The sequence below is a fragment of the Methylobacterium adhaesivum genome, from assembly GCF_022179065.1.
In the GTDB taxonomy this organism is placed as follows: Bacteria; Pseudomonadota; Alphaproteobacteria; order Rhizobiales; family Beijerinckiaceae; genus Methylobacterium; species Methylobacterium adhaesivum.
Genome location: NZ_BPQD01000001.1, coordinates 335,654 through 391,962 on the forward strand (window position 1 = coordinate 335,654; position 56,309 = coordinate 391,962).

50 protein-coding genes and 1 pseudogene (2 of these 51 running past the window's edge) are annotated in these 56,309 nt (G+C 69.8%); 23 read left to right on the plus strand and 28 right to left on the minus strand.

Features of this window, described 5'->3' with window-relative positions:
* The 11 genes from MFF01_RS01590 to MFF01_RS01640 all read right to left on the minus strand — a co-directional run.
* Positions 1-654, minus strand: partial view of a hypothetical protein gene (locus MFF01_RS01590; protein WP_238221359.1) — the 5' portion only. 435 nt of this gene lie to the left of the window's left edge; 654 of the gene's 1,089 nt are visible here — the first part of the coding sequence; its start codon is at positions 652-654; the stop codon falls past the left edge of the window.
* 179 nt (positions 655-833) lie between these two features.
* Complete coding sequence (locus tag MFF01_RS01595) at positions 834-1,283, minus strand: NlpC/P60 family protein (protein WP_238221360.1); 450 nt, start codon at positions 1,281-1,283, stop codon at positions 834-836.
* Entirely contained in the window at positions 1,280-2,170 is an 891-nt protein-coding gene (locus tag MFF01_RS01600; protein ID WP_238221361.1) for a phage/gene transfer agent baseplate hub protein, read from the minus strand. The genes MFF01_RS01595 and MFF01_RS01600 overlap by 4 nt, the downstream gene beginning before the upstream one ends.
* Positions 2,171-2,181: 11 nt before the next feature.
* Positions 2,182-2,817, minus strand: a complete 636-nt coding sequence (locus MFF01_RS01605; protein WP_238221362.1) for a DUF2460 domain-containing protein — start codon at positions 2,815-2,817, stop codon at positions 2,182-2,184.
* 27 nt (positions 2,818-2,844) lie between these two features.
* A complete protein-coding gene (locus MFF01_RS01610; protein WP_238221363.1) occupies positions 2,845-3,423 on the minus strand; it encodes a phage tail tape measure protein in 579 nt (192 codons plus the stop codon).
* A gap of 47 nt (positions 3,424-3,470) precedes the next feature.
* On the minus strand, positions 3,471-3,689 hold the full coding sequence (locus MFF01_RS01615; protein WP_238221364.1) for a phage tail assembly chaperone: 219 nt from the start codon (positions 3,687-3,689) through the stop codon (positions 3,471-3,473).
* On the minus strand, positions 3,686-4,033 hold the full coding sequence (locus MFF01_RS01620; RefSeq protein ID WP_238221365.1) for a gene transfer agent family protein: 348 nt from the start codon (positions 4,031-4,033) through the stop codon (positions 3,686-3,688). The genes MFF01_RS01615 and MFF01_RS01620 overlap by 4 nt, the downstream gene beginning before the upstream one ends.
* A 2-nt stretch (positions 4,034-4,035) precedes the next feature.
* Positions 4,036-4,443 carry a phage major tail protein, TP901-1 family gene (locus MFF01_RS01625; protein ID WP_238221366.1) on the minus strand — a complete coding sequence of 136 codons (408 nt, stop codon included), beginning with the start codon at positions 4,441-4,443 and terminating at the stop codon, positions 4,036-4,038.
* A 28-nt stretch (positions 4,444-4,471) separates the two neighbouring features.
* Positions 4,472-4,915 carry a DUF3168 domain-containing protein gene (locus MFF01_RS01630; protein ID WP_238221367.1) on the minus strand — a complete coding sequence of 148 codons (444 nt, stop codon included), beginning with the start codon at positions 4,913-4,915 and terminating at the stop codon, positions 4,472-4,474.
* A complete protein-coding gene (locus MFF01_RS01635) occupies positions 4,912-5,268 on the minus strand; it encodes a phage head closure protein (RefSeq protein WP_238221368.1) in 357 nt (118 codons plus the stop codon). Before MFF01_RS01635 ends, MFF01_RS01630 begins: the two co-directional genes overlap by 4 nt.
* 17 nt (positions 5,269-5,285) lie before the next feature.
* Positions 5,286-5,849: a head-tail connector protein gene (locus MFF01_RS01640; protein WP_238221369.1), complete on the minus strand. Its 564-nt coding sequence runs from the start codon at positions 5,847-5,849 to the stop codon at positions 5,286-5,288.
* 30 nt (positions 5,850-5,879) lie between these two features.
* On the opposite strand from MFF01_RS01640, the gene MFF01_RS01645 reads away from it, so the two are divergent.
* Both MFF01_RS01645 and MFF01_RS01650 read left to right on the plus strand, forming a co-directional pair.
* On the plus strand, positions 5,880-6,608 hold the full coding sequence (locus MFF01_RS01645) for a S1 family peptidase (protein ID WP_238221370.1): 729 nt from the start codon (positions 5,880-5,882) through the stop codon (positions 6,606-6,608).
* 111 nt (positions 6,609-6,719) lie between these two features.
* A complete protein-coding gene (locus MFF01_RS01650) occupies positions 6,720-7,580 on the plus strand; it encodes a S1 family peptidase (protein WP_238221371.1) in 861 nt (286 codons plus the stop codon).
* Positions 7,581-7,599: 19 nt separating this feature from the next.
* Here MFF01_RS01650 and MFF01_RS01655 read toward each other — a convergent pair whose 3' ends face one another.
* The 7 genes from MFF01_RS01655 to MFF01_RS01685 form a co-directional block, all read right to left on the minus strand.
* Positions 7,600-8,871, minus strand: coding sequence for a phage major capsid protein (locus MFF01_RS01655; protein WP_238221372.1), 1,272 nt, complete (start codon positions 8,869-8,871; stop codon positions 7,600-7,602).
* Positions 8,868-9,425, minus strand: coding sequence for an HK97 family phage prohead protease (locus MFF01_RS01660; RefSeq protein WP_238221373.1), 558 nt, complete (start codon positions 9,423-9,425; stop codon positions 8,868-8,870). Before MFF01_RS01660 ends, MFF01_RS01655 begins: the two co-directional genes overlap by 4 nt.
* 249 nt (positions 9,426-9,674) lie before the next feature.
* Entirely contained in the window at positions 9,675-11,165 is a 1,491-nt protein-coding gene (locus MFF01_RS01665; protein ID WP_238221374.1) for a glycosyl hydrolase family 28-related protein, read from the minus strand.
* Between the two features lie 240 nt (positions 11,166-11,405).
* On the minus strand, positions 11,406-12,554 hold the full coding sequence (locus MFF01_RS01670) for a phage portal protein (RefSeq protein ID WP_238221375.1): 1,149 nt from the start codon (positions 12,552-12,554) through the stop codon (positions 11,406-11,408).
* A 229-nt stretch (positions 12,555-12,783) separates the two neighbouring features.
* On the minus strand, positions 12,784-14,058 hold the full coding sequence (locus MFF01_RS01675; RefSeq protein ID WP_238221376.1) for a DNA-packaging protein: 1,275 nt from the start codon (positions 14,056-14,058) through the stop codon (positions 12,784-12,786).
* The gene (locus tag MFF01_RS01680; protein WP_238221377.1) at positions 14,003-14,677 is read right to left on the minus strand and encodes a hypothetical protein; all 675 of its coding nucleotides are present in this window, start codon (positions 14,675-14,677) and stop codon (positions 14,003-14,005) included. The genes MFF01_RS01675 and MFF01_RS01680 overlap by 56 nt, the downstream gene beginning before the upstream one ends.
* A gap of 344 nt (positions 14,678-15,021) precedes the next feature.
* Complete coding sequence (locus tag MFF01_RS01685) at positions 15,022-15,285, minus strand: hypothetical protein (RefSeq protein WP_238221378.1); 264 nt, start codon at positions 15,283-15,285, stop codon at positions 15,022-15,024.
* 633 nt (positions 15,286-15,918) lie between these two features.
* Here MFF01_RS01685 and MFF01_RS01690 point away from each other — a divergent pair.
* The 3 genes from MFF01_RS01690 to MFF01_RS01700 all read left to right on the plus strand — a co-directional run bounded on the left by MFF01_RS01690 (position 15,919) and on the right by MFF01_RS01700 (position 20,086).
* Positions 15,919-17,436 carry a porin gene (locus MFF01_RS01690; protein ID WP_238221379.1) on the plus strand — a complete coding sequence of 506 codons (1,518 nt, stop codon included), beginning with the start codon at positions 15,919-15,921 and terminating at the stop codon, positions 17,434-17,436.
* 149 nt (positions 17,437-17,585) lie between these two features.
* Positions 17,586-18,008, plus strand: a complete 423-nt coding sequence (locus tag MFF01_RS01695) for a cupin domain-containing protein (RefSeq protein WP_238221380.1) — start codon at positions 17,586-17,588, stop codon at positions 18,006-18,008.
* Positions 18,009-18,385: 377 nt separating this feature from the next.
* Positions 18,386-20,086: a methyl-accepting chemotaxis protein gene (locus MFF01_RS01700; protein ID WP_238221381.1), complete on the plus strand. Its 1,701-nt coding sequence runs from the start codon at positions 18,386-18,388 to the stop codon at positions 20,084-20,086.
* An 82-nt stretch (positions 20,087-20,168) separates the two neighbouring features.
* Here MFF01_RS01700 and MFF01_RS01705 read toward each other — a convergent pair whose 3' ends face one another.
* Complete coding sequence (locus MFF01_RS01705; protein WP_238221382.1) at positions 20,169-20,663, minus strand: PRC-barrel domain-containing protein; 495 nt, start codon at positions 20,661-20,663, stop codon at positions 20,169-20,171.
* Positions 20,664-20,931: 268 nt separating this feature from the next.
* Between MFF01_RS01705 and MFF01_RS01710 the strand changes: the two genes are divergently transcribed.
* A complete protein-coding gene (locus tag MFF01_RS01710) occupies positions 20,932-21,525 on the plus strand; it encodes a glutathione peroxidase (RefSeq protein ID WP_238221383.1) in 594 nt (197 codons plus the stop codon).
* A 219-nt stretch (positions 21,526-21,744) separates the two neighbouring features.
* Here MFF01_RS01710 and MFF01_RS01715 read toward each other — a convergent pair whose 3' ends face one another.
* Positions 21,745-21,969, minus strand: coding sequence for a hypothetical protein (locus MFF01_RS01715; RefSeq protein WP_238221384.1), 225 nt, complete (start codon positions 21,967-21,969; stop codon positions 21,745-21,747).
* A 92-nt stretch (positions 21,970-22,061) separates the two neighbouring features.
* Here MFF01_RS01715 and MFF01_RS01720 point away from each other — a divergent pair, with 92 nt between their 5' ends.
* Both MFF01_RS01720 and katG read left to right on the plus strand, forming a co-directional pair.
* Positions 22,062-22,289, plus strand: coding sequence for a hypothetical protein (locus tag MFF01_RS01720; protein ID WP_238221385.1), 228 nt, complete (start codon positions 22,062-22,064; stop codon positions 22,287-22,289).
* Between the two features lie 266 nt (positions 22,290-22,555).
* On the plus strand, positions 22,556-24,874 hold the full coding sequence (katG, locus tag MFF01_RS01725) for a catalase/peroxidase HPI (RefSeq protein WP_238221386.1): 2,319 nt from the start codon (positions 22,556-22,558) through the stop codon (positions 24,872-24,874).
* A 216-nt stretch (positions 24,875-25,090) separates the two neighbouring features.
* Here katG and MFF01_RS01730 read toward each other — a convergent pair whose 3' ends face one another.
* Positions 25,091-27,040 carry a methyl-accepting chemotaxis protein gene (locus tag MFF01_RS01730; RefSeq protein ID WP_238221623.1) on the minus strand — a complete coding sequence of 650 codons (1,950 nt, stop codon included), beginning with the start codon at positions 27,038-27,040 and terminating at the stop codon, positions 25,091-25,093.
* A gap of 635 nt (positions 27,041-27,675) precedes the next feature.
* On the opposite strand from MFF01_RS01730, the gene MFF01_RS01735 reads away from it, so the two are divergent.
* The 3 genes from MFF01_RS01735 (at position 27,676) to MFF01_RS01745 (ending at position 30,261) form a co-directional block, all read left to right on the plus strand.
* On the plus strand, positions 27,676-27,915 hold the full coding sequence (locus MFF01_RS01735; protein ID WP_238221387.1) for a hypothetical protein: 240 nt from the start codon (positions 27,676-27,678) through the stop codon (positions 27,913-27,915).
* 131 nt (positions 27,916-28,046) lie between these two features.
* Positions 28,047-28,637: a nitroreductase family protein gene (locus tag MFF01_RS01740; RefSeq protein WP_238221388.1), complete on the plus strand. Its 591-nt coding sequence runs from the start codon at positions 28,047-28,049 to the stop codon at positions 28,635-28,637.
* A 7-nt stretch (positions 28,638-28,644) separates the two neighbouring features.
* A complete protein-coding gene (locus tag MFF01_RS01745; RefSeq protein ID WP_238221389.1) occupies positions 28,645-30,261 on the plus strand; it encodes an AMP-binding protein in 1,617 nt (538 codons plus the stop codon).
* Between the two features lie 219 nt (positions 30,262-30,480).
* Here MFF01_RS01745 and MFF01_RS01750 read toward each other — a convergent pair whose 3' ends face one another.
* Both MFF01_RS01750 and MFF01_RS01755 read right to left on the minus strand, forming a co-directional pair.
* A complete protein-coding gene (locus MFF01_RS01750) occupies positions 30,481-30,750 on the minus strand; it encodes a hypothetical protein (protein WP_238221390.1) in 270 nt (89 codons plus the stop codon).
* A 205-nt stretch (positions 30,751-30,955) separates the two neighbouring features.
* Positions 30,956-32,587: a porin gene (locus tag MFF01_RS01755; protein ID WP_238221391.1), complete on the minus strand. Its 1,632-nt coding sequence runs from the start codon at positions 32,585-32,587 to the stop codon at positions 30,956-30,958.
* A 486-nt stretch (positions 32,588-33,073) separates the two neighbouring features.
* Here MFF01_RS01755 and ahcY point away from each other — a divergent pair, with 486 nt between their 5' ends.
* Positions 33,074-34,474 (plus strand): adenosylhomocysteinase, encoded by a 1,401-nt coding sequence (gene ahcY / locus MFF01_RS01760; protein WP_238221392.1) that lies wholly within the window; start codon positions 33,074-33,076, stop codon positions 34,472-34,474.
* 303 nt (positions 34,475-34,777) lie between these two features.
* Here ahcY and MFF01_RS22005 read toward each other — a convergent pair.
* Positions 34,778-36,469 (minus strand): annotated as a pseudogene (locus MFF01_RS22005) (methyl-accepting chemotaxis protein).
* A gap of 389 nt (positions 36,470-36,858) precedes the next feature.
* Here MFF01_RS22005 and MFF01_RS01775 point away from each other — a divergent pair.
* The 5 genes from MFF01_RS01775 (at position 36,859) to addA (ending at position 48,665) form a co-directional block, all read left to right on the plus strand.
* The gene (locus tag MFF01_RS01775; protein WP_238221393.1) at positions 36,859-39,348 is read left to right on the plus strand and encodes a sensor histidine kinase; all 2,490 of its coding nucleotides are present in this window, start codon (positions 36,859-36,861) and stop codon (positions 39,346-39,348) included.
* Between the two features lie 159 nt (positions 39,349-39,507).
* Complete coding sequence (tsaE, locus tag MFF01_RS01780; RefSeq protein WP_238221626.1) at positions 39,508-41,037, plus strand: tRNA (adenosine(37)-N6)-threonylcarbamoyltransferase complex ATPase subunit type 1 TsaE; 1,530 nt, start codon at positions 39,508-39,510, stop codon at positions 41,035-41,037.
* A gap of 59 nt (positions 41,038-41,096) precedes the next feature.
* Positions 41,097-41,834 carry a nucleotidyltransferase family protein gene (locus tag MFF01_RS01785; RefSeq protein WP_238221394.1) on the plus strand — a complete coding sequence of 246 codons (738 nt, stop codon included), beginning with the start codon at positions 41,097-41,099 and terminating at the stop codon, positions 41,832-41,834.
* Positions 41,835-42,054: 220 nt separating this feature from the next.
* Positions 42,055-45,219: a double-strand break repair protein AddB gene (addB, locus tag MFF01_RS01790; RefSeq protein ID WP_238221395.1), complete on the plus strand. Its 3,165-nt coding sequence runs from the start codon at positions 42,055-42,057 to the stop codon at positions 45,217-45,219.
* On the plus strand, positions 45,219-48,665 hold the full coding sequence (gene addA / locus MFF01_RS01795) for a double-strand break repair helicase AddA (RefSeq protein WP_238221396.1): 3,447 nt from the start codon (positions 45,219-45,221) through the stop codon (positions 48,663-48,665). The genes addB and addA overlap by 1 nt, the downstream gene beginning before the upstream one ends.
* A 157-nt stretch (positions 48,666-48,822) precedes the next feature.
* Here the strand turns inward: addA and MFF01_RS01800 are convergent, their stop codons facing one another.
* Positions 48,823-49,254 (minus strand): response regulator, encoded by a 432-nt coding sequence (locus tag MFF01_RS01800; protein ID WP_373319588.1) that lies wholly within the window; start codon positions 49,252-49,254, stop codon positions 48,823-48,825.
* Positions 49,255-49,510: 256 nt separating this feature from the next.
* Between MFF01_RS01800 and argJ the strand changes: the two genes are divergently transcribed.
* The 4 genes from argJ (at position 49,511) to MFF01_RS01820 (ending at position 53,538) form a co-directional block, all read left to right on the plus strand.
* Positions 49,511-50,761, plus strand: coding sequence for a bifunctional glutamate N-acetyltransferase/amino-acid acetyltransferase ArgJ (gene argJ, locus MFF01_RS01805; RefSeq protein WP_238221398.1), 1,251 nt, complete (start codon positions 49,511-49,513; stop codon positions 50,759-50,761).
* Positions 50,761-51,495: an SIMPL domain-containing protein gene (locus MFF01_RS01810; protein ID WP_373319602.1), complete on the plus strand. Its 735-nt coding sequence runs from the start codon at positions 50,761-50,763 to the stop codon at positions 51,493-51,495. The genes argJ and MFF01_RS01810 overlap by 1 nt, the downstream gene beginning before the upstream one ends.
* Entirely contained in the window at positions 51,492-51,908 is a 417-nt protein-coding gene (locus tag MFF01_RS01815) for a (deoxy)nucleoside triphosphate pyrophosphohydrolase (RefSeq protein WP_238221400.1), read from the plus strand. Before MFF01_RS01810 ends, MFF01_RS01815 begins: the two co-directional genes overlap by 4 nt.
* A 70-nt stretch (positions 51,909-51,978) precedes the next feature.
* Positions 51,979-53,538, plus strand: coding sequence for a DUF6880 family protein (locus MFF01_RS01820; protein ID WP_238221401.1), 1,560 nt, complete (start codon positions 51,979-51,981; stop codon positions 53,536-53,538).
* Between the two features lie 10 nt (positions 53,539-53,548).
* Here MFF01_RS01820 and MFF01_RS01825 read toward each other — a convergent pair whose 3' ends face one another.
* Together MFF01_RS01825 and MFF01_RS01830 are read right to left on the minus strand one after the other, a co-directional pair.
* Positions 53,549-53,911, minus strand: coding sequence for a DUF427 domain-containing protein (locus tag MFF01_RS01825; protein ID WP_238221402.1), 363 nt, complete (start codon positions 53,909-53,911; stop codon positions 53,549-53,551).
* Positions 53,908-54,795: a methyltransferase domain-containing protein gene (locus MFF01_RS01830; protein ID WP_238221403.1), complete on the minus strand. Its 888-nt coding sequence runs from the start codon at positions 54,793-54,795 to the stop codon at positions 53,908-53,910. The genes MFF01_RS01825 and MFF01_RS01830 overlap by 4 nt, the downstream gene beginning before the upstream one ends.
* 146 nt (positions 54,796-54,941) lie before the next feature.
* On the opposite strand from MFF01_RS01830, the gene MFF01_RS01835 reads away from it, so the two are divergent.
* Both MFF01_RS01835 and MFF01_RS01840 read left to right on the plus strand, forming a co-directional pair.
* Positions 54,942-55,169 (plus strand): hypothetical protein, encoded by a 228-nt coding sequence (locus MFF01_RS01835; RefSeq protein ID WP_238221404.1) that lies wholly within the window; start codon positions 54,942-54,944, stop codon positions 55,167-55,169.
* 63 nt (positions 55,170-55,232) lie between these two features.
* Entirely contained in the window at positions 55,233-56,003 is a 771-nt protein-coding gene (locus MFF01_RS01840) for a ComF family protein (protein ID WP_238221405.1), read from the plus strand.
* 48 nt (positions 56,004-56,051) lie between these two features.
* On the opposite strand, the gene MFF01_RS01845 is transcribed toward MFF01_RS01840, so the two are convergent.
* A protein-coding gene (locus tag MFF01_RS01845; RefSeq protein ID WP_238221406.1) for a nitrate/nitrite transporter crosses the window boundary here: on the minus strand, positions 56,052-56,309 show its 3' end. It continues 1,008 nt past the right edge of the window; only the last 258 of its 1,266 coding nucleotides appear in the window; the start codon falls outside the window, past its right edge; it ends in the stop codon at positions 56,052-56,054.

The window sequence follows — 56,309 nt, forward strand, 5'->3', positions numbered from 1 at the left end:
GACCTTGCGAACGTCGTATGTAAAATCTTGTCCTCCTAACGCAGTTTCGTTCGGACGAAACAGAACTTCGTCAGTGGGTTCGATTGGCAACCCCATTCCACGAGCGCCTTTAGGGTGCAACAGTCCTAAAATGCCAAACAGTCGCATTTGATCTGCAATGACCGGATTGTTTGTTATAAAGCCATCGACGCGAGTTGCATCTATTTGACAGCTCTCAAGACTGTATGGACCGCCATCCCATGTCACAAAAACTTTTTCAAATGAGCAATTAATGAACCTAATGCCATCCAATTTGATTGGGCACGAAACGAACGATTGATTCGCAACCACAGAAAGGGCGACTTCATTCTGTTCTTTTCGTAGATCTTCGGCTCCTGGCGTAAGCCGGCGCCGCCATGCGAAGATCATTTCGACAACAAACATCAAGGCGAAAGCAGAAATCGCTCCGGCCCAATTGGGGCCAATCCATTCAAGTATGGCCGTGCTCCATGGGCCAACCTGTTTGGTCAGGTATGGAGCAATCGTGTCTTTCCAAAAGTCCTGAATGGTGACGTCGTAGATGGCCTTGAGCGCCGCCCCAACCAACTTGGTTATGATGACGCCGATGACGCCAGCGATCAGACTGACGATGAAGGGTGTGCGGGGAGCCAGCATCTGAGCACCATGCCCACCTGCCAGTTGAAATTGTACTTATTTTTCCCATTTCCAAAAATAGGCCTTGCTAAAACGCAACTCATGAAATGGCGTATGCCAGCATATTTGGTGCATTCGCCCTATAAGGCAGGTTATTTTGATGGAGGGGCGGGCTGCGAGGGTGAGTTGAGGGGCGTCGGTCATTCGGTCGTCCGGCTGAAACTCGGAAACCGGAACGCATGCGTCCGGTGCCGCACCCACCACCGCGTCAGCGCCACCTCGGTGACGGCCGCACCATCATGGGCGTGGATCATCGTGCCAGCCCCCGTGGCGATGGCGCAGTGGCGGGCCGGCAGGTGGGCGCGGAAGGCGAACAGCAGAACGTCCCCGGGCTGCGGGTCGCCGAGTGGCACCGGGACGAGGTGGCGGCCGGCGGCCTCGGCCAGGGGATCGGTGCCGGGGGCGGCCGATTCCGCCCAGGAGGCGCCGTAGGGCGGGGCGGCCTCGGGCTCGGGGCCGAGGCAGTCGCGCCAGACCCCGCGCACGAGGCCGAGGCAATCGCAGGCGACCCCCTTCACGGAGGCCTGATGCCGGTAGGGCGTGCCGATCCAGGCCCGCGCGGCGGCGACGATCCGGTCGGCCGGGCTCATCGGAACAGGCTGCCGCCGTCGAGGCCGGGTCCGGAGCCGGGGGCGTGCCGCACCACGAAATCGTTGCCCGGCATATGCGGAAACCCTTGGAAGTTGAGGGTGTTGGAGAACTTCGTCCCGCAGGTGGAGAAGCGCTTGTCGCAACCCGCCGTGAGCGTGAACGCGTCGCCGGCCTGGACCGGGCGGGCCGGGGCCTGCCAGAGGGCGAGGCGGATCCCCGCCGCATCCACCCCGTGGGCGCGGATGTCGGCGGCGTGCCCGGCTTGCGCGCCGCCGGTCCAGACGAGGCGCCCGGCCGTGAACCAGGCGTCCGGAAACGGCGCCGCCAGGGCGACCCGCAGGGTCTCGGGCTCGGGCACGGCCTCCACCCGGCCGGTGGTGCGGAAGGCGGCCGCGTCGCGGTCGACCCGGCAGCGCCCGTCGCCGAGTTCGGCCGCGCAGGTGGCGCGGTAGGTCCGGCCGCTCGGCACGTCGAGGCGGTCCATGAGGCCGCGCACCTCCGCCACGAAGGCGCCGCCCGCCCGGCGCACCTCGCCGAGCGTCCCGGCATCGAGGAGGAGGCGCGTCTCCGGGGCGGTCCAGTCCACCAGCCAGGTCTCGACGCCCGCCCCGTCGTAGAGGCCGCCGGCGATGTCGGCGTCGGTGAGTCCGAGGGCGCTCAAGGCGCCCGCGACCTCGCCGCCGCCCACGGCGAAGCCGAGTTCGGCGCTGGCCTCGGCCGCTTCGAGGCCGGAGCGGGCGGCGTAAACGACGCCCGCGAGCGTCAGGTCGCGGTCGTGGTCGGTGAAGCCGAGCACGGCGCCGTCGCGTCGGGTGAGCGCCCAGCAATGGCACAGGGTGGTGGCGCCGCCGAGACGGTCGGCGAGGTCCGCCGGAAGATCGCGCATGACAGGGCCTCCTATGGGACGATCTCGACGAGGGGCACCTTCGGGATCTCGCCGGCCGTGAAGGCGGACAGATCGACGGTGAGGCTGTCGGTGTCGAAGCGGACCGGCACGTCGAACAGGAAGCCCGCCGTCACCACGGCCCCGGCGGGCGGGGCCGCCGCGAGGGTGACGCGGCCGGTGGTGGCGTCGCAGGTGAAGGCGGCGGGCGGCAGGACGACGCCCGCCACCGCCACGGTGACGCTCTCGGCCACGGGCTTGGCGATAGCCCGGCGGTAGGGCAGGGGGCCGCTGCCGTAGGTCTTGGCGAGCCCGAATTCACGGGTCGCGCCGTCGCCGGTGCCGAGGGGCTGGTCGGTGGCCGAGACGGCGCGCGAGGGCGGGCCGGAGCGGGAATCGACCCGGTCACGGTAGCGAAAGCCGTAGAGGCGGCCGCGCCGTTCCTCGAAGAAGCTCAGCACGGCGTGGAGGGCGTCCAGCGTGCGGATGCCGAGGCCCGCATCGTAGCGCCGCCGCGAATCCGCCCAGCGCGCGTTGCGGTGCTCGCGCCCCGAGGCGAGCGTGACGATCTCGGTCATCCGCTCCGGCCCGCCGCTGCCGCGCAGGGCGACGTCGAGGGGAAAAAGGACCTCGTGGAAATCGGCGCCCATGGGCGGCTCCTCGCGTTAGGGGGGCGGCTACAATCCCCGCCGGCCCCGCGCCACGGCGCGGGCGAGGCCGGCGGCGACCTGGGCTTCCGAGCGGCGGAAGCCCGCGACATCCGGCGTGGTGATGTTGACGGTGACGGAGGCGCTTCGCGCCTCGGCGCCGGCCGCGACGCCGAGGCGGCCGTCGCTGCCGCGCTTCAACGGCAGGATCGCCTCCGGCCCGGCCTCGCCCATGAGGCCGAGGCCGCCCCGCATGGGAAAGTAGGTGGGCGCCGCCACGATGCCGCCGGCCGCGAACGGCTGCACCGCCCCGCGCGCGATCACCCCGCCCCGGGCGAAGGCCTCGCTCCCGCTCGATACGCTCGCCGAGAGGGCGCTCTTCACCAGGCCGGTGATGCCGGACTTCACCGGGGCCAGCGCCGCCTTGAGGGCGAGGCTCGAGAGCTTCGTCGTGAGGGTGCCGAGCACCCCGTCGAGCTGGCGCCCGGCGCCGAGGGTGCCGGTCAGGGCCTGGGACAGGCTCTTGCCGAAGCTTTTCGCGAGGCGATCGAGGGTTTCGAGCTGCTTTTCGCGGGTCGCCTGAGCCCGGTCGGTTTCGGTCTCGGCCATGCGGATCTCCTGGCGTCACGGAATGCTGGGAGTGTGGGGTCCTGGGATCACAGGATATCGGGATGGGCCTCGAGCAGGCGGTCGAGGTCGGCCCGGTTCGGCGCCGATGCGCGGGCGAGGAACCCGGCGGCGGCAAACAGTTCGCGTGGTGTCGCGCCCCAGAGGTCGCGCGGGCGCCAGCCGAGGCGGCCGAGCGCCAGGGCGAGGACATCGTCCCACGGGAAGGCGGAGACGGGCTCCGGCGCGGTCCCGCCCGTGGGGATCAAGGGTTCGGCGGCGCCTCGCGTGGCGTGGCCGCCGGCGCTTCTCCAAAGGCGGCCGTGAGGGCTTCGCCGAGGGCCTGCGCGATGGGCTCGAGGCCGCCGGCGAGCGGCAGCGCCGCCACGGCGGCCTCGTCGAGGGCGTGGCCGCCCCCGCGCAGGGCCGCGCCGAGGAGCGCGATGAGGTCGCGGGTGGCGAGGCTGCCCCCGGCGAAGCGTTCGGCGAGGCCCGCGAGGTCGCGGGCACCCAGGGCCGATTCGAGTTCGGCAAGCGCCCCGAGGGTGAAGCAGAGGGTGTAGCGGGTGCCCCCGAGGTCGAGGGGCACTTCCCCGCGCCGGCGGTTGGCCATGGTCAGGCCGCCGTGAAGGCGAGGGCGCCGGCGGAATCCAGCGCCATGTCGAAGGTCACCTCCCCGGCATGGTCGCCGCGATATTCGAGGCTCGTGATCTGGAACGGCCCCTCCAGGGTGCCGAAGGCCGGCACCACCACTTGAAAGGTCTCGATGGCGCCCTCGAAGAACAGCTGGCGCAGGCGCGCGTCGGAAGCCTCATCGCGAAACACCCCGGCCCCGGCGATGGAGGCCCGGCGCACCCCGGCCCCGGAGAGCAGTTCGCGCCAGCGCCCGGCGGATTCGGCGTGGGTCACGTCCACGGTCTCGGCGTTGAAGGCGATCTGCCGGGTGCGCAGGCCGGCGACGGCCGTGAAGCCGCCCCCGCTCGCCACGCGGATGAGAAGGTCCTTGCCGCGCTGTGCGCTCATGGTCGGTCTCCGGGTCGTTCGGGGGCGGTCAGGCCGGGCGGTGCTCGGTGATCGCCTGGAGGGTGAGGGTGGCGCGGGCCTCGCCGCTGGCGGGGTCGCGGGTGGCGACGAGGCGGGCGACCCGCAGGGTCACGAGGTGGTGGCCGGAGAGCGCCAGGGGCGCGTCGGCGAGGAGGTCGGCCATGCGCTCGGCCGCGTCGAGGCCGGAGCGGGCCGAGCCCGGCCGGGCGTAGAGGACGAGGCTCAGGGTGTGGGCGTGGCGGGCCGCGCCATCGACGGACTCGTCGCGGATCTCGGCATCGCCGAAGACGCCGTAGACGGGCACGGCCCCGCGCGGCGGCTCGTCGTGGAGGCGCAGGGACCCGCCCATGAGCCGGGCGAGGGTGGCATCGACGCCGAGATAGGCGAGGATGGCTCCGCGTAGGGCCAGGAGCGGGCTCGCCGAGACCGGATCAGAGGGTGGGGACGTCATGGCGCTTCCGCTCCGGCCAGGAGTTCCTCGACCCGGCAGACGAGTTCGCGCCCCCGCCCGTCGGGATCGGCCGCCGCCCGGATGGCGAAGCGGCGCGGGCCGGCGGCGAGCCGCATGGCCGGGGTGACGTCCGGGCGGTAGGCGAGGCGCACCCGGTGGGTCTCCACGGGATCGGCCCGTCCGCCCCGGACCTTCTCGGACGCGCCGAGGGCCTCGATGGCGCCCCACAGGAGGGGGCCGGGCACGAAGCGGCGGATCGTGCCGCCGAACCCGTCCGGTTCCTCCGTGGGACGTTCAAGGACGAAGCGGCGGCGGCGCGCGCCGATGGGCACGCGCGGGTTCGCGTCGGGCATGGCTGGGGGCTCCGGGGTCAGAGGCGCAGGCGCCGCAGGGGCTCGGCGAGGGCGGCGACGGCGGGTGGCGGGGCGCCGCTACTGTCGCCGCGATGCTCGAAGCCGTGGGCCACGAGCAGCCGGATCGCCTGGGCGAGGCCGGGGGGAACGGGCGGGCCATCGCCGCCATAGCCCGCGCTCACCTCGATGAGGGCGGCGCCGGCGCGCAGATCCGGGGCGTCCGCCGCGACGACGAGGCCGGGCGCCTCCTCCCGGTCCGGCCCGAGGCGGACCACGCCCTCGGGGAGGTCCGTCACCACGCCCTGTGCATCGACGAGGCCGGCCCGCTCCACGGCCACGATGGGGCTGAGCGGCAAGGGCAGGAACCCGTCCGGCGGCCAGGCCGTGAGGGTGATGCGATAGCGGCCGGGCGCCAGGATGCGCCGGGTCGTGGCCTCGAGGCCGGCCCGCGCCGCCGCCAGGAGGGCGGCGATCAGGGCGTCCTCGGCGCCGTCGTCGTCGGAGTCGAGGCGCAGATGGGCGCGCAGGTCCGCGAGGTTCACCGGCTCGACGGTGGGGCCCGCGACGCGTATCGGGGTCATGGTCGTCTCCAGGTCTGCGGGGTTTCGCCGATGGCGCGAAGGGTGTTCGGGTGTCTCGCCGCGCTGCTCGGCCTCGCCGGCCCGGCCGGCGCCGTGGTGGGCGGCGACCCGGCGCCGGAAGCGGCCACCGGGGCCGTGATGGTGCTGTCCTCGAACGGCGGCCTGTGCACCGGCGTGGTGGTGGCGCCGGGCGCCGTGCTCACGGCCGGCCACTGCCTCGCGCCGCGCCTCGTCCACCGGGTGCATTACAAGGATGCCGCTGGCAGCCCCGTCCTGGCCGAGCCCACCGCGCGCGCCGTCCATCCCGGCTACGATGCCGGGGCGGTGGCCGGGCGCCGCCGCTCCATCGATCTGGCCCTCGTGCGCCTCGCCGCCCCCCTGCCGGCGCCGTTCGCCGCCGCGACCTTGAGTTCGGCGATGCCGCAGGCGGGCGAGACCCTCGCGCTCGCGGGCTACGGCATCGCCAAACCGGGCGACCCGCGCAGCACCGGCACCTACCGGCGGGCACGGGTGCCCGTTGTCGCCCCGTACGGGCCGAGCCGCGTCCTCGTCTGGCTCAAGGGCTCCCAGGGAACGGGCGCCTGCCAGGGCGATTCCGGCGGGCCGGTGACGGATGGGACGGGCGTCGTCGCCGTGGCGGCCTGGATCGGCGGGGCCTGCGGCGGTCTCTCCCAGGGGGTTCTGCTCGGGCCGCAGCGGGCCTGGATCGACGCGACGCTCGCGGGCTGGGGCCTCGCCGCCCGCTGGGACGGGCCGTGACCGCGCATGTGCATCGGCCGGGAACCGGAGCTTGGCCGAACGATTCCCTTACGATAGGTTTCCGTCAGTGCAGACCGGGGTCCGTCGGGGCCGGGACGCGGGAGAGACACGATGTTGCCGACCGCGTTGCGCAAACTCGTCCTGGCGAGCCTGATCGGCCTCCTGCCCGCGCCGGCGCTGGCGGTGATCAACGGCACGGTCTCGCGGGACCCCAACGGCCTGCGCGCCTCCGTGGTGCGCATCGAGAGCACCCAGGGCGAGATCTGCTCGGGTACACTCATCGCGCCCGACCTCGTACTCACGGCGGCCCATTGCGTGATGCACCAAGCCGGCTACAGCGTGGTGGCGGTGGACCGCGCCTTCCGTTCGCGCCGCATCGGCGTCGCGGCCACGACGATGCACCCCGACTTCGTGCCCGGCACCACGCCGGAGGACCAGCCGGGCATCGACCTCGCCCTGATCAAGCTCGCCGAGCCCTTGGGCAGTGATTTCCAGCCCCTCGATCCGCGCGGCGGCGGGATCAACACCGGCGACGCCGTCGAGATCGCCGGCTTCGGCGTGGTGGCGGAGAACCGGCGCAACACCGCCCGCACCCTGCGCCAGGCGCAACTCGTCTCCATCGGCCCGCTGCAGGTTGCCAACCGCGTCACCGTGGTGACGGACCGGCGGCGCATGGCCGAGACGGCCGGTGCCGGCGCCTGCCTCGGGGATTCCGGCGGCCCGATCCTGCGCGGCGGCCCTCGCGGCTACCGGATCGTCGGCGTGGTGAGCTGGTCGAGCGGCGCCATGCACCAGGACAAGCGCGCCCGCACGGCCTGCGGCGGCTTCACCGCCGTCACCCCCACGGCCGAGCACACGGGCTGGATTTCTTCCCGCGCCGCCGAGATGAGCCGGATGCAGACGGGGGATGTCGGTGGCCGCACGGAGTGGATGGCGGAGCCGGGTGTCACCCGCCCCCGCCGAGCCCGTTGATCCGAAGGGCGTTGCCGCTTTACGCGAACTTCAGCAGCTTGATCGCGTCGAAGTCCTGCACCCCGCCGCCGACGCGCTTCGTGGTGTAGAACAGCACGTAGGGCTTGGCCGAGTAGGGGTCGCGCAGCACCCGGAGACCCGCGCGGTCGACGACGAGGTAGCCACGGCGGAAGTCGCCGAAGGCGAGCGACAGGCTGTTCGCGGCCGTATCCGGCATGGCCTCGGCCTCCGTCACGGGAAAGCCGAGCAGCGTCGCGGCCCGGTCGGTCCCTTGCGGCGGCTGCCACAGGTAGTTGCCGTCGGCGTCCTTCATCTTTCGGATGGTGCTCTGCAGGCGCCGGTTCATCACGAAGCCGGCGTTCTGGCGATAGCCGGCGCGCAGGCCATAGACGAGGTCGAACAGCACGTCGGCCGGGTTGGCGGCGGGGAAGGCCCCGGCGGCACCCGTGGCGACGAAGCCGAGCTTGCCCGGGACCCAGGCGGCGTTGGCCACCGTGTCGTAGGAGAGGAAGCCGCGCGGGCGGCTGACCCCGTTGCCGGTGACGAAGGCAGTGCCCTCCTGCTCGGCGAAGGTGGTCTCGACCTCGTCGGCGAGCCAGGCATCGAGATCGACGACGGTGTCGTCCAGCAGCGTCTGGGTCGCCGCCGGCATGGCGTAGAGTTCCATGGCGGGAAAGCTCAACTCCGACAGGGTCGGCGCGTCGGTCTGCGGCCGGGGCGCGGCCTCGGCGACCCAGCCCGCCGCCGCCTCGGTGACGGAGACGGCCCGCTTGTAGAGGCCGCTCGAGATGGTGCGGACCGTGGCGAGCCCCCGGATCGGCGAGAGGCGGGCGAGGCGGGTCAAGACCTCATGCTCGACGGTGGCGGGCACGAGGTAGCCGCCATCCGGCCCGGAGCCCGCCGACAGGGCCTTCTCCTCCAGGCGCTTGAGGCCGCCGCTTTCGCCGGCGCGGACGTAGAGGTCGAAGGCCGCCTTGTGCTCCGTGGCGGCGGCGTCCCGGGGCGGTGCGCCCGCGTCGAGGGGGGCGCGGCGCCCGTCGAGGGTGAGGCGGTCGAGGCGGGTGCGGGTGGTGTCCAAAGCCGCGTCGATGCGGGCGAGTTTTTCCTCCGTCACGACGTCGGCCGAGAGCCGGCCCTCGATCTCGGCGAGGCGGGTGTCGTTGGTCTCGCGGAACGCCGCGAAGGCGCGCTGGAGTTCGCCCATGGCCTCCGCCACGGCGGAGTCGGCGCCAGCGGCCTTGTTCTCCAGGGATTGGGCGGATTTCGTCTCGATGGGAGTGTGGACGGTCATGCGAACCTCTGGGCGCGGGGGAGGGGAGTGGCGACGGGCCGGGTGAAGGGTCGGGCGCGCGGCGGGGCGACGCGCCGGGCGAAGGCGTGGATGGCGTCGGCCAGGGGGCCGGGGGCGTGAGCCGCAGAACGAGCCGCCGGGAGTACGGCCTTCCGGGCGATGCGGGCACCGGGCTGGAGCGGGAAGGTGACCAGCGAGATCTCCCACAGGTCGAGGCTGTGGAGCCGGCGCAGGCCACCGCGCTCCGGCGTCGCCCGCTGGGTGCGGAATCCGATGGAGAGCCCGTCCAGCGCCCCCTCGCGCAGGAGCGCATCGAGTTCGCGCCCCCGTTGGACGGCGAGGTTCAACTGGCCGGCGACGCGCAGGCCGCGGGCATCCTCCGTCAGCGACAGCCAGCGCCCGACGGGCTCGGCCGGATCGTGCTGCCACAGCATGCGCACACCGGAGGCCCCCCGCGCGGCGAGACTCGCCGCGAAGGCGCCGGGCGCCACCACGTCGCGCCCGAGATCGGGCACGCCGAACAGGCTGGCATAGCCGGTGAAATGACCGTCCATGGTGGACTCCAAAAAATTTGAAGTTTAGACTTCTCTATGCGCCAATATTGATTGTATTGATAAGGTTTTATTATGATCAAACAAAACTAAAGCATAAAAATTCGCCCAATAGACGGCGAGGTATTAGTTGTATTGCAATACTCGCTGACCCCGACATAGGTCGGGAGCAGCGAGTTCGGCGCAGATGATTGTGTTATTATTTTAATATATACAAAAAAATTTCAAATATATTTCCATGGATATATAAAATCAACTATAAACAGATGAATAAACATTGAGTCGAATATTTCCCGGCGTGACTGTTGAATGACCTACGTTAAACAAGATGTTTGTCTGGTCGGCTGAAAGAGCCCGAGCCCAAAGACCAACGTGTGCTCCATCGATCTGTGTGAATCCTACCACAATAGTACTGAGGTCTGGAACTTCTGAAAGGCCGTGTGGAACATTCACGTATGAGTCATTACCTTGGGCATAAAACTGAGCAGACGATCCGCCACGGAATTTTCGACCAGTAATTTCGCCGAAGCGGAATTTCGACCGGTCATTCATGATGACAGTTGTGCCGCCGTTGACTCCGAGATGGAGATTGCTGAAACTGTAAGGGCCGGCGTCATTGCGCCCTTTATCGTCGACCCAGTAATTATAAGAAGCATCATTTCCGATAGATCCGGAAATATTCACTCGTCCGGAGCCATTGATATTGTAAGCGTGCCTTACGCCATTGAAGCTAGAGTTGGCGAAATCGATCGAGGAAGCGCCAGACTGAAGGTTGGTGCCATAGCCACAGAATGCGAACTGATCATCGAATGACGAATTATCAAAACCTCCATTGGGAGCTTGTGAGTTGTCGTGTTGAAGGCCAATGCCGTTCTGCAATTCGGCTGGTGTCGAAATCCAGTTTCCCTGTGACTTCATATTGGATACACCGCCGACCTTCGTTGCGCTGCCTGGTTTCTCAGAGAAAAGAACCGGTCGAATCCAGATGCAGTAAGGTCGAGCCTGATCCCATGTGTTTCCGGTATGGTTAAGCCAGAGGACGGCCTCGACTTTGAGGCCAATACCCTGACAAATCGACTTGTTACGGTTAATGTGGACCCCCTCCGGACGCGGGCAATCCTCGGATGCGTGGACGATGATGGCGCTGCCGGTACCACCGAGAAAATTGTCGTTGACGAACGATTCGATGTTGATTTCCGGGTTTGCGTAATCACCATTTCCGTTCAGGCTTTTGTCGTCTTGACGCCTGTCACAATCTACACAGAACGAACCATTGCCACGGAAATTATTTAGCGTATTGAAGTGGATACGGGTAAATGATCCGCGGAAGTACACGAGAGGTTGTGTGGATCCGTTGAGGCTGCCGCTAATAGTGCAGTTTTTTAACTCACATCCTAGGTTAAAACCAAAATTGATAACGATAGCGTCGCCATTATGTTCGATGGAAAGGCCATCAATTGTCACGCTATTAGCTAGGTTTCTGCCAACGACTTGAAACGTTGAGACGTTTGTATTGGTGACAATTTTGCACCCGTTACTGCGGCCTCCGGGAAAGTATACATTCATACCCGTGCCGAGGGCGAGGGTCTGATTGATCAGGTAATTAACTGGAGGCTTTGAGGGACAAACTACCTTACCAGTATTGAGCGCAGCCTGCCAAGCCGCCGAATCGTCAGTCACGCCATCGCCTTTGGCGCCAAAATCCATGGGATCGACTGAATCGAACAGATGAAGGGAAGACATTTTATGATCCTAAAAATATAAAAAATATCAATAAATAGCTTAAATTTCGATTAAATGGCACTCCATTTTTGTTTGTATTGCGGGAATATTTTATGAGACGGACAGTAAATATGTCCCGTTATACCCAGACCATCTTGAGTTTGGGTGCTTAGCGTCTCTCATAAAAATTTGATGCGACCCCGTGCCAAAGTTGCGAACCGCGGGTGAGCAGGAGTTTTGTGAAGCAAGTCTAAATTTCGCTCACTCCGCCCCATACCCCACCGCCGCCCGCTTCTCGGCGTCGCTCAAGAACGTCGCGTCGCCGACCCGGCGCCACAACGATTCACGCTCGGGCGCAAGGGCCTCGATGGCGTCGAGGTCGGGTTCCAGGCGGGCCGGGCCGAAGGCGGGCTCCAGCCAGTGGGCGAGGGATTCGGCGGTGCGCCGTACCAGCGGGATCACCGTCTGGCGGTAGAAGGCGCGGTTGGCCTCCGCGTAATTGGCGTGGGTGTTGTCGCCCGGCAGCCCCAGCAATAGGGGCGGCACGCCGAAGGCGAGGGCGATCTCGCGGGCGGCCCCGCTCTTCGCCTCCACGAAATCCATGTCCTTGGGCGAGAGGGCCAGCGGCTTCCAGTCGAGGCCGCCTTCGAGGAGCAGGGGGCGTCCGGCATTGCCGGCGCCCTGGTAGTTCGCTTCGAGTTCGGTCTTGAGGCGGATGAACTGCGTGTCGCTCAAGCTGCCGCCCGAAGCCGAGGCGAAGACGAGGGCGCCGGAGGGCCGGGCGGCGTTGTCGAGGAGCGCCTTGTTCCAGGCGCCGGCCGCGTTGTGGATGTCGAGGGCCGTCGCCGCCGCCTCCATGGGAGCGAGGCCGTAGTGATCGCATCCCGGATGGAACAGCGCGAGGTGGAGGATCGGCGCCACGCCCTCGCCGCCGAGATCGTACCGCAGGGTCCGCCCGCCCACCGTGTAGGTGTAGGCCACGGGCCAGCCGTCCGGCCCCGGTACCACCCGTATCCGGTCGGGGCGAAGACCGTGGAGTTCGCGTAACCGTCCGTCCAGGCTCACGGCCTCGAGGTAGGCATTGCCCGAGACCATGAGGTGTCCGTAGAGGGATTCCAGCAGCCGCGCCCCGCCCTCGCGGGGGTTCGGCCGGGCCAGCAGGCGCAGGAGCGGGTGGTCCGCCTCCGCTTCCGCCAGCACCAGGGGCAGGGACGCGGCGGCTTCGGCGACGAGGCGCACGCAGCGATGGACCACGGCGTTGCGCTGGAAGCCCTCGCGGGCGAGCGCCCCGCCCTCGCGCGACGTCCACACGGCCCGGCCCTCGCCGTAGAACTGCACCGCGAGCGGCGCCGCCTTGGCCTCGGGCACGGGAAAGGCCGCCCGCGCGAGGCGGGTGAGGAGATTGGGCATGACGACAGTCTCCGGGAGAGCCGCACGCTCCGTGTCGAGCGCGGGTTCCCTCTCCTGAAAGGAGAGGGACAGGGTTGAGGTGCGCGACACCTCCGACGCGGTCACACGCCTCACCCCAACCCTCTCGTTTCAGGAGAGGGGGCCTGTCGCGTCGATCCGATCCGAGGGGATCACCCGACGGGATGAGCCGATCCGGTTGCGACGCCTGCCGCGCGGGACGGGCGAGGGGCTACAGCCGGCGGATGCGCGGCTCGGCCGATCCGCGCAGCATCAGGTGGGTGAGCGCCCACACCAGGGCGTCGAGGCGGTCGGGCGAGGCGCCCGACGAGAGGCCGTCGGGGCCGAAATCGCAGAGTTCATCCTCCAAAGCCGGCAGGGCGCCGACATGGTGGACGCGGCCCTGCGCGTAGAGCACCGAGACCGGCTCGGCCCGCAGGTATTTTCCGCGGGTGGCGCGCACCGGGGTCACCGGCACGGACGCATCCACCTGGGCCAGCACGCTCGTCACCATCTCGCCGCCCTGGTTGACCTCGACCACGAGGCCGTCGGCGGCGAGGCGATGGTAGAGGGCGAGCGCCGCCCCGGCCCAGGTCTCGGGCGCGGCGCGGGCCAAGGTGGCGTCGGCGAGCACGTAGGCGTGGCCCGACGAGGCGAGGCCGGCGGCGACGATCCCGCAGGCATCGGCTCCGGCCTTCGAGGTGGCCGGCGGATCGACGGCGACGACGATGCGGCGGAGTTCGGGGGCCACGGCCACGCGGCCGCGTTCCAGGGCGTCGCGGGTCCATAGGGCGTCGGCGCGGTCCTCGATGAGTTCGCCGTCGAGTTCCTGGCGCCCGAGGCGGGTGCCGGCGTAGCGCCCGACCACGGCGTCGAGGAAGCTCGGCGCGAGGTTTCCGGCGTTGTCGGCCGTGCGCGAGCGGCTCACCACCGTGGCCGGATCGGCGAGGATGCGCCGCAGGAGGGGAATCGGGCGCGGCGTGGTGGTGACGAGGCCGCGCGGGGCGTGGCCCAGCCGCAGGCCGAACTGGATCATGTCCCAGGTGGCCTCCGCGTAGCGCCACTTGGCGATCTCGTCGGACCAAGCGGCGCCGAATTGCGGCCCGCGCAACGAATCCGGCTCCTCGGCCGAGAAGGCGAGGCCGACGGCGCCGTTGGCAAAATCGAGGCGTTTTCGGGATGGCGACCAGCGTGGGCGCGGGCCGGGGAGGTGGAGGAGGCCCGACGGTCCCTCGATCATCACGTCGCGGACATCCGCGAAGGTCTCGCCGATCAGCGCGATGCGGCCGACGGGCCGGGCGGTGAAGGCCGGGTCGCCGAGCGCGAGGGCGCGCACCCATTCGGCGCCCGTGCGGGTCTTGCCCGAGCCGCGCCCGCCCACCACCGCCCAGGTGGTCCAAGGGTCTTGCGGACACGGCGGCAGCTGGTCGGCCCGCGCCGTGTGGAGCCAGTCACGGGCCAGCGCCCGGACGAGATGGGGCGGCAGGCTCGCCAGGAAGGCCGGCATCCGGCCGCTCGCCCATGAACGCCGCATAGCGCTGCGCGATCTGCGCGCGCAGGGCGTGCAGGTCGGTGTCGTCGGGGCCGTCCGCCGCGCCGGGTTCTGCATCGGCCTCGCTCCTGCGGGATGGGGGATCGGCGTCGAGGTCGTCGAGGAGGCGCTTGAGGCCGCCGAGATCGCGCAGCACCCGCGCCGAATCGAGGCCGGGGGCGGCCTCCGTGAGGTCGGCGTCGAACCGGTCGATCTGCCGGGCGATGTGGGTGCGTAGCGCCAGCCGCAGGGCGGCGGGGCCGGGGGGCGGCTGGCTCGGGGCCTCCGGCAGGCCGCAGGCGGCGAAATGCATCGGCGCTCGGCGCCGGGACAGGCCCAGGACGGCCGCGAGATCGTCGCGGGTGACGCCATGGATCCGGTCGATCCGGGCCAGCGCCGCGCAGCGCGGGGCCGACCACCCCGCCGGAGCGGCCCTGACGCGGGGCGGGCGCCACGCGCCGCGAAGGCTCCATTTGCGCAAGGTGGCGGCGAGGAGTCCGGTTTCCGCCGCGATCTCCGCCACGGTCCTGTCGGTCTCGCGGAACAGCGTTTCAGCCGCCGCCTTCCGGGCGGGATCGATGCGGGTGAGGATCATCGCCGCCGCCCCTCTCCACTCACACTTCTTGAGCGTGGGTCATTGATAGCTCAGGAGCGTCCCGCTGTCAATCATAAATTCCTACTTGTAGGACTTTTGTCTCTTGGCGCTGGGGCAAGGCCGAAACAAGAAAGGGCCGTCCCCGATGGCATCGGAGCGCGGCCCTGAGTGGGTTGGGTCTCGGCCGGGCAGGGGCGACCCCGCCGCGGCAATGCTTCGACTCTAGAAGCCCATCATGGCGTGGGAGGCGCCGATGATGGTGAAGGCGAGGCCGCCCGCGAAGGCGAGGCTCATGGCGTAGGAGAAGCCTTTGAGGAGCATCGGGGTCTCGTTGTGCGAGGGGATCAGCAACGGTTGCCACCCGAGGTCTGGCCGTACTGCTGCACGGGGAAGTTCTGCTGATTGGCGTTGCCCTCGGCGGCCGAGCTCATGGGACAGTTGAAGGGCGAGCGCATCTGCGGAGCGGCGTAGACGGTGCCGGTGGACTCAACCTCGGGAGGCAGAAAACCGGTGTAGCGGCCCTTCTTCTCGTAGGCCATCGCCGGCGAGAGCGAAGCAACGCCCAGGACCAGGGCAGACGCGACGGCGGCAAAGCGAATGTTCTTCATGGTGGATGTTTCCCCTCTGTGGATCGATCGGATGTTTCGTTCGATCCGTTGCTGCACAACACTGATATAGCCGCCTGGTTTCATTCTGAAGGTGTCAAGGCGCACGCGGTGAAGTGGATTAAAATTTATATCAAGAATAGCCTCCAGATCCGTCGCGTAAAACTCCAGTGGCTTTGAGATTAATCCAGCACAGTTCCGCGAGCGTGCGATGAAACACTTCGTGTGCGAGACGGCACATCATGGCGGGATGAGAGCGCGTCGCTGAGGGAATAAAGTCGACCTCATGCAAAGCCGCGGCGCGACGCCACCGCTCACGCCGGCGCCGCCGGGCGGCCTCTCAGAATAATCCCGCGATAAACACAAAAATTTCTGTCATAGAGGCGTCATTTGACGCCTCTACTGCAAATTTTACCAAGACTTGTTCGGGAAATTCCCCAGGCTTTGGTGGCCTATACTGAGAAGTTTTCGATGCACGGCAAGGTGATCGACCCGCAAGGGGCGATCGACCTTCGTCGTGCGTGACAAAGTTGCTTCGCAGCGCCGGTGCACGCCCCGTTTGTCCGTTCCGCCCCGAGGGCGGCGGCGATGCGGCGGCGGGAAGGCGGGCGGCCCAACACGATCGAGGATGACACGATGAAACAACGCCTCCTCGCCGCAGCGCTCGGATGGAGCGCCGTGCTGATGCCGTGCGCGCAGGCCCAGACGGTCGCCGAGCTGCAGCGCCAGATCGACGAGCTCAAGGCGATGATCAAGGCGCAGGCGGAATCCGGACGCGGCACCCGCGCCACCGCCGTCCGCACGGCCGGGCGGACCGATGCGGGCACCCGCCCGGCCGCCGGCCGTCCCGTCACGTCGGCCGTCGGCGCACCGGCCGTGACGCGGGCGGCCCATGCGGACCGGCCCGCCTTCGTCATCGACCGCCCCGAGACCTGGATCGATGCCCTGCTGCCGCCGGCCCCCCAGCCCCTGGTGGATGGACCCGGCTCCGGCGGCCGGCCGAAAACCTGGTTCGAGCGGCTGTCCCTGCGTGGCTACACCCAGATGCGCGTGAACGAGACCTTCTCGGGGGACACCACGGCGCCTGCCGGCCGGTCGCGCCTGCGCTCCGTCCACGACGGCGGCGTTACCGACCGGGGCAACTTCACCTTCCGGCGGGTCCGCCTCGTCCTGCAGGGCGATATCCACGACCGAGTGTTCATCTACCTTCAGCCGGATTTCGCCGTGAACGTCGCCAATCAGGCCGGCACCGAGGGGCGCGGGAACTTCGCCCAGCTGCGCGACGCCTTCGCGGACGTGTTCCTCGACGACGAGCGCCGGACGAAATTGCGCTTCGGCCAGCAGAAGGTGCCCTACGGCTGGGAGAACCTGCAATCGTCGCAGAACCGCCTCACCCTCGACCGCTCGGACGCCATCAACAGCGCCCTGCCGGGCGAGCGCGACATCGGCATCACCGCCTATTACACGCCGTGGCATGTCCAGGGCATCTGGGATCGCCTCGCCAAGGATGGCCAGAAGCTGTTCGGCAATTACGGCGCCTTCGGCGTCGGAATCTACAACGGCCAGACCCTCAACCGGGCGGAGCGCAACGACGACCTGATGGTGGCCGGCATGGTGACCTGGCCGTTCGCCCTCGACGGATTGGGCGAGGTGTTCAAGGGCCAGGTTCTCGAGGTCGGCGCGTCGGCCTACCGCAACCGGTTCCAACCCGAGATCCGCACCGGCGGCGTGAGCCCCCGGGCCTTCGACGATTCCCGCGTCGGTCTCCACGCCATCCTGTATCCCCAGCCGTTCGGTCTCCAGGCCGAATGGAACTGGGGGCGCGGCCCGGAATACGACGTCGTCAGCCGGATGATCGCGGAAAAGCCCCTCAGCGGCGGCTACGTCCAGGCGATGTTCCGGGTCGACCATTCCGTGGTCGGGCCGTTCATGCCCTACGCGCGCTGGCAGACCTATGACGGCGGCTGGAAGGTGGCGACGAACGCGCCCCGCCTGGAGACCGACGAGGTCGAGGTCGGCATCGAGTTCCAGCCGATCAAGCCCATCGAGGTCACCCTGGCGTATGCCCGGATGAAGCGCCGGGAGGCCGACGAGCGCCGCTTCGGCCAGGCGGAGGGCCACCTGTTCCGGGGGCAGCTGCAAGTGAATTATTGAGGCTGAACTCTTGAGGCGCGGATTCTCGCGCAGGCCCGGGGCCGCCGCACCCGCGGGGGTGCCCGGGCACCGGGCCGCCCCTTGGGCCCCTCGTGAAAACCCGATACCGTCCGGCCGGATTCGAACCCCAGCCAGGACACGCGATCGCCATGAGCGAAGCCACCCCCCTCACCGACCATGGCGTCTTCGACGTCGCCGCGCACGCGGCGCAGCTGCCGGAGGCCGCCGGGACCATGGTGGCCGATCATCGCTTCACCGACGATCCGGCGGCGAGCGCCCGGGTGTTCCGGGTCTATCGCCCGACGCCACCCCACAGCCACGCGTCGTGCGACGAGTACCTCTACGCCCTGTCGGGCCGCTGCCTCATGAAGTTCGCCGACGAGCCGGCGGTCGAGGTCGGCCCCGGCACCCTCGTGTTCTTCAAGCGCGGGGTGGTGCATTCCGTGCCCGAGATCCTCGAGGAGCCGATGGTGTTCCTCTCCGTCGACACGCCCCGGCGCGAGCCCCGCGACATCCGTTTCGTCGAGGCCGGCACCGGCACGCCCGACACCTTCATGCGCCAGCGGGACTGATCCGAGCCCCGGTCGATTCGTTCGGCTGCCGTCGTTTTTCGCCGGCACGGGCGATGACGCGCGCGTTTCCGTTCCGGGAGGCAAGGCGATCGCGGTAAGCGGTTGCCCCGTCCGAAGGAAAAGGCCGCCTGCGCCCTGAAAAGGGGGGCGGTGAATGCTTCGGTCAATACTTGGCTTGGGGGCATCGCTGCGGTGCACGCGGCCGGACTTTTCGCCCTTCCACCAACGTGATTTCAATCGCGCCGCAGGCCACGATTGTATTGTAGTATTAAGCTGCCCGTCTTGAATGCATAGGACGGGCGATTTACCGAAAAAAAATCATTCTGTTCTTGAATAAGGACCGCTTCGAAGAGGTGGGAATTGGGACGGATTTGATTATGACGAAGACATTGCAGAATGCCAGTTTGCTGGTCAAGCTAGCGGTGCCACTGGTGATCGTTGCCCTCCTGGCTGGGGGAATCGTGACCTATGCCCGCACGACGGTGGGCGATCTCGCCCAGATCTCGAAGCAGCTCGTCGACGTTCAAGTGACCCGGTTGGAGCAGATCCTCAATCTGCGTCTTCAAGTGACGGAAGCGACGGTCCAGAACCGAAACATCATCGTGGAGGTCCGGCAGGAGGAAATGGCGGGCTACAAGGCGCGATACGATGCCGCCGTCAGGGGGGCCTACGCATCCGTCGACGCCCTCATCGCCATGTCGGACAGCGCGGGCCGTCGGGAAACCAATGAGCAGCTGCGGAAGGTCACCCAGGACTATTTCGCGATCACGGATCGCATCATCGACCTCGGCCTGAGGAACAACAACGAAGCGGCCGCGAAGCTCGCCGTCACCGATGGGTCCGCCGCGCGGGCACGCCTCCGCGACATGATCCAGCCCCGCGTGGATCGCCTCAGGGAAGAGTTCCTGGCGGTCAAGGACGCGGCGCAGGCGCAGGCCGACCGCGCCCTGACCAACCTCATCGTCGCATCCGTCCTGGGCCTGCTCCTGGCCTTCGGTCTGGCGGGTATCATCGTGATGATGGGCATCCTGAATCCCCTCAAGAGCCTCGTCGGCGTCCTCGAGCGGATGACGCGGGGCGAGATCGACGCCGAAATCCGGGAGGCTGCGCGCGGCGACGAGATCGGCGCCGTCGGCCGGGCCGTCGAGGGCATCAAGACCATGGTGTCCAAGAAGGCCGCCGAGGAAGCCGAGATGCGGCGCGTCGCCGACGCGGCGGCCGCGGCCGAGCGCAAGCGGACGATGGTGGAGCTGGCCGACGGCTTCGAGAGCACCGTGGGCGGCATCGTCGGGCAGGTCTCGGCGGCGGCCACCGAGCTGCAGGCAACGGCCCAGCAGATGACCGCCACGGCCAACGAGACCGCCGGCCGATCCACCCGCGTCGCCTCGGCGGCCGAAGAGGCCGCCGTCAACGTCAACACCGTCGCGGCGGCGGCGGAGGAGCTCGGCGCCTCGGTGCAGGAGATCGCCCGTCAGGTCGCCGGCTCGGCCAACCTCGCCCAGCAGGCCGTCCATGAAGCCGACCGCAGCGCGGGTTTCGTGCATACCCTGAGCCAGTCCGTCGGCAAGATCGGCGACGTGGTCCAGCTGATCTCGAGCATCGCGGCCCAGACGAACCTGCTGGCGCTCAACGCCACCATCGAGGCGGCGCGGGCCGGGGAGGCGGGGCGTGGGTTCGCCGTCGTCGCGGCCGAGGTGAAGGAACTCGCGAACCAGACGGCGCGGGCGACGGAGGAGATCGCCAACCAGATCGGGCAGGTCCAGGGGGCGACCGGTCAGGCCGTCGAGGTGATCGGCTCCATCGGCGGGCGGATCCGCGAGATCGACGCCGTGGCCTCTTCCATCGCGGCGGCCGTCGAGGAGCAGGGCGCCGCGACGCAGGAGATCGTGCGCAACGTGGGCGAAGCGTCGGCGGGCACCTCCGAGGTCACGAACAACATCGCGAGCGTGGCTCAGGCTTCCAGCGAAACCGGCGCGGCGGCGAGCCAGGTGCTCGGGTCGGCTTCGGAACTGTCACGGCAATCCGAGCACCTCAGGTCTGAGGTGATCCGCTTCCTCGCCACCGTCCGGGCGGCCTGATCCGTCCACGAGTGTCCCGCCGCGCTCGATGCGCGGCGGGCGCGTTCCTTAGGCCTTCATTCGCCGGGGAGGCCGGGAGGGCCTACGGCGCCTTGTTGGTCTCCGCCGGCTTGGCGTCGGTCTTCGCGTCCGCCTTCTTGCCGAGGTAGATGTATTCGGGCGCGGCGCGGAGCTGGTCCTTGTTGGTGTCGATGACCGCCTTCAGGGTCGTGTCGTTGACGCGGGTGATCTTCATGGCGCTCGGATCGATGGCGACGTACTTCGTGCCGATGCCGAGGAAGCCGCCGACGCCGACCACCCAGGACTTCACGGTGTTCTTGTCGTCGAGCACCACGTCGGCGATCTCGCCGATGGTTTCGTTGGCGTTGTTCTGAATCGTGAGGCCGACGAGCTTCGAGGTGACCATGTCGCTCGGGTTCTGCGCCACGAAGGTCGGCCGCAGGTCGTTGGCGAGGGTGGCGGGGGCCGACGGGACCGGGGCTCCGGCCGCGTCCTGCGCCCCGGCGGGGGCCCCTTGGGCGAAGGCTCCCACGCTGCTCGCGACGAGGAGGGCGGTGCCGAGGAACAGGCTGCGCATGGAGAGGACTTTCGGGTCGGGCGGTGGTGGCCGGGCGGGCCGTGTCGAACGCTCAAGCTCGGGACCGCCGGATGGTTCCGCCCGGGCCGCGCGATGGGGGCGCCTTCTGGCATCGGACCGGATGTTTCCCACGAGGCCGACGTCACGTCCCGGGACTCCACTTCCCGGGCCGCCGCGCTAGGTTCACGCTGAAGCCCTGCGTGCCGGCTTGCTGTGCGCACGCTTTCCAGCGCGAGGCCTTCGCGCCACAGCCTTCGGGAGCCCAGCCATGCCCTCATCCCCCTTCGGCACGCCGGGGCGCCGCGAGGCCCTGATGCTCCTCGGCGCGGCCCTGGCCCTCGGCCCCCGCGCCGCCCGGGCCGGCGACACCCCCACGAGCGAGATCCGGGCCGGGGCCTTCAGCTTCGAGAAGCCCGAGGGCGGCAGCCTCGCCCTGGCCGACCTCGCCGGCAAGCCGATCCTCGTGGTCAACACTGCCACCGCCTGTGGCTATGCCGGGCAGTTCGTCGGGCTCCAGGGCTTGTGGACCCGCTTCGGCGCCCGCGGCCTCACGGTGGTCGCCGTGCCGTCGCCCGATTTCGGCAACCAGGAGCCCCTCGACGGGCTCGCCATCGCGGAGGCTGCCCGGAAGAACCACGGCGTCACCTTCCCCATCATGGCGAAGGTGCACGTGAAGGGCCCGCAGGCCCATCCGTTCTACCGCTGGGCGGCGGCGGAGAAGCCCGGCGCCACCCCGGGCTGGAACTTTCACAAGTACCTCGTCGGCCGCGACGGCCGCCTGCTCGCCGCCTATCCCCACACCCTGGAGCCCACCGACCCGCGTCTCGTCACCGCCATCGCGGCCGAGTTGCCGGGGGCTTGATCCGGTCTCCGGGAGATCGGCTCGGTTTATATCGAGCGCCGGTCCCCTCTCCTGGAAGGAGAGGGACAGGGTGAGGTGTGCGAACTCTCCGAAGACGTCACACACCTCACCCCAACCCTCTCCTTCCAGGAGAGGGGGCCTGTCGCGCCAAGCAGATCCGAGGTGATCTCCCGGAGACGATATCGCGCGCCCGGTTACGAACGGGCTCGGGCGAAACGCTCAGCGCCCCGGAATGTCGCGCGGCGGCCGCAGATCCGCCCCCGCCGGCCGTGCCCGGCGCGACCGGGGCCGGGCGGCCTCGGGCGGACGCGAAGGATAGTTCGAGGCGAACGGATTGGGCGGCACGCCGTCCGTCCCCGGTATGCGGGGGCGGCCCTGAGCCATGACCGGCGCCGCGAGGAGCGCGAGGGCGAGACCGCACAGGGCAGTGTGGATGGGACGCATGGGCGGAGACCTTCGGGACAGAGCACCTTGGAGCCCATAGCCCGCCCGCCCATATGCGGCGAGGCTCGAATGGCGGGCCAGGGAGAGGCGGCATGGAGCCCTACACCTTCGTGCAGGACGACGTGACCTACGAGGTCCGTTTCACGCGCGGGCCCGAGGCCTGGATCGCGGCGATCCACCGGGCCGGCGAGGCCACGGCCCAGATCGTCGCCTTCCCGCATGGGCGCGGCTACGACCCCGACGACGTGCGCGGCTCCCTCATCGCCGGCTGCGAGGCCATGGTGCCGAACCTCCCCTGGGCCGGAATCACCCGGCACTGATCGGCCGCGACGCCGAGCGAACGCGGGCGGCAAAAAGGCGCATCGTCGTCCCTTTCCGTACGCTCGCGCCGGCCCATTTGCCGTCGAGCTTCCCGCAGTTTCCGCTGCGGCGCGGTATGATCGCTCCCGCTCGCCGGGATTCCGAGGCCTGTGCCGATCGGCCGGGATCCTCGCGCGCGATCCACCGCGCCGCACGAGGCGTGACGGGAGGGCGGCCGAGGCCCCGGTCCGGCCGCCCTGATCTTCGAGAATCCGAGGGGACATCCGTGAGCGAGACGATCGACAAGACCAACACCGAATCCTTCAAGATGGAGGGACGCTGCCCGTTCGGCGGCGACCGCATCGGCGGCGCCCATGGCAACCGCCCGACCCTGGACAACTGGTATCCCCACCGCCTGCGGGTCGAGGTGCTGCACCAGAACGGCCTGAGCGCCGATCCCCTCGGCGCCGATTTCGACTACGCCGCCGCCTTCAACGCCATCGACCTCGACGCGCTGAAGAGCGACATCAAGGGGTTCCTCACCACCTCGGTGGCGTGGTGGCCGTCCGATTACGGCAATTACGGCCCGCAGATGATCCGCATGGCCTGGCACTCGGCCGGGACCTACCGCATCGCCGACGGGCGCGGCGGCGCCGGTACCGGAATGCAGCGCTTCGCCCCGATCTCGAGCTGGTGGGACAACGGCAACACCGACAAGTCGCGCCGCCTGCTGCAGCCGATCAAGCACAAGTACGGCAACGGCCTGTCCTGGGCCGACCTCATGGTGCTGACGGGCAACTGCGCCCTCGAGATCATGGGCCTGCCGACCTACGGCTTCGCCGGCGGACGCCTCGATGCCTGGGAGGCGGACAACGCCACCTATTGGGGGCCTGAGGTGGTCGAGATGGGCACGCTGTCCGACTTCGAGAAGATGACGGGGCGCGACAAGCGCTGGCGGGGCAAGAACGGCGACGCCGACTACGACCTCGAGAACCCGCTGGCCGCCTCGCACCAGGCCCTGATCTACGTCAACCCGGAGGGCGCCTACGGAGACGGCGATCCCGTCGGCTCGGCCCGCGACATCCGCATCACCTTCACCCGCATGGCCATGAACGACGAGGAGACGGTGGCGCTCATCGCCGGCGGCCACGCCTTCGGCAAGAGCCACGGCATGACGCCGTCGAAGGAGATCGGGCCGCCGCCCGAGATGGCCCCCATGGAGGCCATGGGGCTGGGCTGGCACAACCCGCGCGGCACCGGTCACGGCAAGGACACGATGACCAACGGCATCGAGGGCAGCTGGACCCCCGATCCGACGCAATGGGACAACAGCTACCTCGAGAACCTGTTCAAGTTCGAATGGGTGCAGACGAAGAGCCCGGCCGGCTCGGTGCAGTGGACGCCCAAGGACCCGGACGCCCCGAAGACCCCCGACGCCCATGTCGAGGGGTTGATGCACCCCCTGATGATGATGACCACGGACATCGCCCTCAAGGTCGATCCCGAATACCGCAAGGTCTGCGAGAAGTTCTTGGGCGACTTCGACGCCTTCACCCAGGCGTTCTCCAAGGCGTGGTACAAGCTCACCCACCGCGACATGGGCCCGAAGCACCGCTACCTCGGCCCGGAGGTGACCCTGGAGGACGGCCTGCTGTGGCAGGACCCGATCCCCGACGCCGCTTACGCGCCCATCGGCGAGGCGGAAATCGCGGCCCTCAAGCAGGCGATTTCGGCGACGGGCCTGTCGGTCTCGGATCTCGCCTTCGCGGCGTTCTCGGCGGCGGCGACCTACCGCGACAGCGACAAGCGCGGCGGCGCCAATGGCGGGCGCCTCGCCCTGGCGCCGCAGAAGGACTGGGCCGTCAACCGCCGGGCCGCGCCCGTGGTCGAGGCCCTGCGCGGCGTGATGGCGGAGTTCAACGGTGCGCGTGGCGACGGCAAGGCCGTGTCGCTCGCCGACCTCATCGTGCTCGGCGGCTGCGTCGCCGTGGAGAAGGCGGCCAGCGCGGCCGGCACCGCCGTCACGGTGCCGTTCACGCCCGGCCGGGTCGACACCACCCAGGAGCTGACCGACATCGAGATGTTCACGTGGCTGAAACCCGTCGTCGACGGGTTCCGCAACTACGTCGACGACGGGTACGGCCAGATCGCGCCGAGCCTCTCGCCGGAGGAGCTGTTCCTCGACCGGGCCAACCTCATGACCCTCACCGCCCCCGAATGGGTGGTGCTCACGGGCGGCCTGCGGGCGCTCAACGCCAACCACGACGGCTCGGACACGGGCGTGTTCACCGACCGCGTCGGCGTGCTGACGACGGACTTCTTCCGGGCGCTGACCGACACGGACCTCGTCTGGGAGAAGGCCGACCCCGAGGCCATGCGGTTCGTCCTCAAGGACCGCGCCAGCGGCGCGGTGCGCTTCCACGCCTCGCGCAACGACCTCGTGTTCGGCGCCAACGCGCAGCTGCGCTCGCTTGCCGACGTCTATGCCGGCAGCGACGGGCAAGCGCGGTTCGTCACGGACTTCGTCCGGGTCTGGGACAAGGTGATGATGCTCGACCGCTACGACGTGAAGGGCCACCGGCGTTACGGGCCGATGGCAGCCTGATCGCCCCCGAGGCCGGGCATCGCAACACTCCGTTCGACCGTTTCGGGTCGAACGGGTGCGACGGGCTCCTCTCCCGTCAGGGGAGGGGCCCGCGTTCCGACGCGTCACCAAGCCGATCCAGAAGACCGCATCACCCATCCCCCGAAGGGGCCGGCCATACCGGGCGCGGCACAGGCGTGACGGCCGGGCTCGGCTACGACCGGAACCCGGTTCCCCTCACGCCGCCTGGATGTCGCGCAGGAAGGCGTCGACGTCCTGCTTGACGCGCAGGGACTGCGCCGCGAGTTCGCCTGCCGCCCCCAGCACCTGGGTCGCGGCACTGCCGGTCTCGCCCGCTGAGGACAGAACCCGCGCGACGTTGGCCGACACGTCCTGCGTGCCGCGCGCCGCCTCGCCGGCGTTGCGTGCGATCTCCCCCGTCGCGGCCGTCTGCTCGACCACGGTCGAGGCGATCATGTTGGCGATCTCGTTGATCGAAGCGATGGTCCGGCCGACCCCCTGGATCGCCTCCGTCGCCCGACCCGTCGCCCCCTGGATGGCGGCGATCTGGCCACCGATCTCCTCCGTCGCCCGAGCCGTCTGCCCGGCCAGTTCCTTGACCTCGGCGGCCACCACCGCGAAGCCACGGCCCGCATCCCCGGCGCGCGCCGCTTCGATGGTGGCATTCAGGGCGAGCAGGTTGGTCTGGGCGGCGATCGACGAGATCGTGGTGACCGCCGCCCCGATCTGATCGGCGGCCGACCCCAGGGCCGCCATGGCGGTGCCCGTCGCCGCCGCCTCGTTCGCCGCGATGACCGCGACCTCGTTGGAGCGGATCACCTGCCGTTCGATCTCTTGCAGCGAGGACACCATCTCCTCGGCCGCCGCCGCCACCGTCTGGACGTTGACCGATGTCTCCTCGGCGGCCGCGCTCGAGGCCAGGGCCTGACTGTTGGTGCTGTCGGCCACGCCGGTCATCGAACGGGCCGTGGTATCCAGCGCGGTGGCCGCCCCGGTGACGATCTCCAATGAACTGGCGACCTGCCGCTGGAACGATTTGATCAGGGCGTCGACACGATCGGCCCGGCGCTGACGCGCCGACTGCTCGGTGACCTGGGCGTTTTCCAGCTCGACCCGTGCGAGGGCGTTCTGGCGAAACACCTCGACGGCCTGAGCCATCTCGCCCATCTCGTCGCGCGCCGCCCGCGAGGGCACCTCCACGGCATTGTCGCCGGACGCCAGGCGCTTCATGGCCGCCGTCATGCCGGCGATGGGCGCGATGATGCCCCGGGCCAGGAGGACGGCCAGCCCACCACCGATGGCGAGCGCGAGGGCGACGAGGGTCATCTGAACGAGCCGAGCGTTCGCGACGGACGCGGTCGTGGCTTCGGTGATCTCGTCGACGGCCCGCTTGATCGTCTCACGCATCCGTGTCGCGGACCGCGCGATGGCATCGGTGTGCGGCTTGATGCCGGTCTCGATGGCCTTGTTCGACACCGCCAGCGCCGCGACCGTGGCGTGGAAATTCGTCGAGTAGGCAGCGAGCGCGGCATCGACGGCGTTGATCGACGCCAGGAACGGGGCGCTGCCGTCGGTGGTTCTCAGGGCCTTGGAGGCCGCCTCGGCCTTTGCGACGTTCGTCGCGAACGTGGCGGGCCCCTTCGGATCGAAGGTGGCCAGGAAGCGCCAATTGGCAACGCGGACCAGCAGCATGGCGCTTTCGACGCTCTGCGCCCGGCTGAGCGTCGATTCATCGGCCCGCGCCCGGACCTCGGCCACCAGAGCGGCCGTCGCGCGCGTGAGGTCGTCGCCGCCCGTGAACAGCTTGTCTTTCGATGTCTTCAAGCTTGCGCCGGCCTCTGCCAGGCGTTCGAGTTCCGGCTTCATGGCCCGCGCGCCGTCGCGAATCTCCGCGTAGAACCTGCGGCGCTCGTCCGAGAGGTCGTCCGCGATCAGGGTGTCGCCGATGTGCTCGATCTCGCGCCGGGTCTGCTCCATCGGGGCGATCTGCTCGGCCTTGGGCACGAGACGATACTGCTCGGCGTCGCCCGTCAGCTGAGCCGCCAGGGCATTTTCCATGTAGACCATGCGAGCGATGCTCTCGTACCGACCGCGCGTTTCGTATTGGGCGGCAACGTCGCTGAGCTGATGGTAGGAAATGCCACCGAGGGCAGCTGCCACGACCATGAGGCTGCCGAAGCCAGCGTAAAGGCGAGAGCGGATGCCGAACTGCACGATCAAAACTCCGAAGGCGATGGCTCGATAGCTCGCACAATTTCTTTAACTATCCGTCTCCGTTGCTGATTGCTGGCAGCACCTCATCGTCGTTGGACCAGACGATCACGGTGCGGAGACTCCTAATATTGCCAAATATCTTCCGCTGCGAAATCAATTAAGCTTGGATGCAGGACCAATGCTCGCGGATCGTCGGCCGCAACGAGGGCGTAAAACTGCGATCTGTACGATATCGAACTTCTGGGGCGTCTTCGTGCGATGAGTAAACGCCCATGCGCGTCTCGTTCGCCTCGCCGTCACGGGAAATCGTCGGCGTGGACAAGCAAGGTCCCGGTCATCATGGATCCGGAGCCGTCACCCGGCAGAACGGCGCGAATGCCGGTCATGCCGTGAAGGCCGCATCGGTACGGTTCTCGAAGTGTGTCGAGATCTCGACCAGGACGCGTGGGCGCGGGAAGACCGTCTCGGGGCGATTTGACCCACCCGTGGTTCCGCGGGGGCGCGAACGGACGGGACCAGGGCCCGGATCGGGAACCTCCCGCCCGTCGCGGCGGTTCGCCCCGCACAGTCAACCGAGGACGAAACGCATGTCGGACGTCACCTATCGCATCGTCGAGCACGACGGCGGCTACGCCTACAAGGTCGGCGACGTGTTCTCCGAAACCTTCCCCAGCCACGACGAGGCCCTCCAGGCGGCCCAGGCCGCGGCGGCCGAGCAGCAGGTGCCGGGCTCCACCGAAGGCATCCGCTACCAGGACGGCGCGGGCGCCTGGCACGACGAGACCGCGCAGGGCAACGACCGCCCCGTCGCGAAGGTCGTCGAGTAGGCGTTCTCTCCCGAACGGACGCGAGGCGCGAACGTCGGGACTTGCGACCAAAGGCCGAGGGGGCGGGATTTGCGTACCGCTCCCATCCGGTGCAAGGCGAAAACGGCACGTCCCGCACCCGGAGCCTCACCGTGAATCCGCGTCAGCCCGACCACGACATCGACCCCCTGTTCATCGAGCGCTGGTCCCCCCGCGCCTTCACCGGCGAGGCCGTGCCGGAATCGGAGCTGTTGCGGATGTTCGAGGCCGCGCGCTGGGCGCCGTCCTCCTACAATTCCCAGCCCTGGCGCTTCCTCTATGCCCTGCGCGACACGCCCCACTGGGCGCCGTTCCTCGATCTCCTCGTGCCGGGCAACCAGGCCTGGGCCAAGGATGCCGGGGCGCTGGTCATCCTGGTGTCGAACAAGAACATGAAGGTCGGCGACGTTCTCAAACCCACACCGAGCCATTCCCTCGATACCGGCGCGGCGTCCGCCAACTTCCAGCTCCAGGCCATCCGCCAGGGCTGGCACGTCCACGGCATGGGCGGGTTCGACAAGCCGCGCGCCGCGACCCTCCTCGCGGTGCCGGAAGGCAACCACGTCGAGGCCGCCTACGCCGTCGGCCGCGCCACCCCGCGCGACCAGCTGACGGAGGAGCAGCGCGCCAAGGAGGTGCCGAACGGCCGTCGCCCCATCACCGACTTCGTCCACGCGGGCGGCTTTCCCGGCCACAAGCTCTGAGCCTCCCGTGCTCGCGCCAGCCTCCGACTATGCCGGCCTCGTCGCCGGCTTCGCCTGGGACATCCCCGCCCGCTTCAACATGGGCGTGGCGGTCTGCGATGTCTGGGCGGCGCGCGAGCCCGACCGCGCGGCGATCCAGGAGGTCACGGCGGCGGGCGTGGCCACCACCACCTTCGGGGATCTGAAGGCCGCGTCCGACCGCCTCGCCGCGGCCCTGCGCCAGCGCGGTGTCGGGCCCGGCGACCGGGTGGCGGTGCTGCTGCCGCAATCGGCCGCCGTGGTGGTGGCCCACGCCGCCGCCTACAAGCTCGGGGCCATCGCGCTGCCCCTGGCGGGCCTGTTCGGCCCTGACGCCCTGACCTACCGCCTTGCGGATTCGGGCGCCCGCGCCCTCATCACCGATGCGGCGGGTCTCGCCAAGGTCGCGCCCCTGCGCGCCGGGCTCCCCGCCCTCACCCTGGTGGTGAGCCTCGACGGGGCGGGGGAGGGGGCGCTCGCCTATGCCGACCTCGTGGCGCAGGCCCCCCTCGGGTTCACCCCCGTGGAGACCGGCCCGGACGATCCGGCCCTGATGATCTACACCTCGGGCACCACGGGCCTCGCCAAGGGCGCGCTGCACGGCCACCGGGTGCTCCTCGGCCACATGCCGGGCTTCCTCATGATGCACGATTTCCCGCCCCGGCCCGGCGACCGCATGTGGACGCCCGCCGACTGGGCCTGGGCCGGCGGCCTCCTCAACGCCACCCTGCCGGCCTTGAGCCTCGGCGTGCCCGTGGTGGCGCAACCCTCGGTCCGGTTCGAGCCCGAGGCGGCCCTCAGGCTCATGGCCGAGCACGCCGTCACGGTCGCGTTCCTGCCGCCCACGGCGCTCCGGATGCTGCAGACGGTGCCCGATCCGCGCGGGCGCTTCGATCTCTCGCGCTTGCGCAACATCGCCTCGGCCGGAGAGGCGCTGGGCCCCGAGACCTTCCGGTGGGCGCGCGACAACCTCGGCCTCACCATCGGCGAGGCCTACGGCCAGACCGAGTGCAACCTCGTGCTCGCCGCCTGCCCCTCGGCCGGGGTGGCGCGGGCCGGCTCCACCGGACGGCCCGTGCCGGGCCACCGGGTGATGATCCAGCGCCCCGACGGCACCGAGACCGGGACGGACGAGCCCGGCGAGATCGCCGTCGCCCGCCCCGATCCGGTGATGTTCCTGCGCTACTGGAACCAGCCGGACGCCACGGCCAAAAAATTTCGCGGCGACTGGATGCTGACGGGCGACACGGCGCGGCGCGATGCCGACGGCTACGTTCATTTCGTCGGCCGCGACGACGACCTCATCACCTCGGCGGCCTACCGCATCGGCCCGACCGAGATCGAGGATTGCCTGTGCGGCCACCCCGCCGTGGCGATGGCGGCGGCGGTGGGCCAGCCCGATCCCCTCCGCACCGAGATCGTGAAGGCCTTCGTGGTGCTGCGCGACGGCTTCGCACCCACTGACGCCCTGGCGGCCGAGATCCAGGCCCATGTCCGCACCCGGCTCTCGGCCCACGAGTATCCGCGGGTCCTCGTGTTTCGCGCCTCCCTGCCGATGACCACGTCGGGCAAGATCATCCGGCGGCAGTTGCGCGACGAGGGCTGAACGCAAAAGCGGCCGGACATGGGCCCGGCCGCCAATGAAATCTTGTTCGGTTTGTCGGTTCTTCGCAAATCTTCGCCGATAAACAGGGGAAAGACTTAGTGAAATTTTCTCAGAACTTGAAGATCGTATCGACCGAACCGGCCAGGGTGAAGGCGAGCCCCAGGGCGAACACGCCAATCATCCCGTAGGAGAATGCCTTGAGCATCGGGGTGATCCCGCTCAGCAGGCCGAGCCGCCGGAGGTCTGGCCGTATTGCGGCACTGGGCGCGTCTGCTGGTTGGCATTGCCCTCGGCGGCCGAGTTCATCGGACAGCCGAACGGGTTCGGGCCCGTCTCGTCCATCAGGATGACGGGTGCCTCGGCGTCGCTGGGCATCAGGCCCATGTAACGGGCCTGACCTTCGATCCGGCCGTCGAAGGCCAGGGCCGGCGTCAGGGCGGCGGCACCCAGTGCAACGGCGGTGACGAGGGCGGACAAGCGCGTCTTCATTTGAATTGCAAGCTCCGGTTCAAGAACAGACCCGATGTCCGCCTCAATGATGCTTGCACAACCTATGGAACGAATATCGGTTCCCGGGGGAATGTGCTGGATCGCATGGAAGACGAACTTGCAGAGAATGTCGCACGTAAAGTGTATTCAAGTCACGGCGCCGTGAGCGCCGGGAAGGATTGGCCGGCGACAAGAAGAGGCGGTCTCAGAAATCCCGCTGCACCCGCGCCCGAATCTGAACGGCGTCGACGCTGGTCACGGTGGCGACCGGATTGGCCGGATCGTTCACGTAGGCGGCGGTCTGCGTCGGATATCGGCTGAGGTCGAGGACACGACCCTCCTGCATGCCGTAGCGGGTGTAGATGGCCTCGACGCCGATATCGAACTCCTTGACGGGCGACCAGATGAGGTTGGCACCGATGAGGAAGCGGTAGGAATCACGCAGCACCTGGCTCAGCTCGAAGAACCGGGTGCCGGGCGTGCCCGGCCCGGTGCCGGTGAGGCTGAAATGCAGTCCTTGCGCCACCCGCGCGCCGGGGGCGAAGGTCATGCGGCCGTAGGAGCCGAACACTGCCGAGCGGACGGAGGGCGTCCAGTAATGCAGCAGGGCCGCCGTGGCGGAGAAGCTCGTCGAGAGTTCGAGGCGATTGGTGAGGGGGTTCAGCACCGCGTCGTTGAGGAATTGCTGGAAGGCCGCGCCCTGGATCGCCGTCGCGGACTGGGCATAGGGGCCGACATAGGCCGGCAGCCCGGTATAGAGCGCCGTGCCCTCGCCGTAGGCGCCCTGGAGGTAGAACGTGTCCCCCGGTGCCAGGGCCGGCAGATTCACCTTCACGCCGCCCTGCACGGCCCAGCCATAGGCCGAGGGCGCGCGCCCCATGTCGCGGTTGTTGGCGAGGGTGGTCGGTTGCCCGAGATTCGTGCCGATGAACGCGTCGCTGCCGAGGGTGCCGGGGCTGATCTCGTGAAGGGCGGCCGACCCTTGCGCCGAGCCCCAGCTGCCGTCGTAGCGCAGCACCCCGACGAGGTCGGGCACACGGCTGCGCTGGGCGGCATCGACGAAGCCGATGCCCGTCGGCGTCCCGTCGGCGGCGTATCCGATGAACAGCGGCGCCACCGGCCGCAGGGCCGGTCCACCGTCGAGGTTCGGCGCCAGGGGCCGAACGGTCTGCGAAGAATAGACCGCCGTCTGCCGAAAATTCGGATCCTCCACCGAGACGGTGGCGGACAGCCCCTTGCCGAGGCTGGCGGTGTAGGCGGCCAGATTCGTCGAGGCGACGTCCGAGCCCATGGAGGCGACGATGAACTCGAAATCGTGGGCGTAGAAATCGAAGAACGACGAGGCCCGGCCGGCGGTGAGGCCGGCGAATTGCACGAAGGCCTTGTCCAGGGTCATCTGCTGCTGCACCCGGCCGGCGCTATCGATTCCGGTGGCCGGGAAGGTGTTGCCGATGCGGTTGAGCGCCCCGGCATGCATGGTCGCGAACCCCGTCCGGCTGCCCATGTCGATGCGGGTGAAGCCGCGCAACACGCCGTAATCCGTCTGGGTCCGGGCGTCGAAGTTCAGGCGGGCGCGGCTCTGGTAGCCGCTGATGTCGCCGGCGCCGGTGCGGCTGTAGGCGTTCTGATAGGCGTATTCGAACCGTGCCCGGCCCGACACCCGCAGGCAGGTGTCCGTCCCCGGGATCGTGAAGAAGCCCTTGCCGTAGGGGGTGCAGACCCGGACGTATCCGTCCGAGGCCTTCTTCCTGTGCTCCCCGGGCTCGTCCGCCGCCTCGACCGGAACCCCGAACAGCCCCACCATGCCCGCGATCAGGCCAGTCCGTCCCCGCATCATGCCCCATCCCGTGGCGTCCAACCCGAGAAGGGTCACTGTTTGGGCGCGCCCGCCACTGAGAAGAGCGTTGGCTTCGAGGGGCGCGCGTCTTGGTTATAGCCTTAGGGACGTTCTCCGGGCGGGGCAATCCAGATCGGGGAGGACCGAGTTTCGAAAAACGGATGACTTAGGGAAGATCATCCCTCTCATCATGAAACACTATCGTCGGGGATTAGGCTCGCTTCGTAAACGTGTGGCGCGGATGCGCCGGTCTCGATTGTGCCTAGCCTTGGGTCGATCGCTGCGGCCGCCCGAACGGACGGGGGCACCCGGAGGTCTGGTTCGAGGCGTGGGACCGGGTCCGAAGCCCGTAGGGGTCCACGACGCCCGCATGCGCCGTGGGGTAGGTCGCGGGTCGCATAAAGACATCTTTATGTCTTGATTGCCTCGCGTCCCGTCGCCTGCTATAGCCCCGGCCAACACGCAGCAGAGAGACACGGAGCTCCCATGGCCCAGGATTACATCGTCAAGGACATCGCGCTCGCCGAGTACGGCCGCAAGGAGATCTCCATCGCCGAGACGGAGATGCCCGGCCTGATGGCGACGCGCGAGGAGTACGGTCCGTCGCAGCCCCTCAAGGGCGCGAAGATCGCCGGCTCGCTGCACATGACGATCCAGACGGCCGTGCTCATCGAGACCCTCAAGGCGCTCGGCGCCGACATCCGCTGGGTGTCGTGCAACATCTACTCGACGCAGGACCACGCCGCCGCCGCCATCGCGGCCGCCGGCATCCCGGTCTTTGCCATCAAGGGCGAGACCCTGGAGGAGTACTGGGACTACACGTCGAAGCTGTTCGACTGGCATGACGGCGGCATGCCGAACATGATCCTCGACGACGGCGGCGACGCCACCATGTTCGTGCATTTGGGCCTGCGCGCCGAGAACGGCGACACCGCCTTCCTCGACAAGCCTGAGTCGGAGGAGGAGGAGATCTTCTTCGCTCTCCTGAAGAAGAAGCTCGCCGAGAAGCCGAAGGGCTGGTTCGCGGGTCTCGCCGAGTCGATCAAGGGCGTCTCGGAGGAGACCACCACGGGCGTGCACCGCCTCTACAACCTCGCCAAGGAGGGCAAGCTGCTCTTCCCGGCCATCAACGTGAACGACGCCGTCACCAAGTCGAAGTTCGACAACCTCTACGGCTGCCGTGAATCGCTCGTCGACGGCATCCGCCGCGGCACCGACGTGATGATGGCCGGCAAGGTCGCCATGGTCGCGGGCTTCGGCGATGTCGGCAAGGGCTCGGCCTCCAGCCTGCGCCATGCCGGCTGCCGCGTCCTCGTGTCGGAGGTCGATCCGATCTGCGCCCTCCAGGCCGCCATGGAAGGCTACGAGGTCGTCACCATGGAAGACGCCGCGCCCCGCGCCGACATCTTCGTGACGGCCACCGGCAACAAGGACATCATCACCCTCGATCACATGCGGGCGATGAAGGACCGGGCGATCGTCTGCAACATCGGCCACTTCGACAACGAGATCCAGGTCGCGGGCCTGAAGAACCTCCAGTGGTCCAACATCAAGCCGCAGGTGGATGAGATCACCTTCCCCGACGGCCACCGCATCATCCTCCTGTCGGAGGGGCGTCTCGTGAACCTCGGCAACGCCACGGGCCATCCGTCCTTCGTGATGTCGGCCTCGTTCACGAACCAGACGCTGGCCCAGATCGAACTCTGGACCAACCCGGGCAAGTACGAGCGTCAGGTCTACACCCTGCCCAAGGCCCTCGACGAGAAGGTGGCGCTGCTCCACCTCGAGAAGATCGGCGTGAAGCTCTCGAAGCTGCGCCCCGACCAGGCCGCCTATATCGGCGTCTCCGAGAACGGCCCGTTCAAGCCCGACCACTACCGCTACTGACACGATCCCATCGATCGCCCCGGATCGCATTCAGGCTACCGTCTTCATGCATTGCGCGGGCGGCGCGGCTCCCCTCTCCTTTCAGGAAGGGGGCTTGTCATGCCCGACGCAGGCACGTCGAGGCGCGCGAAAGCGACCTCGGGGGAAGATGAGGAACGCGGCCGCCGTCCGAGAGGGGGGCACTGGCCGGAGGCGAAGGTGCCCTCGCGCAATCGCCCCCCGAAACGAGAAAAAGGCCCGGCCAGAATCTGGCCGGGCCTTTTCGTTTGATCGGACCGGGATCGCGCGATCCCGGTGGTGGCTTCAGGCCGCCCGGACGGTGTTGAGGAAGCGGGTCATCTCGGCGCCGAGCCGCTCCGACTGGGCCGACAGTTCCGTAGCGAGCGACAGGACCTGCGTCGCGGCGGCCCCGGTTTCGCCGGTGGAGCTGGCGACGCCCGCGATGTTGGTGGTCACCCGCTCCGTGCCGGCCGCGGCCTCGGCCACATTGCGGCCGATCTCCTGGGTCGCCGCCCCCTGCTCTTCGACGGCCGCCGCGATGGAGGCGGCCCGGTTGTTCAACTCCGTGATCCGGCCGGTGATCGTGCCGATCGCCGTCACGGCCTGACCCGTCGAGCCCTGGATCTGGTTGATCTGCGTCACGATCTCGTCCGTGGCGCGGGCCGTCTGGTTGGCCAGTTCCTTCACCTCGGCGGCGACGACGGCGAAGCCCCGTCCGGCTTCGCCGGCCCGGGCGGCTTCGATCGTCGCATTCAGAGCCAGCAGGTTGGTCTGCCCCGCGATCGCCGAGATCATGCCGATGACGTCGCTGATGCGGGCGGCGGCGTCGCTCAGGTTCTGCACCTACGCGGCGGCCTGGGTGGCCTCCGCCACCGCCGTCTGCGCCAGGCTCGACGAGCTCGACACCTGCCGGGCGATTTCCTGGACGGACGATCCGAGTTGCTCGGTGGCCGAGGCCACCGAGGTGACGTTGCCGGAGGCTTCGTTGGCGGCGGCGGCCACACTGTTCGACCGGCGCGCCGTTTCACCGGCGACGGTGGTGAGGCTCTGGGCCGCGTTCTGCAGGTGCGAGGCCGCCGAAGAGACCGTGCTCAGCGCGGTGCCGATGGCGCGTTCGAAGTTGTCGGCCATCGCCCGCATCCCGGCCTTGCGTTGAGCCTCCGCGTCGAGACGGGCGGTCGCCGAGGACGCCTCGATCTCCCGCGACTGGATCAGGCTGTCCCGGAACATGCCCAGGGCACCCACGATCTCGCTGGTCTCGTCACGGCCGCGGGCGGGGGCGATCGGCGCGTCGAGGTTCCCCTGGGCCATGTCCCGCATCCGGGCCACGACGGGGCGTAGCTGGCGGATCGACACGATGTTCCAGGCGGCCAGACCCGCGCCGATGACGAGGGCGACGCCGCAGAACCCGAGCATGAGCGTCTGGAAGTTGGCCGTCACCTGCCGGGTTCCGGCCGTCAGGGCCTGATTCTTGGCTTCCTCCAGGTCGATGAACTGGTTGATTCGCGCCAGCCATTCCACGAAGGCCGGGCGCCCTTCCGCGAGGAGCTGCGCCTTGGCGCCGGCGAGGTCGCCGGCCTGGGACTTCTCGATGATCGCGGCCACCACCGGCATCGTGCGCGCCTCGATGCCCTTGATGCCGTCCAGGATGCGGGCTTCCTCCGTCGAGCCGCCGCCCGCCATCATGGCGTCGAGCTTGACCGCCGAGGCGGCATACTGATCGGCCAGACGCGTGATGGTGGCGAGGTTCTCCCGCAGGTTGTCGGGGCCGGACATGAGGACCACGTCGCGCAGGCTGATGGCCCGGTCATGGACGCTGCCGCGGAAGTTGATGGCATAGCGCTGCTTGACGCTGTTGACGTCGTTCGCCGTCGTCAGGCTCGATTCGATCGAGCGGACTTCGGTGATGGCGAAACCCGTCAGGGCGACCATGAGGGCAATGATGATCGAAAAGCCGGCGATGACGCGACCGCTCAGACCGAAGAAGTAGTTCATTGTAGAAAGCTCCGGCTAGTTTGCCGGTTCTCGAGATGCAATAAAACGTCTTAAGATTTGCCTTATGTTGGTAAATATCATCGGCTCCGTCGGACCGGTGCGCCATCCGCCCAGCTCCGTTCCGACATCGCGATCGGGGTTCGAGTCGCGGCCCGGCCGCGGGTTCGAGCGCCTCCCGGCGGGGACCGGCACTGTGGCTTTTTGGGATCATCCGGTGGCGGACGAGCCGAAAGTGCCGAAGTTAAGCTTAAGCCTCTTCCGGCACGATTCCGCCTCGCGCTAGTGTGGGGGCGATTCCTCAGGTGGGGTGAACCGCTCCGGCCTTTCGGGTTGGCGAGCGGGGAAGGCGCGTTCCGCGCCGCGTCAGGGATTCTTGGGGACGGACCGGAATGAGGGTCGATCGAACGGCGCGCGCCGTGGTGTGCGCCGGTGCTGTCGTCGTCGCAACAGCCGGCGGGCCGGCATCCGCCGCCGGACCGGAGACGTCCGTCTGGGCCATCGGCCTCGGGCCGCACACGCACAACGCCGCCGGCCTCGCGATTCTCATCGGGCTGACGGTGTTCTCGACCATCCTCGCCCTGCTCCACATGCGCGAACGCGCCCGTTGGGGCCACCGCGAGACCGAGCTCACGGCCGAACTCGCCGACCTGCGCGGCGCCCACGACCGCGCCGAGATGCTGCTGAATTCCGAGCGCCAAGTCATCGTCACCTGGACCGGGCGCGGCCCCGGCCTCGTCGAGGGCGATGCCGGCCTCGCCCTCGACGGACGCCGGCCCGCGGCCGACGATCCCGAGCGCCTGCTGCAGTTCGAGGCCTGGCTCCAGCCCTCCGACGCGCGCGACCTCGCCGCCGCCGTCGAGGGCCTGCGCGCCCGGGGTACGGGCTTCCGCCTCAGCCTGCGCACCCAGGATGGCCGCTTCGTCGAGGCGCACGGGCAGGCCCTGACCGGCCGTGCCCTGCTGCGCCTGCGCGAGACCACGGAAGAACGCCGCGAACTCATCGACCTGCGCCTCACCCTCGAGGAGGCGCGACGCGGCCTGTCGGCCCTCGGCGGTCTCCTCGATGCCATTCCCCAGCCCCTGTGGCGGCGCAACCGCGACGGCGCCCTGGCCTGGGTCAACACCGCCTACGTCGCCGCCGTCGAGGCCGAGGGCCGCGAGGCCGCCCTGGGGCTCGAACTCCTCGACCGGCAGGCCCGCGACCTCGTCGCCCGCGGCGACGAGGGGCGCGGCCCGTCCGGCGGGGCCGCCACCCTGCGCCTCTCCGCCGTCGTGGCCGGGGGCCTGCGCATCCTCGACGTGACCGAGAGCGCCGTCGAGACCGGCCGCGTCGGCATCGCCGTCGACGTGTCCGAGCTGGAGAGCGTCCGCGCCGACCTTCAACGCCAGATGGACGCCAACGTCCGCACCCTCGACCAGCTGCCGACGGCGGTGGCTATGTTCGACGCCCGCCAGCGCCTGATCTTTCACAACGCCGCCTATCGCCAGCTCTGGGACCTCGACCAGCCGTTCCTCGAGGGACGGCCCCTCGACGGCGAGATCCTCGACCGCCTGCGCGCTTCGCGAAAGCTGCCCGAGCAGGCCGACTTCAGGTCGTGGAAGGCGGATATCCTCGCCGCCTATCGCGCCGTGGAAGCCCGTGAGGCGTGGTGGTACCTGCCCGATGGGCGGTCGCTGCGCGTCGTCGCCGATCCGAACCCGCAGGGCGGACTGACCTACCTGTTCGACGACGTCTCCGAGAACATGAAGCTCGAATCCCGCTACAACGCCCTGATGCGGGTGCAGGCTGAGACCCTCGACACCCTCAAGGAACCCGTGGCGGTGTTCGGCGCCGATGGTCGCCTCACCTTCGCCAACCGCGCCTTCGCCACCCTGTGGCGCTTGGATGCCGGCACCCTGTCCGAGCGGCCCCGCGTGGACACCGTCATTGAAGCCTGCCGCCACCTGTCGCCGAACGAGGAGCCCTGGCTCGACATCCGCGGGGCCATCACCGGCCTGGAGAGCCGGGCCGGTCTGACCTGTCGCCTGGAGGTGGTCGACGGCACGGTCCTCGATTGCGCCGCCCAGCCGCTGCCGGAGGGCGCCACCCTCCTCACCCTCATCGACGTCACCGCGAGCGTGAACGTTGAGCGGGCGCTCACCGACAAGAACGACGCCCTGGAGCGCACCTCGCAGCTGCGCGACACCTTCGTGAACCATGTCTCCTACGAGCTGCGCTCGCCGCTGACCAACATCATCGGCTTCACCCAGCTGCTCGGCGACGAGACCGTCGGTGCCCTCAACGAGCGCCAGCGCGAGTATTCCGGTCACATCATGCGTTCGTCCGGCGCACTTCTGGTGATGATCAACGACATCCTGGATCTCGCCTCCATCGATGCCGGCTCTCTGGAGCTGTCGCGCGAGGTGGTGGATGTGCGCGCCACCGTCGAGGCGGCGGTGCGCGGCCTTGAGGACCGCCTTGCCGAGGCGGCCATCGCCCTCGACCTCGACCTGCCCGAGGACATCGGCAGCTTCGTCGCCGACGGCAAGCGCGTCCGTCAGATCCTGTTCAACCTGCTCTCCAACGCCGTGGGATTCTCCTCGCCCGGTCAGACCGTCCGGGTCGAGGTCCGACGCAGCGCCACCGAACTCACCCTCGCCGTGGTCGATCACGGCCCCGGCATGCCCGAGGATGTGGCCGCCCGGGTGTTCGACCGGTTCGAGAGCAACACCCTGGGCACCCGCCACCGCGGCGTCGGCCTCGGCCTGTCCATCGTGCGCTCCTTCGTCGAGTTGCATGGCGGGCGCGTCGAACTCGAATCCGCGCCGGGCACCGGCACTCGCGTCACCTGCACCTTTCCCATCACCACGACGAACGCGCGCCGGGCCGCGGCCGAATAGGGAGCCTTCGGCCGTCCCGGGATTTTGATTAAGGATGCACGTCTATGATGGTCGCCATCGTGCGGCCCCGCGACGTCTCGCGGCCACGGTAGGAGTTGGGCGTTGAACGAGGACGGTGCGGATACGCCCCAGCGTGAGGCGAAATCGGCCTGGGAGATCATGCTCCCCGACGAGGGCGCCACCGAGGATCTCGGCCGCTTCCTGGCCGAGCTTCTACAGCCGGGCGACATCGTTGCCCTGTCCGGTGGGCTCGGCGGCGGCAAGACGACGCTCGCCCGCGCCCTCATCCGTGAACTCACCGGCACGCCCGACCTCGACGTGCCGAGCCCGACCTTCACCCTGATCCAGCCCTACGAGGCGGCGAACGGACGCCAGATCGTCCATGCCGACCTCTATCGCCTGCGCAGCCCCGACGAACTCGTCGAACTCGGTTTCGACGAGATGACCGAGGCGGCCATCACCCTGGTGGAATGGCCCGAGCGCTTGGGCCCCCGTGATGGGCCGATCCTCTCCGTCGATCTCTCCCTACGCGCGGAATTCGGCGACGGGGCGCGGTTCGCCCGAATCGACGGCTCCGGCGGCATGGCGGGGCGGCTGAAACGAGCGCGCGCCCTGCGCGTCCTTCTCGTGCGCAGCGGTTGGGACGAGGCGGTGCGCACCCCGATGCAGGGCGACGCCTCCTCGCGCCTCTACGAGCGTCTCGTGAAGCCCGATGGCAGCCGCGCCGTGCTGATGGTCTCGCCCCCCCGCAGCGACGGCCCGGCCGTGCGCAACGGCAAGCCCTACAGCGCCATCGTCAAGCTCGCCGAGAGCGTCCACGCCTTCGTCGGGGTCGATCGCGGCCTGCGCGCCCTGGGGTTCTCGGCGCCACGCATCTACGGCGAGGATCTCGTCGAGGGCCTCCTCATCATCGAGGATCTCGGGTCCGAGCCCGTCGTCGATGCCAACGGACCGCGCCCCGAGCGCTACGCCGAGGCCGTGCGGCTGCTCGCCAAGCTCCACGCCACCGAACTGCCCGGCGTCCTGCCCGTGGCCGACGGGATCGACCACGTCCTCCCGGCCTACGACCTCGAAGCCCTGGTGTTCGAGACCGAGTTGCTGCCCGACTGGTATTGCCCGGCGATCCGGGGCGCGGACCTCGCCGGCCCGGTCCGCTCCGAATTCGTCGCCCTGTGGGCCGAGGTCCTGGGGAGCATCATCCCCGAGCGCCCGACCTGGACCCTGCGCGACTATCATTCCCCGAACCTGATCTGGCTGCCCCAGCGCGAGGGCCTGGAGCGCATCGGTCTCATTGACTTCCAGGATGCGGTGCTCGGCCATCCGGCCTACGACCTCGCCTCCCTGCTCCAGGACGCCCGGGTCGACGCGACCGCCGAGTTCGAACTGCGACTCCTTGGGCTCTATGTCCGCGAGCGCCGCAACCGCGAGCCCGATTTCGACATGCAGGGGTTCGCCCGCGCCTATGCGGTGCTGGCGGCGCAGCGCGCCACGAAGATCCTCGGCATCTTCGCCCGTCTCGACCGGCGGGACGGCAAGTCCGGCTACCTCGCGCATCTCCCGCGCATCGAGGGCTACCTGTCCCGCAACCTCGCCCATCCGGCCCTGACCCGCCTGCGCCTCTGGCACGCCGAGCACCTGCCGGACCTCGTGTCCAAGGCCACGCCCGAGGCGGCGCCCGAGGAAGCCTGACGTCCGTCCCTGCCTACCCTCACGTTCCGCCCAGACGCGTGCCACGAGACATCGCCGGAATGACCGACACGCCCCGCATCACCCACGCCTTCGTCCTTGCCGCGGGCCTCGGCAAGCGCATGCGCCCCATCACCGCGACGGTGCCGAAGCCCCTCGTGGAGGTGGCCGGCCGGGCTCTCCTCGACCACGCCCTCGACAGGGCGGCGGAGGGAGGAATCCGGAAGGCCGTGGTCAACGTCCACTACCTCGCCGACCTCATCGAGGGGCATGTCGGCAAGCGGCGGACGGCGCCCGAGATCGTGGTCTCGGACGAGCGCGGGGAACTGCTGGAGACCGGCGGCGGGGTGAAGAAGGCCCTGCCGCTCCTCGGCGACGATCCGTTCGTGGTCTTCAACGCGGATTCGTTCTGGCTGGAGGGGCCGGATTCGAATCTCGCCCGCCTCGTCACTGCATGGTCGCCCGAGACCATGGACATCCTCCTCCTCGTTGCTCCGACCGCCACGAGCCTCGGCTACGAGGGCGCGGGCGATTTCGTGATGGCGTCGGACGGCCGCCTCGAACGGCGCGGCGAGCGCGAGGTCGCGCCGTTCATCTATGCCGGCGTCGCCATCCTGAAACCGGGCCTGTTCGCCGATACGCCCGAGGGCGCGTTCTCTCTAAACCTGCTGTTCGACCGCGCCATCGCGGCGGACCGCCTGCACGGCCTGCGCCTTGACGGCCAGTGGCTCCACGTTGGGACGCCGGAGGCCATCGTGGCGGCCGAGGCACGGGTGAAGGCTAGCGCGCAGGTATCGTGATCCGGCGTCCGCTCAATCGTGGCGGTGGCTGGGTCGCGAAGTCCGCGCGGCGCTTGCGCGAAGCTGGACTCCGCTCTTGCGAAGGAAGCACACGGCGTTCGGATGAGCGGGGCTTCACGCTGCCGCGTTGCGCCGCCCGAGCGCGTGTCTAGAGTGCCCGGTTCCGAGCCCGCCGCATCCTGTCGCCACGGGCCTTCGCGATTCCTGATGAACCCCGACGGTGGTTGAGCTGACTCAAGCGCAAGACGACCCGGCGGCCCCCTCCCACGTCTTCACCATCCCCCCCGGCGCGCCGTTCCTGCCGACCCTGGCCGAGGCCCTGCTGTCCGGCCGGCTGGTGGGCGACCTCGGGGAGGATCCCTTCGCGCTGGCCGCCGTCACCCTCTACCTGCCGACACGCCGGTCCACGAAGGCGCTCTCGGCCTTGCTGGCGGAGCGCCTGGGCCACGCCGCCCTGCTGCCCCGCATGGTGCCCCTCGGCGAGGCCGACGAGGCCGAACTCGACCTCGCCAGCACGCCCCTCCTCGAGAACGGGCCGGACATCCTCGCCCCGGCGATGCCCGCCCTGGAGCGCCGGCTCATCCTCGCCCGCCTCGTCCAGCAATGGGCCGAGGCCGTGGACCGCACCCTCCTTCCCATGGACGACGACGTGCCGTTCCTCGTGCCGTCCTCGCCGGCCGATGCCGTGGCACTCGCCGCGGACCTCGAACGGCTCATGGATGCCCTGACCGTCGAGGGGGTGCCGTGGGATGAGATCGGCAGTGCCGTCGAGGTCGAGTACTCGCGCTATTTCGGCCTGACCCTGAACTTCGTGAAGATCGCCGCCGAGCATTGGCCGGGGATCCTGGCCGAGCGCCACATGAGCGATCCCGTCGCGCGCTCGCGCCGGCTCGTGGTCGCGGAGGCCGACCGCCTGCGCCGGGAGCGACCAGCCGACCCGGTCATCATCGCCGGCTCCACCGGTTCGGTGCCGGCGACGACCCGGCTCATCGCGGCCGTGAGGGGCCTGCCCCGGGGGGCCGTGGTGCTGCCGGGACTCGACACCGACCTCGACCCGGCGGGATGGGACGCCATCGAGACCGGCGAGGGCCTGTCGAAGACGATCGCGCAGGGGCATCCGCAGGCGATCCTGCACCGGCTCCTCGGGCCGACCGGCCTCGACCTCCCCCGGACCAGGGTTGCGATCCTCGGGGAACCCGGCGCCGTGCCGCGCGCCCGCGCGACCCTCCTGTCGCAGGCCCTGCGGCCCGCCGAGACCACGGAGGCCTGGGCCGATCTCGAAGCGGAGACCCGCGCCGCCCTCGGCGAGGCCGGCATGGCGGGCATCGCCGTGGTCGAGGCCACCGACGAGCGCGAGGAGGCCCTCGCCATCGCCATTGCGCTCCGCGAAACCCTGGAGACACCCGGCGCCACCGCCGCCCTCGTCACCCCGAACCGCACTCTCGCCGTCCGGGTCGCGGCCGAACTCGCCCGCTGGGGCATCGTCGCCGAGGATTCGGCCGGCGAGGCCCTGTCGTGCAGCCGGGCCGGGCGCCTCGCGCGCCTCGCGGCCGAATGCGCCGCCGACCTGTGTCCCCGGCGGATCATCACCCTCCTGGCCCATCCCTTCGTTCGCCTCGGCCTGCCCCGGCGCGACGTGGTGCGGGCCGCCGCCGCCCTGGAAATCGGCGCCCTGCGCGGTCCGGCCCCCGCACCGGGCTTCGCCGGTCTGCGCCAGGCGGTGGCGGACCAGCGCGGCGCCACCGGGCGCCGGCCCCGGGCCAAGCGCCGCCTCGTCGACCTGGATTGGGAACTCGCCGGCGACATCCTCACCCGCCTGGAGGCCGCCTTCGCGGGCTTCTTGGCGACGGACCACGACGGCGTCGGCAACCTCGTCGCCTACGCGGCCTGTCACCGTGGCACCGTCGAGGCGCTGCTGGCCCTGCCGGAGGACGGGGAGTCCGAGGGCGTCGACGACGCCTCCCTCGATGTCCTCGACACGCTGTTCGACGATCTCGGATTGGCCGAGCCCGGCCTCCTGCCTGGCCGTTTCTCCGATTATCCGGCCTTCTTCACCGCCCTCGCCAGCGAGCGCCCGGTCGCCTGCGGCCATGGGCGACCGCATCCGCGCCTGCGGATCCTCGGCCTCCTGGAGGCTCGCCTCATGACCGTCGACCGCATCGTGCTGGGCGGTCTCGACGAAGGCGTGTGGCCGATGAAGACCGTCACGGACGCCTTCCTCAACAGGCCGATGCGCGAGCGCGTCGGCCTCAACCCGCCGGAACGCCGCATCGGCCAGAGCGCGCATGACTTCGTCCAGGCTCTCGGGCACCACGACGCGGTCATCACCCGCGCGGCCAAGCGCGAGGGCGCGCCGACGGTGCCGTCGCGCTTCCTCCAGCGCCTGCGGGCCTTCGCCGGGGAGACCTGCTGGGAGCGGGCCGTCGACGGGGGGCGGCGTTTCCTCGCCTACGCTGCTCATCTCGACCGCGGCACCGGCCCGGTGCCGCGCTTAGGCCAGCCCAAGCCCCGGCCGGACCCGGCCCTGTTCCCCCGCACCCTGAGCGTCACCGAGATCGAGACCCTGGTGCGCGATCCCTACGTGATCTTCGCCCGGCACGTGCTCGGCCTCGATCCCCTGGAGCCGGTGGCGGCACAGCCGGGGGCGAGCGAGCGTGGCACCCTGATCCACGAGATCCTCGGACAATTCGCTCAGGCCCATCCGGAGGCGCTGCCCGAGCCGGGCGTCGCGCGCGATCAGCTCGCGGCCATCGCCGAGGCCGAGTTCGCTGGAATCGCGCGTACGTACCCGGCCCTCTATGCCGAGTGGTGGCCGCGCTACCAGCGGCTCTCCGCGCGATTCCTCGATTGGGAGACGGCGCGCCGGGACGGCCTTCGCCGGGTCCACGGCGAAGTCTCGGGCAAGTGGCTGATCCCGTTGGGCAACGAGACCTTCGCCCTGCGCGCCCGCGCGGACCGGATCGAACTCGGTCGCGACGGGACCGCCTGCATCGTCGACTACAAGACCGGCCAGCCGCCGAGCAACAAGGAGGTCTTCGCCGGCTTCTCGCCGCAGCTCACGCTGGAGGCGGCCATGCTCCTGCACGGCGCCTTCGACGGCCTGCCACGCATCACCGTGACGCCAGACCTCCTCTACGTCCACGCATCGGGCGGGCGCAAACCGTTCGAGCCCCTGCCGATCAAGCCTCCCCGGGGCGAGGACCGGGAGGTCGCCGCCATCGTCGCCGAGCACGAGGGCCGCCTGCGCGGCCTTCTCGCCCGCTTCCTCACCGGCGAGGCGGCCTACACCTCGCGTCCCTATCCGAAATTCGCCAAGTCCTACGGCGATTACGACCACCTCGCCCGGGTGCTCGAATGGTCGCTCGGCGGCGAGGGAGAGGCCTGATGGCGGCGCGCGTGCAGACGGCCTTCGTCGTCGATGAGATCACCCAGGCGTCCCAGCGCCGGGCCGCCGATCCCCGGGCCTCGGCCTGGGTCTCGGCCAATGCGGGGGCGGGCAAGACGAAGGTGCTCACCGATCGGGTGGTGCGCTTGCTCCTCGACGGCGCCCCCCCGGCCCGCATCCTGTGCCTGACCTTCACCAAGGCGGCCGCCGCCAACATGTCGATCCGGGTGTTCCGGGTGCTCGGCCGCTGGGTCACCCTCGACGAGCCCACCCTGACGCAGGAACTGACGGCGCTGACCGGCACGACGCCGGCCCGCAGCACCCTGCAGGTGGCGCGGCGCCTGTTCGCCCGCGCCGTGGAGACGCCGGGGGGCCTCAAGATCGAGACCCTGCACGCCTTGTGCGAGCGCCTGCTGCACATGTTCCCGTTCGAGGCCAACGTGCCGGCCCGCTTCGAGGTGCTGGACGACGACCACGCGGACGCGGCCTTCGAGGCGGCGGTGAGCGCGGTCTATGCCGAGGCGATCTCGGGTGCAGCGTCCGATCTCGCGACGGCCTGGGCCATCGTCAGTGCCGAGGCCTCGGGCGACATCCTGCGCCGGACGATCCGCGCGGCGATGCGGGCCCGGGGGGTGTTCGCCGATCGCGGCGGCCTCGGCAAGTCGTTCGCGGCCCTCGCCGCCGCCCTGGCGCTCAAGCCGGGTCAGACTGTGGCCAGCGTCGAGAGGGAGATCGTCGAAGGCGGCCTCGGCGACCTCACGGCGTTCGCCGCCCGCCTGCGCACGGGCAAATCCACCGACGAGGGGCTGGCCGACAAGCTCCTTGAGGCGGAGGCGGCGGAGGGGCCGGAGCGGATCGAGGCCTACCGCGCCGTGTTCTTCACCAAGGACGGGTCTCCGAAGGCCGACCGAAGTCTCGGCACCAAGGCGGTGCCGGAGGACGCGCGCCAGGCCCTCATGGACGAGCGAGACCGCATCGCCCCCCTGGACGATGCCTTGCGCGGCGTGCGCGCCCTGGAGCGCACCCGCGCCCTGTTCACCCTCGCGGCCGAGATCCATCGGCGGATCGAAGCCGAGAAGGCCCGCCTCGGCGCCCTCGATTTCGACGACTTGATCCACAAGACCCTCGACCTGCTGGCGCGGGTCGATTCCGCCTGGGTGCTGTACAAGCTCGACCGGGGCATCGATCACGTCCTCGTCGACGAGGCGCAGGACACCAACCCGCTGCAATGGGAGATCCTGCGCCGGATCACCGCCGAGTTCGCCGCCGGGGCCGGTGCCCGCGAGATCGTGCGCACGCGCTTTGCCGTGGGCGATCCCAAGCAGTCGATCTACAGCTTTCAGGGGGCCGAGCCGCGCGAGTTCGAGACCACCCGGCGGGAATGGATCGCGGCGGCCGCCGCCGCCGAACTGCCGTTCGAGGATGTCCACCTCACCCTGTCGTTCCGCTCGACGCGGGGCGTCCTCGGCGCCGTCGATGCCACCTTCAAGGTGCCGGAACATTTCGAGGGGCTGTCCTTCGAGGATACGGCGGTGGGCACCGTGCATTCCACGGCGCGGGCCGTCGCGCCCGGTGCCGTCGAACTCTGGCCCGTCGCCGAGCCGCAGCCCGAGGCCGAGCCCGACGCCTGGACCGCCCCCGTCGATGCGCCCGAGGCCAGCGCCCCGGCCATCGTCACAGCGCGGCGCGTCGCGCGGGCGGCCGCGACCTGGACCACCACGGGGGACGAGACCGGCCGGGTCTGGCGGCCGGGCGAGATCCTCATTCTCGTGCGCAAACGCTCGGCGGCCTTCGAGGAGGTGATCCGCGCCATGAAGGCGCTGGGCGTGCCCGTGGCCGGCCAGGACCGCCTCGACATCGCCGCCCACATCGCCGTCAACGACCTCGTGGCCGTGGGCCGCGCCGGTCTCCTGCCGGCAGACGACCTGACCCTGGCGGGCGCCCTGAAGACGCCCCTGGTCGGCCTCGACGACGACGACCTCGTGCGCATCGCCGCGCGCCGCGACGAATCCGAAACCCTGGAGGACGCGCTCGCCCGCCACGCCGCAGCCGGCGACCCCGCCGCGATCCGGGGGCGGGACGCCCTCAGCCTATGGATTCGGCTCGCCGGATGCGAAGGCCCGTTCAACTTCTACGCCAGCATCCTCGGCGCCCATGGTGGCCGCCGCGCCCTGGTCGCGCGCCTCGGCGGCGAGGCGGGGGATGCCATCGACGTCTTTCTGACCACCGCCGCACAGGCCGAGCAGGGCGGGGAAGCGGCCTCCCTCGGCGGGTTCCTCGCCCGCTACGCCACCGTGCCGGGGCAGGGAGAGGGCGGCCATACGGTCAAGCGCGATCTCGAATCCGGCCGCGACGAGGTCCGGGTGATGACCGTCCACGGCGCCAAGGGGCTGGAGGCCCCCCTGGTGGTGATCATCGACGGCAGCGAACCGCTCGGCCGCAACGATCCGCCGCTCCTCGCTCTCGGCGGGGGCCTGCCGCCGGTCTGGTCGAGCGCCAAGACCTACGACAGCGAACCCATCGGCGCGGCGAGGGCCGGCCTTCAGGCCCGGGCCCACGAGGAGCACCATCGCCTGCTCTACGTCGCCATGACCCGCGCGGCCGACCGCCTCGTTGTCGCTCCCTATCGCGGTCACGACGCCGGAACCGAGACCGCCTGGTGCGAGATGATCCGCCGCGGAATCGAGGAGAATATCGGGCCCGGCACCGTGATGGAGCGGCCCTACGGCCCCGTCACCCTCTGGCGCGAAGGCGGTGAGGCCGCCGGTCCGGCCGCCGCCACGATCCCGGCGTCCGCCGCCGAGGCCGTGCCGTCCTGGCTGGAGGTACCGCTGCCGGAGGAGGCCGAGGCCGCGCCGCCCCTCAGTCCGTCGGGTGCCCTGGGCGCGGCCGATCCGAGGCGCGAGCCCGGACGGCGCCTCGGCGACGCCCAGGCCCGGCGCCGGGGCGTGCTGATCCACGCGCTCATCGAGCACCTGCCGCGCCTCGACCCCCGCCACCGCAAGGCCGCCGCGACCCGCTTCGTGCGCGCCCGCGCGCCGACCCTCGACGCCGCGACGCAGAAGGCCATCGTCGCCGCCACGATCCGGCTGTTCGATCATCCGGATCTGGCCGCCCTCTTCGCCCCCGATGCGCGGGCGGAGGTCACCCTGTCGGGGCGCGTCGTGGTGGACGGAGCCGAGCGTCCGGTCTTCGGCCGCGTCGACCGGCTAGCCATCGGCCCCGAGACGGTGGTGGTCGCCGACTTCAAGACGGGCCGCCCGCCGGCCGAGGATGTGGCCCTGCCGGAGGCGGAGACCCGGCAGATCGCCCTCTATGCCGCCCTGCTCACCCGGATCTTTCCGGGCCGACGGATCGTACCGATGCTGGTCTGGACCTCGGGCCCCACCGTGCGCCGCCTGACGGAGGGCGAACGGGCCGCCGCGCTGGGTCCGATCGCGGCCTGAAGCATCGTCCCAAAAGGAGGTTTGCGGCTTTCGGGACGATGCTTGAAATGTTTCTCGCAATACTCCCGCCGGGCCATCGTGTCTGGAGAGAGAACCGACGATGGCCGGAAGTTTCGTAAAGCCAAGGACTTGGTTCGGGCCGGAGATCGTTTCCGGCTCACGCCCGGGCGTTCAAGGCTTCCCGTACGGTAAGGGCGACGGTGTCGGTGCGCTCGGCCTCGACGACGTAGAGATCGTCCATCTCGAATCCCGGGGGCTCGACCCGCACGCAAGGACCCTCGCTCGCGAAGACGATACGCAGATCGGGGCGTAGGGCGCGGGCCTCGAGGGCAAGCTCGACGCAGCTGAGTTCCCCCTTAAGGCCGAGGTCCGTGACAAGCACGTCCACCGGCAGGCCGAGGGCCAGGACGGTCATGGCATCCACGCCGCAATCGACCGTGGTGGTGGCGTAACCGACGCGGCGAATCTGAGCAGCGACGTCGTCCCGCCACTGTTTCTGGCGCCCGGCGATCAGAACCTGGACGCCGTAGGCGCCACCGGACGAAGCCGTCTGTTCCACGTTCGGAACCCCCCATGCGCGCCTGGCCATGCCGTGACCGTCACCTCGAATGAGTTGCACTGCAATACGTTAAGGCACGCCGGTCCGCCGACACAAGCCCGATGCGCAAATTCGCAGCACCCCTCGTGAGCAATCCAGCGTCCGCACGACTTGTTCCGGGAGCCGGAAGCCCTGTTGACGGCGCGGTGTGGGCCGGGGCAACACCACCCGGCCGCCGGATTCGAGGCCCGAGCACGCGCCCGGGACTGCCCTGCCCGAGGCGGCCGACAGCCGGAGACCGACACCGATGGCATCCGCCAAGACCGTTCCCGTTTCGCCGCTGGCCCCCACGCATCAGCCCGATCTGCCGGCGATCGCCGGCGTCGGGCTCGCCACGGCACAGGCCGGCATCCGCTATTCCGGGCGGACGGACGTGCTCTACGTCGCCCTCGCCGAGGGAACCCAGGCCGCCGGCGTGTTCACCCGTTCGCGCTGCCCCTCCGCGCCCGTGGACTGGTGCCGGCAGGCCCTGACGAGCCCGGGCGCGCGGGCCCTCGTGGTGAATTCCGGCAACGCCAACGCCTTCACGGGCGCGCGGGGCCGGGAGGCCGTCGCGCTCACCGCCGCCATCGCGGCCCGGGCGGCGGATTGCGCGCCGGAGGCGGTGTTCATCGCCTCGACGGGCGTCATCGGCGAGCCCCTCGACGCCACGAAGTTCGAGGGCGTGCTCGCCGACTGCGCCGGCCGCACGCAGGACGGCCCGGCCGCCTGGAGCGCCGCCGCCCAGGCGATCATGACCACCGACACGTTTCCGAAGCTCGCCACGCGCCGGGCCACCATCGACGGCACGACCGTGACCCTCAATGGCATCGCCAAGGGCGCCGGCATGATCGCCCCCGACATGGCGACGATGCTGAGCTTCGCCTTCACCGATGCCGCCCTGCCGCAGGCGGTGCTGCAGGACCTCCTAACGGCCGGAACGGGGAAGAGCTTCAACTGCGTCACGGTGGACGGCGACACCTCCACCTCCGACACCCTGATGCTGTTCGCGACCGGGGCGGCCGGCAACGCCGCCGTGACCGACGCCGCCGACCCGCGGCTTTCCGACTTCAAGGCCAAGCTCGACGATCTGCTGATCGAACTCGCCCAGCTCGTGGCCAAGGACGGCGAGGGCGCGCGCAAGTTCGTCACCGTGCGGGTGGGGGGCGCCACCAGCGACGCCTCGGCCCACCGCATCGCGATGTCCATCGCCAACTCGCCCCTGGTGAAGACGGCGGTGGCCGGCGAGGACGCCAATTGGGGCCGCGTGGTGATGGCGGTGGGCAAGGCCGGCGAGCCGGCCGACCGCGACCGCCTCGGCATCTGGTTCGGTGACGTGCGGGTGGCCCGCGAAGGGGCCCGCGACCCGGATTACAGCGAGGACGCGGCGAGCGCCGTCATGCGCGAATCCGATATTGAGATCCGCGTCGACCTCGGCCTCGGCGAGGGTGCCGCCCGCGTCTGGACCTGCGATCTGACGCACGGTTACATCGCCATCAACGGGGATTACCGCTCGTGATCCCCCGCGCCGGCCTCTTCGCCCTGGCCGTTCTCGCCACGGCCGGGCTTGCGCCCGCCTGCGCTGAGGAGGCCCCCACCCTCGCGGACGGCCGCATCCACGTGGTTGGCCGCGCGCGGGCCGAGACGGCGCCGGATTTCGCCGCGGTGGAGATCGGCATCGAGGCGAAGGGGGCGACGCCGGCCGCCGCCCTCGACGCGGCGAGTGCCTCCGCCAGGGGGCTCATCGCCCTCGCCGAGACGTTCAAGGTGCCGGAGGCGGATATCGGCACCACGGCGGTGACCCTGCAGCCCGTCACCCGCAGCGTGCGCCAGCCCGACGGCACGGTGACCGAGCGGGCCGACGGCTACCGCGCCGCCAACACCGTCCGCCTGCGGCTCGCCGACATGGCGCGTCTGGGCGATCTCATGCGGCGTGCCCTCGAGACCGGGGCCAACCGGATCGAGGGCGTGAGCTTCGGCCTGCGCGACCCCGACGCCGCCGAATCCGCCGTGCGGGTCGCCGCCATGAAGGACGCGACCGCTCAAGCCGCCCGTCTCGCCGAGGCCGCCGGCATCACCCTCGGCCGCGTCGTCGCCATCCGCTCGCCGGCCGCCGCCGGGTCGCCGGCCTATCCGCCGATGCCGGCGCCGATGGCCCGGCTCGCCAAGGCCACGGGCGCCCCCGTGCCCCTCGTCGCCGGCACCATCGAGACGGCGGCGGAGGTGTCGGCCACCTTCGCCATCGCCCCATGAGCGGTCCCTTGCGCATCCTCCTCGTCGTCGCCGTCGCCCTCGTGGACACGGACGGGCGGGTGCTGTTGGCCCAGCGCCCGCCGGGCAAGCAGCTCGCCGGCCTGTGGGAGTTTCCCGGCGGCAAGGTCGATCCGGGCGAGCGCCCGGAGGAGACCCTGATCCGCGAACTCGCCGAGGAACTCGGGATCGCCGTGAAGGAGGCGTGCCTCGCGCCCCTCACCTTCGCGAGCCACGCCTATCCCGATTTCCACCTCCTGATGCCGTTGTATGTCTGCCGGCGATGGGACGGCCTTCCGCGCTCCATGGAGGGGCAGGCCCTGAAATGGGTGCGCCCGCGCGACCTGAAGGACCAGCCGATGCCGCCGGCCGACGCGCCCCTGATCCCGTTCCTCATCGATCTCCTGGGGCCCTGAAGACTCCTCGGGCTTGATGGTCTGGGCTCCCGGCGACACCTTGCGGGTGTGAGCGGGAGGACGGTGCGGCATGGCGCGGAAGGCAACGAGGAAGCAGACCGAACCGGACGCCTTGTCCGAGCCGGCCTCGGAGCCCAAAGGGTCCGCCAAATCCAAGGCATCCGCGAAGCCCGTGGCCGCCGCCAAGCCCAAGCGTGCCTCGCGAAAGGCCACGCCGAGCCCCGAGACCCTGACCGAACTCGGTCTGGAGCGGCTGATCCGCCTCGTCCTCGACGAGACCGGGCGCAATCCGGCCTTCAAGAAGCTGGTCACGGCGGCGGTGGCGGGCCTCCAGGGTCCGGATGCGGTGGCGGCCCTCATCGACCGGCGCCTCACGGCCCTGGAGCGGGCCGCCGGCTACATCGACTGGCAGAAGCGCCGCGCCTTCACGGCCGATCTCGACGCGACCCTGACCACCATCGTGGCCGAACTCGGCGCCCTCGACGCGCGGGCGGGGCTCGACCGCCTAATGCGCTTCCTCGCCGCCGCCGCCGGGGTGCTGGAGCGGGTGGACGATTCGAGCGGGCAGGTCCACGGCGTCTTCGCCCGCGCCGCCGACGCGGCGGCCGGCCTCGGGGGCGGCCTTGCGGCCCCGGAGGCGGCCGCCTTCGCCCTGCGCCTCGTGCCGATGCTGGAAACGGACGCGTACGGGCTCGTCGAGGACGTGCTCTATGCCCTGATCCCCACCCTGCCCGAGGCCGCCCTCGCGCGCCTCGATACGGGCCTCTCCGACGCCCTGCCGCCGCCGCCGGCCAAGTCCGAGGGCACGCGGTCTTGGGATCGGCAGGTGGCCCGGAGCCGGATCCTGCGCCTGCGCCAGGGGCTGGCCGACCGACGCGGTGACGTCGATGCCTTCATCCGCCTGGAGCAGGAAGCCGCGCCCGACCGCCCGGAGCGGACGGAGATCGCCGAGCGCCTCCTCGCGGCCGGGCGCCTCGACGAAGCCCTCGATTGGGTGCGCCGGCCACAGAAGCGCGGCCTCGTCGTCGTCACGCGCGAGCAGATGATCACCGGGCAGTTCGACCCGGAAGCCCCCGACCGGGCACGGGTCGACCTCGAAATCCGCATCCTCGACGCCCTCGGACGCGGCGCGGAGGCGCAGAATCTACGCTGGGGCCAGTTCGAGCGCAGCTTGGACGCCGGGATGCTGAGGGTCTATCTCGCAAAACTACCGGATTTCGAGGATGAGGAAGCCCTGGAACGGGCCTTCGCGCACGCTGCCGGGCATGCGGATCCCTACCGCGCCCTGCACTTCTTTACCCATTGGCCGAAGCCCGACCGGGCCGCGCGCCTCGTCGCCGCGCACGCCTGGGATGGCGGGCGCTACGAGATCCTGGTGCCGGCGGCCGAGGCCCTGGAGGCCGGCGAGCCCCTGGCCGCCGCCCGGCTCTACCGCCTCCTCGTCGACGATATCCTGGAGCGCGGGCGCTCGGCCGCCTACGGGCACGGCGCACGCCACCTCGCGACCCTGGACGCCCTGGCGCCGCGCCTCGACCCCGGCGCCCTCGTGCCGGACCATGCCGCCTACCGCGCGGGCCTGCGCAAGGCCCATGGGCGCAAGGCCGCGTTCTGGTTGCAGGTGCGCGAGTGATTCGTCGACCTCACGGCAAAACCTCAATGGCATCGACCCGGTCGGGATAGAACGCGAGGTGGTCGCGGATCGCCGCCACCGCCGGATAAGGGGTCTCGTAGGTCCAAACGGCGTCGGGCCGCTCGGTGCCGTCGGCGGAGAGGCTGAAATAGCCAGCGTCGCCCTTGTACGGGCAATGGCTGCGGCGAGAACTCGGCACGAAGTGGTCCCACCGCGCGTCGGCGCGGGGGATGTAGAACACCGGCGGATAAGCGGCCTCGGTGAGGACCAGGGCGGCGTTGGTCTCGGCCACGGTCACGCCCCCGACCCGCACGCGGACGCGGCCCGTATGGGGCGTGATGGTAATCGGGTGGTCGGGTCCGGGCTGCTTCATGATGGACTCCGCATGGGATCGCGTTCCGTGGTGCCGAGGGCCTCGGCGAGGCGGGTGCGGGCGCTGCCCGGCTTGAGCGGCACCTGCTGGCTGGCATGGGGCGCCCAGCCGGAGAGCCACAGGATCTCGAAGGTGGCGCGCAGGCGCCCGTCCGGGTCGGCGAAGCGTTCGGCGTAAATCGCCGCCGCCCGCAACAGGGTCGCCCGCCGCAGGGGCGTGCGGCGGCGCTCGGTGAGCACGTTGGTCAGCCCCATGGCTCGCAGGTCGCGCATGAGGGCGAAGGGATCGGCATAGCGCACGGTCACCGTCTCGATATCGGTCACCGGCAGGGCGAAGCCCGCCCGCTGCAGGAGGCTTCCCATTTCACGGACCTCGGCGAACGGGGCGACGCGGGGGCTGACCCCGCCCTCGACCTCGCTCTCGGCCTGTCCGAAGGCTTGGCGCAATTCCGTGAGGCTGCGCCCGCCCAGCAGGCAGCCGATGAACAATCCGTCCGGCTTCAGGGTGCGGCGCAGCTGCGCCAGGGCGCCCGGCAGGTCGTTGACGTGCTGGAGGGCGAGGAGGGACACGGCGAGATCGAAGGCGGCGGGCGCCAGGGGCAGGGCCTCGGCGTCGCCCACGGCGAGACCCGATCCCGCCTCCGGCACGGGGGCGATGCGCAGCACCGCGTCGCATCGCCCGCTCGCTCTCAGGCGCAGGGCCGCCTCCGGCGTCGGCGTGCCGAGATCGACGGCTTGGTCGAACCGCCGCAGCACTGCGCCCAGGCGATCGTCGAGGTCGTCGGCGGCTCGGGCAAGGAGAAAGTCGGCGTATCCGGCCCGCCGCGCGCGGGCGAGGCGCATCCGGGCGAGGGTGGTGTCGAACAGGGGCGGCGGTCGCGTCATCGGGTCCGGAACGTCAGTGGAGCGATGAACATGGCGTGCCCCCGGCTTCGCGACCAGGGAAGGCGTTCGTCGCGGGACCATCATGGAACGCCGGGGCAGGCGTCGCGGTTCTGCTTCTCACGAATCCTATGAAAGGCATCCTCGCCATGAAATCCATTCTGTTCGGGACTGTCCTGACCGTCGCCGCCCTGGCCGCCACCACGGGCGCCGAGGCCAAGGGGTGCCTCAAGGGGGCTGCCGTCGGCGGTCTCGCGGGCCATGTCGCCGGTCACGGCGTGCTCGGTGCCGCGGCCGGGTGCGTCGTCGGGCGTCATCAGGCGAACAAGCGCGACCGCCAGCAGCAGGAGCAGCCCGCGCAGCCGACCGCGCGCTGATGCCACGGCGCGACCGCTCACGGGCGGTCGCGCCAGGGGATTATTCGCGGTAGCGTACACGGCATGGTTGCCGCCGTCCGCTTCCTCACGACCGGCCTTCGCGTCGCGTGGAGCGCGGCCCTCGGCCTCGTCTATCCGCCCACCTGCCCCGCTTGCGGTGGGGCGACGGCCGAGCCCCATGCCCTGTGTCCGGCCTGCTGGTCGGACCTGCGGTTCATCGAGCGGCCCTACTGCCAGCGTTACGGGACCCCGTTCTCTGTCGATCATGGCGTCGGGCCCCTGCTCTCGCCCCGCGCCCTGGCCGATCCGCCCGCGTTCGGCCGGGCGCGGGCAGTGGTGCTGTATGATGGCATCGCTCGCGACCTCGTCCACCGCCTCAAATACGGCGACCGCCTCGACCTTGCCCCAACGCTCGCCAGGATGATGACCGGGGCGGGAGGCGAACTCCTCCGCGAGGCCGATTGCCTCGTGCCGGTGCCCCTGCACCGCTGGCGCCTGTGGCGCCGCCGGTTCAATCAGGCGGCCCTGCTCGCGCAGGGGATTTCGGCGCTTACGGGCCTGCCCACCGAGCCCCAAACCCTCGCGCGGGTGAAGGCGACGCGCTCGCAGGTCGGCCTCACCCGTGCCGCACGGGCCCGCAACCTCCAGGGGGCGTTCCGCGTGCCTGAGGCGGCCCGTCCGAAGCTGCAGGGCCGGCGGGTCCTTCTCATCGACGACGTCGCCACCACGGGGGCGACGGCCAATGCCGCCGCCCGTGCCCTGCTGCGCGCCGGTGCCGCCCGGGTCGACGTGCTGACCTTCGCCCTCGTGGCGGGTGAGGCCCTCTCCCCCTGAACGAGAACGGGGACCCGAAGGTCCCCGCGTCGTCGCATGAGCGCTGGATCAGATCGTCACCGGATCGAGCGGCTTGGCATTGCTGGCACGGGCGGGCTCGGCCACCCCTGGCTCCAGCACCTTGCCGCGCGGGCCGACCCAGGTGCCCACCCACTTGCGCTGCCACAGGAGCAGGCAGCCGAGCACCACCGCCGCGAAGGCGGCGTAGCCGACGAAGCCGTAGGCGAACGAGCCGGTATACTGCTTCGACAGGCCCATGACGTTGGGCAGGATGGCGCCGCCGAGCGCCCCGACCTCGCCGATCAT

Bases quoted from the DNA above. Each gene is read 5' to 3' on its own strand.
- MFF01_RS01815 (WP_238221400.1), top strand. From the start codon at position 51,492: ATGAGCGGTCCCTTGCGCATCCTCCTCGTCGTCGCCGTCGCCCTCGTG.
- MFF01_RS01650 (WP_238221371.1), top strand. From the start codon at position 6,720: ATGTTGCCGACCGCGTTGCGCAAACTCGTCCTGGCGAGCCTGATCGGC.
- MFF01_RS01670 (WP_238221375.1), bottom strand. From the start codon at position 12,554: ATGCCCAATCTCCTCACCCGCCTCGCGCGGGCGGCCTTTCCCGTGCCC.
- MFF01_RS01695 (WP_238221380.1), top strand. From the start codon at position 17,586: ATGAGCGAAGCCACCCCCCTCACCGACCATGGCGTCTTCGACGTCGCC.
- MFF01_RS01830 (WP_238221403.1), bottom strand. From the start codon at position 54,795: ATGACGCGACCGCCGCCCCTGTTCGACACCACCCTCGCCCGGATGCGC.
- MFF01_RS01595 (WP_238221360.1), bottom strand. From the start codon at position 1,283: ATGAGCCCGGCCGACCGGATCGTCGCCGCCGCGCGGGCCTGGATCGGC.
- MFF01_RS01680 (WP_238221377.1), bottom strand. From the start codon at position 14,677: ATGATCCTCACCCGCATCGATCCCGCCCGGAAGGCGGCGGCTGAAACG.
- addA (WP_238221396.1), top strand. From the start codon at position 45,219: ATGGCGGCGCGCGTGCAGACGGCCTTCGTCGTCGATGAGATCACCCAG.
- MFF01_RS01825 (WP_238221402.1), bottom strand. From the start codon at position 53,911: ATGAAGCAGCCCGGACCCGACCACCCGATTACCATCACGCCCCATACG.
- MFF01_RS01720 (WP_238221385.1), top strand. From the start codon at position 22,062: ATGGAGCCCTACACCTTCGTGCAGGACGACGTGACCTACGAGGTCCGT.
- MFF01_RS01675 (WP_238221376.1), bottom strand. From the start codon at position 14,058: ATGCCGGCCTTCCTGGCGAGCCTGCCGCCCCATCTCGTCCGGGCGCTG.
- MFF01_RS01665 (WP_238221374.1), bottom strand. From the start codon at position 11,165: ATGTCTTCCCTTCATCTGTTCGATTCAGTCGATCCCATGGATTTTGGC.
- MFF01_RS01715 (WP_238221384.1), bottom strand. From the start codon at position 21,969: ATGCGTCCCATCCACACTGCCCTGTGCGGTCTCGCCCTCGCGCTCCTC.
- MFF01_RS01655 (WP_238221372.1), bottom strand. From the start codon at position 8,871: ATGACCGTCCACACTCCCATCGAGACGAAATCCGCCCAATCCCTGGAG.
- MFF01_RS01705 (WP_238221382.1), bottom strand. From the start codon at position 20,663: ATGCGCAGCCTGTTCCTCGGCACCGCCCTCCTCGTCGCGAGCAGCGTG.
- MFF01_RS01600 (WP_238221361.1), bottom strand. From the start codon at position 2,170: ATGCGCGATCTTCCGGCGGACCTCGCCGACCGTCTCGGCGGCGCCACC.
- MFF01_RS01785 (WP_238221394.1), top strand. From the start codon at position 41,097: ATGACCGACACGCCCCGCATCACCCACGCCTTCGTCCTTGCCGCGGGC.
- MFF01_RS01710 (WP_238221383.1), top strand. From the start codon at position 20,932: ATGCCCTCATCCCCCTTCGGCACGCCGGGGCGCCGCGAGGCCCTGATG.
- MFF01_RS01840 (WP_238221405.1), top strand. From the start codon at position 55,233: ATGGTTGCCGCCGTCCGCTTCCTCACGACCGGCCTTCGCGTCGCGTGG.
- MFF01_RS01620 (WP_238221365.1), bottom strand. From the start codon at position 4,033: ATGGCCAACCGCCGGCGCGGGGAAGTGCCCCTCGACCTCGGGGGCACC.
- MFF01_RS01835 (WP_238221404.1), top strand. From the start codon at position 54,942: ATGAAATCCATTCTGTTCGGGACTGTCCTGACCGTCGCCGCCCTGGCC.
- MFF01_RS01610 (WP_238221363.1), bottom strand. From the start codon at position 3,423: ATGGCCGAGACCGAAACCGACCGGGCTCAGGCGACCCGCGAAAAGCAG.
- ahcY (WP_238221392.1), top strand. From the start codon at position 33,074: ATGGCCCAGGATTACATCGTCAAGGACATCGCGCTCGCCGAGTACGGC.
- MFF01_RS01625 (WP_238221366.1), bottom strand. From the start codon at position 4,443: ATGAGCGCACAGCGCGGCAAGGACCTTCTCATCCGCGTGGCGAGCGGG.
- MFF01_RS01750 (WP_238221390.1), bottom strand. From the start codon at position 30,750: ATGAAGACGCGCTTGTCCGCCCTCGTCACCGCCGTTGCACTGGGTGCC.
- tsaE (WP_238221626.1), top strand. From the start codon at position 39,508: ATGCTCCCCGACGAGGGCGCCACCGAGGATCTCGGCCGCTTCCTGGCC.
- MFF01_RS01755 (WP_238221391.1), bottom strand. From the start codon at position 32,587: ATGATGCGGGGACGGACTGGCCTGATCGCGGGCATGGTGGGGCTGTTC.
- argJ (WP_238221398.1), top strand. From the start codon at position 49,511: ATGGCATCCGCCAAGACCGTTCCCGTTTCGCCGCTGGCCCCCACGCAT.
- MFF01_RS01685 (WP_238221378.1), bottom strand. From the start codon at position 15,285: ATGAAGAACATTCGCTTTGCCGCCGTCGCGTCTGCCCTGGTCCTGGGC.
- MFF01_RS01640 (WP_238221369.1), bottom strand. From the start codon at position 5,849: ATGACCCCGATACGCGTCGCGGGCCCCACCGTCGAGCCGGTGAACCTC.
- MFF01_RS01730 (WP_238221623.1), bottom strand. From the start codon at position 27,040: ATGGTCGTGGCAGCTGCCCTCGGTGGCATTTCCTACCATCAGCTCAGC.
- MFF01_RS01635 (WP_238221368.1), bottom strand. From the start codon at position 5,268: ATGCCCGACGCGAACCCGCGCGTGCCCATCGGCGCGCGCCGCCGCCGC.
- MFF01_RS01775 (WP_238221393.1), top strand. From the start codon at position 36,859: ATGAGGGTCGATCGAACGGCGCGCGCCGTGGTGTGCGCCGGTGCTGTC.
- MFF01_RS01690 (WP_238221379.1), top strand. From the start codon at position 15,919: ATGAAACAACGCCTCCTCGCCGCAGCGCTCGGATGGAGCGCCGTGCTG.
- MFF01_RS01645 (WP_238221370.1), top strand. From the start codon at position 5,880: ATGGCGCGAAGGGTGTTCGGGTGTCTCGCCGCGCTGCTCGGCCTCGCC.
- MFF01_RS01700 (WP_238221381.1), top strand. From the start codon at position 18,386: ATGACGAAGACATTGCAGAATGCCAGTTTGCTGGTCAAGCTAGCGGTG.
- MFF01_RS01605 (WP_238221362.1), bottom strand. From the start codon at position 2,817: ATGGGCGCCGATTTCCACGAGGTCCTTTTTCCCCTCGACGTCGCCCTG.
- MFF01_RS01735 (WP_238221387.1), top strand. From the start codon at position 27,676: ATGTCGGACGTCACCTATCGCATCGTCGAGCACGACGGCGGCTACGCC.
- MFF01_RS01630 (WP_238221367.1), bottom strand. From the start codon at position 4,915: ATGACGTCCCCACCCTCTGATCCGGTCTCGGCGAGCCCGCTCCTGGCC.
- MFF01_RS01820 (WP_238221401.1), top strand. From the start codon at position 51,979: ATGGCGCGGAAGGCAACGAGGAAGCAGACCGAACCGGACGCCTTGTCC.
- MFF01_RS01660 (WP_238221373.1), bottom strand. From the start codon at position 9,425: ATGGACGGTCATTTCACCGGCTATGCCAGCCTGTTCGGCGTGCCCGAT.
- MFF01_RS01800 (WP_373319588.1), bottom strand. From the start codon at position 49,254: ATGGCCAGGCGCGCATGGGGGGTTCCGAACGTGGAACAGACGGCTTCG.